At 58.9% G+C, this 57,671-nt stretch carries 49 protein-coding genes and 4 tRNA genes (1 of these 53 running past the window's edge); 14 read left to right on the top strand and 39 right to left on the bottom strand.

Translation table 11 applies throughout. The features are described 5' to 3' along the window. Positions 1-165 precede the first annotated feature (165 nt). The 4 genes from rlmC to NML54_RS05380 all read right to left on the bottom strand — a co-directional run bounded on the left by rlmC (position 166) and on the right by NML54_RS05380 (position 4,711). Positions 166-1,299: a 23S rRNA (uracil(747)-C(5))-methyltransferase RlmC gene (gene rlmC / locus NML54_RS05365; protein WP_254756580.1), complete on the bottom strand. Its 1,134-nt coding sequence runs from the start codon at positions 1,297-1,299 to the stop codon at positions 166-168. A 298-nt stretch (positions 1,300-1,597) separates the two neighbouring features. Further along, the gene (gene groL / locus NML54_RS05370; protein WP_005504512.1) at positions 1,598-3,220 is read right to left on the bottom strand and encodes a chaperonin GroEL; all 1,623 of its coding nucleotides are present in this window, start codon (positions 3,218-3,220) and stop codon (positions 1,598-1,600) included. A 369-nt stretch (positions 3,221-3,589) separates the two neighbouring features. Beyond that, on the bottom strand, positions 3,590-4,162 hold the full coding sequence (locus tag NML54_RS05375) for a LytR C-terminal domain-containing protein (RefSeq protein ID WP_254756414.1): 573 nt from the start codon (positions 4,160-4,162) through the stop codon (positions 3,590-3,592). A gap of 261 nt (positions 4,163-4,423) precedes the next feature. Beyond that, positions 4,424-4,711, bottom strand: a complete 288-nt coding sequence (locus tag NML54_RS05380) for a DUF3263 domain-containing protein (protein ID WP_254756416.1) — start codon at positions 4,709-4,711, stop codon at positions 4,424-4,426. A gap of 186 nt (positions 4,712-4,897) precedes the next feature. On the opposite strand from NML54_RS05380, the gene NML54_RS05385 reads away from it, so the two are divergent. Further along, the gene (locus NML54_RS05385; protein ID WP_254756418.1) at positions 4,898-5,569 is read left to right on the top strand and encodes a uracil-DNA glycosylase; all 672 of its coding nucleotides are present in this window, start codon (positions 4,898-4,900) and stop codon (positions 5,567-5,569) included. A 165-nt stretch (positions 5,570-5,734) separates the two neighbouring features. Here NML54_RS05385 and NML54_RS05390 read toward each other — a convergent pair whose 3' ends face one another. The 8 genes from NML54_RS05390 to NML54_RS05425 all read right to left on the bottom strand — a co-directional run bounded on the left by NML54_RS05390 (position 5,735) and on the right by NML54_RS05425 (position 16,701). Further along, positions 5,735-7,873 carry a threonine/serine exporter family protein gene (locus tag NML54_RS05390; RefSeq protein ID WP_254756420.1) on the bottom strand — a complete coding sequence of 713 codons (2,139 nt, stop codon included), beginning with the start codon at positions 7,871-7,873 and terminating at the stop codon, positions 5,735-5,737. A gap of 423 nt (positions 7,874-8,296) precedes the next feature. Beyond that, positions 8,297-8,575, bottom strand: a complete 279-nt coding sequence (locus NML54_RS05395) for an HPr family phosphocarrier protein (RefSeq protein ID WP_005504506.1) — start codon at positions 8,573-8,575, stop codon at positions 8,297-8,299. Between the two features lie 234 nt (positions 8,576-8,809). Next, entirely contained in the window at positions 8,810-10,504 is a 1,695-nt protein-coding gene (ptsP, locus tag NML54_RS05400; RefSeq protein ID WP_254756422.1) for a phosphoenolpyruvate--protein phosphotransferase, read from the bottom strand. Between the two features lie 100 nt (positions 10,505-10,604). Next, complete coding sequence (locus tag NML54_RS05405; RefSeq protein WP_254756424.1) at positions 10,605-12,611, bottom strand: PTS fructose transporter subunit IIABC; 2,007 nt, start codon at positions 12,609-12,611, stop codon at positions 10,605-10,607. Positions 12,612-12,800: 189 nt separating this feature from the next. Beyond that, positions 12,801-13,751 carry a 1-phosphofructokinase family hexose kinase gene (locus NML54_RS05410; RefSeq protein WP_254756426.1) on the bottom strand — a complete coding sequence of 317 codons (951 nt, stop codon included), beginning with the start codon at positions 13,749-13,751 and terminating at the stop codon, positions 12,801-12,803. Beyond that, positions 13,751-14,542 (bottom strand): DeoR/GlpR family DNA-binding transcription regulator, encoded by a 792-nt coding sequence (locus NML54_RS05415; RefSeq protein WP_254756428.1) that lies wholly within the window; start codon positions 14,540-14,542, stop codon positions 13,751-13,753. Before NML54_RS05415 ends, NML54_RS05410 begins: the two co-directional genes overlap by 1 nt. A gap of 400 nt (positions 14,543-14,942) precedes the next feature. Beyond that, positions 14,943-15,422 carry a VanZ family protein gene (locus tag NML54_RS05420; protein WP_254756430.1) on the bottom strand — a complete coding sequence of 160 codons (480 nt, stop codon included), beginning with the start codon at positions 15,420-15,422 and terminating at the stop codon, positions 14,943-14,945. After that, positions 15,412-16,701, bottom strand: coding sequence for a histidine phosphatase family protein (locus NML54_RS05425; protein WP_254756432.1), 1,290 nt, complete (start codon positions 16,699-16,701; stop codon positions 15,412-15,414). Before NML54_RS05425 ends, NML54_RS05420 begins: the two co-directional genes overlap by 11 nt. 265 nt (positions 16,702-16,966) lie before the next feature. Here NML54_RS05425 and NML54_RS05430 point away from each other — a divergent pair, with 265 nt between their 5' ends. The 3 genes from NML54_RS05430 to NML54_RS05440 all read left to right on the top strand — a co-directional run bounded on the left by NML54_RS05430 (position 16,967) and on the right by NML54_RS05440 (position 20,302). Then, positions 16,967-17,938, top strand: a complete 972-nt coding sequence (locus tag NML54_RS05430; protein ID WP_254756434.1) for an ABC transporter ATP-binding protein — start codon at positions 16,967-16,969, stop codon at positions 17,936-17,938. Then, the gene (locus NML54_RS05435) at positions 17,938-19,356 is read left to right on the top strand and encodes an ABC transporter permease family protein (protein ID WP_254756436.1); all 1,419 of its coding nucleotides are present in this window, start codon (positions 17,938-17,940) and stop codon (positions 19,354-19,356) included. Before NML54_RS05430 ends, NML54_RS05435 begins: the two co-directional genes overlap by 1 nt. 190 nt (positions 19,357-19,546) lie before the next feature. Beyond that, positions 19,547-20,302, top strand: coding sequence for an HAD family hydrolase (locus tag NML54_RS05440; RefSeq protein WP_254756438.1), 756 nt, complete (start codon positions 19,547-19,549; stop codon positions 20,300-20,302). A gap of 159 nt (positions 20,303-20,461) precedes the next feature. Here the strand turns inward: NML54_RS05440 and NML54_RS05445 are convergent, their stop codons facing one another. The 4 genes from NML54_RS05445 to NML54_RS05460 all read right to left on the bottom strand — a co-directional run bounded on the left by NML54_RS05445 (position 20,462) and on the right by NML54_RS05460 (position 25,304). Then, positions 20,462-21,157, bottom strand: coding sequence for a methionine ABC transporter permease (locus NML54_RS05445; RefSeq protein WP_254756440.1), 696 nt, complete (start codon positions 21,155-21,157; stop codon positions 20,462-20,464). Continuing rightward, positions 21,158-22,213 (bottom strand): methionine ABC transporter ATP-binding protein, encoded by a 1,056-nt coding sequence (locus tag NML54_RS05450; protein ID WP_305882353.1) that lies wholly within the window; start codon positions 22,211-22,213, stop codon positions 21,158-21,160. A gap of 145 nt (positions 22,214-22,358) precedes the next feature. Next, entirely contained in the window at positions 22,359-23,228 is an 870-nt protein-coding gene (locus NML54_RS05455) for a MetQ/NlpA family ABC transporter substrate-binding protein (protein ID WP_254756442.1), read from the bottom strand. 309 nt (positions 23,229-23,537) lie between these two features. Then, positions 23,538-25,304 (bottom strand): long-chain-fatty-acid--CoA ligase, encoded by a 1,767-nt coding sequence (locus NML54_RS05460; RefSeq protein ID WP_254756444.1) that lies wholly within the window; start codon positions 25,302-25,304, stop codon positions 23,538-23,540. Positions 25,305-25,451: 147 nt separating this feature from the next. Between NML54_RS05460 and NML54_RS05465 the strand changes: the two genes are divergently transcribed. Genes NML54_RS05465 through NML54_RS05475 form a run of 3 tightly spaced genes read left to right on the top strand, consistent with a single transcriptional unit; the run spans position 25,452 to position 27,409 of the window. After that, positions 25,452-25,601: a hypothetical protein gene (locus tag NML54_RS05465; protein ID WP_254756446.1), complete on the top strand. Its 150-nt coding sequence runs from the start codon at positions 25,452-25,454 to the stop codon at positions 25,599-25,601. After that, positions 25,601-26,263, top strand: coding sequence for a sugar O-acetyltransferase (locus NML54_RS05470; protein WP_254756448.1), 663 nt, complete (start codon positions 25,601-25,603; stop codon positions 26,261-26,263). The genes NML54_RS05465 and NML54_RS05470 overlap by 1 nt, the downstream gene beginning before the upstream one ends. A gap of 33 nt (positions 26,264-26,296) precedes the next feature. Beyond that, a complete protein-coding gene (locus tag NML54_RS05475) occupies positions 26,297-27,409 on the top strand; it encodes a hypothetical protein (protein ID WP_254756450.1) in 1,113 nt (370 codons plus the stop codon). A gap of 158 nt (positions 27,410-27,567) precedes the next feature. On the opposite strand, the gene NML54_RS05480 is transcribed toward NML54_RS05475, so the two are convergent. The 6 genes from NML54_RS05480 to NML54_RS05505 all read right to left on the bottom strand — a co-directional run bounded on the left by NML54_RS05480 (position 27,568) and on the right by NML54_RS05505 (position 36,073). After that, positions 27,568-29,043: a dihydrolipoamide acetyltransferase family protein gene (locus tag NML54_RS05480; RefSeq protein ID WP_254756452.1), complete on the bottom strand. Its 1,476-nt coding sequence runs from the start codon at positions 29,041-29,043 to the stop codon at positions 27,568-27,570. A 99-nt stretch (positions 29,044-29,142) separates the two neighbouring features. Continuing rightward, positions 29,143-30,129, bottom strand: a complete 987-nt coding sequence (locus tag NML54_RS05485; RefSeq protein WP_254756454.1) for an alpha-ketoacid dehydrogenase subunit beta — start codon at positions 30,127-30,129, stop codon at positions 29,143-29,145. A 2-nt stretch (positions 30,130-30,131) separates the two neighbouring features. Next, complete coding sequence (locus tag NML54_RS05490; protein ID WP_254756456.1) at positions 30,132-31,298, bottom strand: thiamine pyrophosphate-dependent enzyme; 1,167 nt, start codon at positions 31,296-31,298, stop codon at positions 30,132-30,134. A gap of 402 nt (positions 31,299-31,700) precedes the next feature. Continuing rightward, positions 31,701-32,828, bottom strand: a complete 1,128-nt coding sequence (locus tag NML54_RS05495) for a histidinol-phosphate transaminase (RefSeq protein ID WP_254756458.1) — start codon at positions 32,826-32,828, stop codon at positions 31,701-31,703. A 262-nt stretch (positions 32,829-33,090) separates the two neighbouring features. Next, positions 33,091-35,460 carry an extensin gene (locus NML54_RS05500; protein WP_254756460.1) on the bottom strand — a complete coding sequence of 790 codons (2,370 nt, stop codon included), beginning with the start codon at positions 35,458-35,460 and terminating at the stop codon, positions 33,091-33,093. A gap of 19 nt (positions 35,461-35,479) precedes the next feature. Beyond that, entirely contained in the window at positions 35,480-36,073 is a 594-nt protein-coding gene (locus NML54_RS05505; protein WP_254756462.1) for an ABC transporter substrate-binding protein, read from the bottom strand. Positions 36,074-36,364: 291 nt separating this feature from the next. On the opposite strand from NML54_RS05505, the gene purB reads away from it, so the two are divergent. Beyond that, positions 36,365-37,798, top strand: coding sequence for an adenylosuccinate lyase (gene purB, locus NML54_RS05510; protein WP_254756464.1), 1,434 nt, complete (start codon positions 36,365-36,367; stop codon positions 37,796-37,798). Positions 37,799-37,899: 101 nt separating this feature from the next. On the opposite strand, the gene NML54_RS05515 is transcribed toward purB, so the two are convergent. Next, positions 37,900-38,781, bottom strand: a complete 882-nt coding sequence (locus NML54_RS05515) for a di- and tripeptidase (RefSeq protein WP_254756466.1) — start codon at positions 38,779-38,781, stop codon at positions 37,900-37,902. A 271-nt stretch (positions 38,782-39,052) separates the two neighbouring features. On the opposite strand from NML54_RS05515, the gene NML54_RS05520 reads away from it, so the two are divergent. After that, positions 39,053-40,114 carry an EamA family transporter gene (locus NML54_RS05520; RefSeq protein ID WP_254756468.1) on the top strand — a complete coding sequence of 354 codons (1,062 nt, stop codon included), beginning with the start codon at positions 39,053-39,055 and terminating at the stop codon, positions 40,112-40,114. Positions 40,115-40,315: 201 nt separating this feature from the next. Continuing rightward, complete coding sequence (locus NML54_RS05525; RefSeq protein ID WP_254756470.1) at positions 40,316-41,290, top strand: EamA family transporter; 975 nt, start codon at positions 40,316-40,318, stop codon at positions 41,288-41,290. Between the two features lie 159 nt (positions 41,291-41,449). On the opposite strand, the gene NML54_RS05530 is transcribed toward NML54_RS05525, so the two are convergent. Both NML54_RS05530 and NML54_RS05535 read right to left on the bottom strand, forming a co-directional pair. Next, entirely contained in the window at positions 41,450-42,238 is a 789-nt protein-coding gene (locus tag NML54_RS05530) for a spermidine synthase (protein ID WP_254756472.1), read from the bottom strand. After that, positions 42,238-42,984 carry a DsbA family protein gene (locus tag NML54_RS05535; RefSeq protein WP_254756474.1) on the bottom strand — a complete coding sequence of 249 codons (747 nt, stop codon included), beginning with the start codon at positions 42,982-42,984 and terminating at the stop codon, positions 42,238-42,240. Before NML54_RS05535 ends, NML54_RS05530 begins: the two co-directional genes overlap by 1 nt. Positions 42,985-43,291: 307 nt before the next feature. On the opposite strand from NML54_RS05535, the gene NML54_RS05540 reads away from it, so the two are divergent. Together NML54_RS05540 and NML54_RS05545 are read left to right on the top strand one after the other, a co-directional pair. Next, positions 43,292-43,366: transfer RNA gene (locus tag NML54_RS05540), tRNA-Thr, on the top strand. A gap of 105 nt (positions 43,367-43,471) precedes the next feature. After that, positions 43,472-43,738, top strand: a complete 267-nt coding sequence (locus NML54_RS05545) for a hypothetical protein (protein WP_254756476.1) — start codon at positions 43,472-43,474, stop codon at positions 43,736-43,738. A 126-nt stretch (positions 43,739-43,864) separates the two neighbouring features. Here NML54_RS05545 and NML54_RS05550 read toward each other — a convergent pair whose 3' ends face one another. From NML54_RS05550 to NML54_RS05560, 3 genes are all read right to left on the bottom strand, one after another. Beyond that, the gene (locus NML54_RS05550; RefSeq protein ID WP_254756478.1) at positions 43,865-44,740 is read right to left on the bottom strand and encodes an HpcH/HpaI aldolase/citrate lyase family protein; all 876 of its coding nucleotides are present in this window, start codon (positions 44,738-44,740) and stop codon (positions 43,865-43,867) included. A gap of 219 nt (positions 44,741-44,959) precedes the next feature. Further along, a complete protein-coding gene (locus tag NML54_RS05555) occupies positions 44,960-45,499 on the bottom strand; it encodes a dehydrogenase (protein WP_254756480.1) in 540 nt (179 codons plus the stop codon). 248 nt (positions 45,500-45,747) lie between these two features. Next, the gene (locus NML54_RS05560) at positions 45,748-46,758 is read right to left on the bottom strand and encodes an NAD(P)H-quinone oxidoreductase (protein WP_254756482.1); all 1,011 of its coding nucleotides are present in this window, start codon (positions 46,756-46,758) and stop codon (positions 45,748-45,750) included. A gap of 125 nt (positions 46,759-46,883) precedes the next feature. On the opposite strand from NML54_RS05560, the gene NML54_RS05565 reads away from it, so the two are divergent. Then, a tRNA-Ser gene (locus NML54_RS05565) sits at positions 46,884-46,971 on the top strand. Positions 46,972-47,068: 97 nt separating this feature from the next. Here NML54_RS05565 and NML54_RS05570 read toward each other — a convergent pair. Both NML54_RS05570 and NML54_RS05575 read right to left on the bottom strand, forming a co-directional pair. Then, positions 47,069-47,650, bottom strand: a complete 582-nt coding sequence (locus NML54_RS05570) for a DUF4190 domain-containing protein (RefSeq protein WP_254756484.1) — start codon at positions 47,648-47,650, stop codon at positions 47,069-47,071. A gap of 201 nt (positions 47,651-47,851) precedes the next feature. After that, complete coding sequence (locus NML54_RS05575; protein ID WP_254756486.1) at positions 47,852-48,340, bottom strand: DUF4190 domain-containing protein; 489 nt, start codon at positions 48,338-48,340, stop codon at positions 47,852-47,854. A 390-nt stretch (positions 48,341-48,730) separates the two neighbouring features. Here NML54_RS05575 and NML54_RS05580 point away from each other — a divergent pair. Then, a tRNA-Ser gene (locus tag NML54_RS05580) sits at positions 48,731-48,822 on the top strand. A 63-nt stretch (positions 48,823-48,885) separates the two neighbouring features. Here NML54_RS05580 and NML54_RS05585 read toward each other — a convergent pair. From NML54_RS05585 to NML54_RS05625, 9 genes are all read right to left on the bottom strand, one after another. Further along, a complete protein-coding gene (locus NML54_RS05585) occupies positions 48,886-49,431 on the bottom strand; it encodes a SixA phosphatase family protein (RefSeq protein WP_254756488.1) in 546 nt (181 codons plus the stop codon). Positions 49,432-49,563: 132 nt separating this feature from the next. Further along, positions 49,564-50,316: a winged helix-turn-helix domain-containing protein gene (locus NML54_RS05590; RefSeq protein ID WP_254756490.1), complete on the bottom strand. Its 753-nt coding sequence runs from the start codon at positions 50,314-50,316 to the stop codon at positions 49,564-49,566. Between the two features lie 559 nt (positions 50,317-50,875). Further along, positions 50,876-51,514, bottom strand: coding sequence for a uracil phosphoribosyltransferase (upp, locus tag NML54_RS05595; RefSeq protein WP_254756492.1), 639 nt, complete (start codon positions 51,512-51,514; stop codon positions 50,876-50,878). A 192-nt stretch (positions 51,515-51,706) separates the two neighbouring features. Then, positions 51,707-51,793, bottom strand: a tRNA-Ser gene (locus tag NML54_RS05600). Between the two features lie 155 nt (positions 51,794-51,948). Then, positions 51,949-52,569: a TetR/AcrR family transcriptional regulator gene (locus tag NML54_RS05605; protein WP_005504416.1), complete on the bottom strand. Its 621-nt coding sequence runs from the start codon at positions 52,567-52,569 to the stop codon at positions 51,949-51,951. Positions 52,570-52,648: 79 nt separating this feature from the next. Continuing rightward, positions 52,649-55,255: a YhgE/Pip domain-containing protein gene (locus tag NML54_RS05610; protein ID WP_254756494.1), complete on the bottom strand. Its 2,607-nt coding sequence runs from the start codon at positions 55,253-55,255 to the stop codon at positions 52,649-52,651. 2 nt (positions 55,256-55,257) lie between these two features. Continuing rightward, a complete protein-coding gene (locus tag NML54_RS05615; protein WP_254756496.1) occupies positions 55,258-55,977 on the bottom strand; it encodes an ABC transporter ATP-binding protein in 720 nt (239 codons plus the stop codon). A gap of 299 nt (positions 55,978-56,276) precedes the next feature. Then, positions 56,277-56,804 carry a nucleoside deaminase gene (locus NML54_RS05620; RefSeq protein ID WP_254756498.1) on the bottom strand — a complete coding sequence of 176 codons (528 nt, stop codon included), beginning with the start codon at positions 56,802-56,804 and terminating at the stop codon, positions 56,277-56,279. A 41-nt stretch (positions 56,805-56,845) separates the two neighbouring features. Then, positions 56,846-57,671: the 3' end of a RecQ family ATP-dependent DNA helicase gene (locus NML54_RS05625; protein ID WP_254756499.1), read on the bottom strand. The gene runs 1,349 nt beyond the window's last position; only the last 826 of its 2,175 coding nucleotides appear in the window; the start codon falls outside the window, past its right edge — the gene reads right to left on this strand; its stop codon occupies positions 56,846-56,848.

Consider the following 57,671-nt stretch of genomic DNA (forward strand, 5'->3'; position numbering starts at 1 on the left):
CCCCCCGCCCCCCGGGGGGCCGGGGGGGGACGGGGCGGGGAATCCCGCCCCCAAGGCCAAACGCCCCCACACAACCCCCCCCCCCCCCGACAATAGGCGTGAAAAAGGCGGTGACGCATCGGAGGGTTATCTCCGAGGCGCCACCGCCTACACGTATAAAGGCTGCTACTGCCGCTGCAGCAGCACCATGACCTCGTAATGGTCCGTATGCGGGAACATATCCAGCATGCGGCCCTGCACCGGCGCATACGAAGGCATGCGATCCAGGTCCTTCGCCAAAGTCACCGCATTACAGCTCGAATACACCACACGGTCAATACCCGAACCCTCAATCCACGCGCACAAGCTCTCACCAATACCGCGGCGCGGCGGGTTCACCACCAGCATCTGCGGCACCGTCCCCGAAGACACCGCGAACTCCGGCGCGTCCTGCGCCGAAAAGTTCACGCCCTCCAAGCCGTACTCAGCCACCGTGCGCTGCGCCGAAGCGACCGCCTCCGCACTAATCTCAATGCCGGTCACCGAGCCGCCGTCCATCACCGAGGCGGCATGCAGGGCAAAACCGCCCACGCCGCAGTACAGGTCCCACAGCGAGCGCGGAGCCACCTCACGCACCCACTCGCGGCCCTGCGCGTACATCACCTCAGCAACCTTCGTGTTCGTCTGAAAGAAGCTCTGCGGGCGCAAATGCAGGGTCAGGTCGTTCACCTGCATCGGCAGGGTCTGACGCTCCGAAAGGATAATCTCCTCATCGCCCTCAACGCGCGCCACCGGTTCACGCAGCAGGTTCACCGACAGCACCGCCAGGTTCGGTAGTTGCTCCTGCAGCCAGTCCATCTGGCGGCGAATCGGCACCAGAAGCTTCTTCGAGCGCAGCACGAAACGCACCATCAGCTCACCCGCCGCCGAAGCCGTCACCAGAATATTCTTCAGCTCACCGCGACGATTCGGAATATCATAAGGGGCCAGATCTGCGCGCTGAATCAGCTCACGCAGCACCGGAATAGCCGCCTGAATCGACTCCATATAGAGCGGGCATTCTCCAAGATCCGTGGAGGCACCCGTACGGTAATCCACAATGCCGAGGGTCGGGTTCTTCGCCGAACCGCCCACCATGAGCTTCGCCTTGTTACGGAAGCCCGCCTCCGCGCTGGTCACCGGTTCCAGCCACTGCAGCTGCGGGTAGGCGGCAAGCAGGGCGCGGGCATGCTCCTGCTTCGCCTGCACCTGCGCGGTGCAGACGGTCTCAATACTGGGGCAGGAGGAGCAGAGGTCATCACGAAAATAGGCGCATTCCATAAGGAGCCATTCTACCGCCTCCGCCGGCGGGACAGGACGCATGGGCACACAAAAGCGGAGGCGGCCACCCTTCATGGGTAGTCGCCCCCGCCTCATACGGATACGGTGGGATTATGCCGGGTTAGCTTCCAGCGGCATCTCACCACCGAAGGCCACTTCGTGCCCTTCGGATTCCATAACTTTTTGCCCCATCAGGGACAAAAGTTATGGTTTGAGTACCAGCGCCGGGTCACCACCGTGTCACGCTTCGCGTGCCACGGATTCCGTAGAAATTTACCCCATCAGGGATAAATTTCTACTACATCATGCCTGCCATGCCGTCCGCACCGGGAGCAGCCGCACCAGCGGGCTCCGGCTTGTTGGCAACAACAGCCTCAGTGGTCAGGAACAGACCAGCAATCGACGCAGCGTTCTGCAGAGCCGAACGGGTCACCTTCACCGGGTCAGCAATACCAGCAGCCATCAGGTCCTCGTACTCGCCGGTTGCAGCGTTCAGGCCGGTACCAGCAGGCAGGGAACGAACGCGGTCAACCACAACGCCCGGCTCCAGGCCAGCGTTAGCAGCAATCTGCTTCAGCGGTGCGTCAATAGCCACGCGCACAATGTTCGCGCCGGTCGCCTCGTCACCGGTCAGCTCCAGCTTGTCGAAGACCTTCACGCCAGCCTGAATCAGAGCAACGCCACCACCGGGGACAATACCCTCCTCAACAGCAGCCTTAGCGTTACGCACAGCATCCTCGATGCGGTGCTTGCGTTCCTTCAGCTCAACCTCAGTTGCGGCACCAGCCTTCAGCACAGCAACGCCACCGGCGAGCTTAGCCAGGCGCTCCTGCAGCTTCTCACGGTCGTAGTCGGAGTCAGAGTTAGCGATCTCTGCGCGGATCTGAGCCACGCGACCCTCAATAGCTGCTGCGTCGCCTGCACCCTCGATGATGGTGGTCTCGTCCTTGGTCACAACGACCTTGCGGGCGGAACCGAGCATGTCCAGGGTTGCTGCATCCAGGGACAGGCCGACCTCTTCGGTAATGACCTGGCCACCGGTCAGGATAGCAATATCAGCCATCTGAGCCTTACGGCGGTCACCGAAGCCCGGAGCCTTCACAGCAACAGACTTGATGGAGCCGCGCATCTTGTTCAGCACCAGCAGAGCCAGAGCCTCACCCTCAACGTCCTCAGCAACAATCAGCAGCGGCTTGCCGGACTGCATGACCTTCTCCAGGACGGGGACGAGGTCCTTAACGTTCGAAATCTTCTGGTTCACAACCAGGATGTAGGGGTCCTCCAGGACTGCTTCCTGACGCTCCGGGTCGGTCACAAAGTAACCGGACAGGAAGCCCTTGTCGAAGCGCATACCCTCAGTCAGTTCGAGGTGCAGACCGAAAGTGTTGGAGTCCTCAACGGTGATGACGCCTTCCTTGCCAACCTTCTCCATTGCCTCAGCAATGAGCTTGCCGATCTCAGCGTCGCCAGCGGAAATAGATGCGGTTGCAGCAATCTCTTCCTCGGTCTCAACTTCCTTCGCGGAGGAGAGCAGAGCCTCGGTCACAGCCTCAACAGCCTTCTCAATACCGCGCTTGAGGCTCAGCGGGTCAGCGCCAGCAGCCACGTTGCGCAGGCCCTCGCGGACCAGTGCCTGAGCCAGAACGGTAGCGGTGGTGGTACCGTCACCTGCGATGTCGTCAGTCTTCTTAGCAACTTCCTTGACGAGCTCCGCACCAATCTTCTCGTACGGATCCTCCAGCTCGATTTCCTTAGCGATCGAGACACCGTCGTTGGTGATGGTGGGGGCGCCCCACGCCTTCTCCAGCACAACGTTGCGGCCGCGGGGGCCAAGGGTCACCTTCACTGCATCGGCGAGGGTGTTCAAACCGCGCTCAAGGCCGCGGCGTGCCTCTTCGTCAAAAGCAATGAGCTTTGCCATAAGTGTCCTCCTGGACGATCGGATTTTTCCTTCACCCCTGCGGGTGCGGTACATCTAAAATCGGGGCTTCCCCTCCACAGCGCCCCCGTTACGTAAGGCACGGGCAGAGCAGGTCATACAGCACCCGAATGCTACATCAATTGTGGCACCCGCACCGGCATGGAGCAAACGTTTAAGCCCAAGGTTGAAGGGTTAATCGCCCAGTGCTTAATCTGCGCTCATCAACCCCGCTAAAAGGGGCGTTACAGGTGTACCCGCCGGGAGTGCGGGAGGGGTATTAAAAGCATCAACCCCGCCCTGTGCATCGGTGGGATAGCACGGGTGGGGTTAATGAAAACTTGTAATTACAGAAGCAATGCGCGCTAGACCTTAGCCGGTGTAATCCGACGACAGAATCACAATGACATCGTGGTTGCCCATCTGCACATCGGAAGTTGCCTGGCGCACCTGCGAAATATCCAGCTTGGAGGCGATGCTCTGCGCCTGCGACTGGTAGTCCTCAGCGTAGTAGACCACACTGGTTGCCGGTGCCACACCCGTGTAGTTTGCCGTCTCGTTGATGGTGTAACCGGTCAGCAGAGCCGCCGCCCTGGAGGCGCTACCCGCCGGAGCCGCCGCATTGTAGACCGCCACAGAAATGGACTCAGCCAGACCGGTCTTCGTGGGGCTTGCCGAAGCGGAAGCCTTAGCCGGGGCAGAGGACGCCGAGGCGCTTGCGGGGGCGGAGCTACTCGTAGCGGTGGACGCCGAATACTGCGGGGAGGCGGTGCGCGGCGCGTACACGTACATTGCGCCGCCGATGAGCAGACCCACTACGCCTGCAGCTACCAGGGGAATGGCGCCCTTGGGGCTCTTTGCCGGGTCAGCATTGACCGCGCGGTAGGTTCCGCGGCGGGCGGTGGTTTCGTCTACCTCGTCAAATTCGTCGCGGGGGTAGCTCATTTATCCTCATTTCACGGGTCTCTGTTTACCGGCTGGTACCGTACCGTCCTGCATGGCGCGCGGGCGTGGCTGCGGAAGGTGCGGTCTTGGTGTTCTAGTACCTAGAGTACCGTCTCAACTAGCGAGAACCAACGTGAACGCCCCGCAACCGGCTGGGAAAGAGATGGACACCGCACAGTGTTCAACCTCTGGTTAAACTTGAGGTGTGCGGGGTTGAAAGCAGGAGTTGGAAAGCTCGCACGACTCCCCCAGTTTGAGCCCCTAGTCAGCATCTCGGCGGGCGCGCAGAATGTCGATAATCTGCGGCGCTGCGGCGCGTACCCGCTCATCGTCCAGCATCACGTTCAGGCGCTGGTAGTAGGCAATCGGGCTGAATCCGGCGGCGATAATCGCCTTCTCTTTGGAGCCCTGGTGCTTGAAGCGACGGCGCTCCACCTCAAGGATGCGGCGCTCCACCGGAGTCAGGCCACCGGGTTGGCTCTGTGCTTCCGGCTGGTTTTCTACTTCCGGTTGGGTTTGCGCGGTTTCAGCTCGTTCCTGTTCTGACACGTTCCCTCCTGTCTGTAGCTCGCCTGCCGCGGCTGGCGTCTCCTAGCGCGTGTATCCGTCATCCCCTAGTCTAGAAGAAAACCTAGCCTAGAAGAGAAACTCAGTCTAGAAGAGAAACGTTCATCCCGCGCCCGGCACCGTCACCGTCCGGGTCGCATCAGTACCAGGAGATTCCCGAGGAGATTCATGAACCAGCCCCTCAGCAGCATTATGAGCGAGGATTGGGCGGCAGCACTCGCCCCCGTCGAAGAGCAGATTCACGCCATGGGTGCTTTCCTGCGTGAGGAGCACGCGGCGGGGTACCGTACTTTCCCGCCTGCGGCCGATATTTTCAATGCGTTCCGCCGCCCGATGAGCGGGGTGAAGGTCCTCATTATTGGTCAGGACCCCTACCCTACTCCGGGCAATGCGATGGGTCTGTCATTCTCGGTACACCGCGGTATGCCGTTGCCTCGTTCGCTGAGCAATATTTACAAGGAACTTGAAGACGATCTGGGTATCGCCCCGGCTGATTACGGCGATCTGTCCTGTTGGGCTGATGAGGGTGTCATGCTGCTCAACAGGGTTTTGACGGTGCGCGAGTCTGATGCGGGTTCACACCGCGGCAAGGGTTGGGAGGAGATTACCGAGTGCGCTATCCGTGCCCTGGTGGCGCGCAACCAGCCTCTGGTGGGTCTGCTGTGGGGTGCGGATGCGCGCAAGTGCGCACCTATGTTGCAGCCGTACCCGAGCGTGGAGTCGGCGCATCCTTCGCCGCTATCTGCTCGTCGTGGTTTCTTTGGGTCGCGCCCGTTTTCGACGGTGAATTCTTTGCTGGTACAGCAGGGTGCTGAGCCGGTGGATTGGACGGTCCGATAGGACGGTCTGCTAGGACGGTCCGCTAGGCGCAGCACAAGAGCCGGTGTAGGAGCTGGCGCAATAGGCCTAGTGAAGGGGCGGTAGCCTGTGAGTTGAACTCGCAAGCTACCGCCCCTTCCCTGCATCCAATATATGCAATATTGGCTATATACACTTGAAAAAGAGCTAAGAATCCGCCGGTTCCACGTTTCGCGGAGTCGTAAAATGCTGCAGCGCATACTGCATCGTGTAATTACCTAACGCAACACCCGAAGCCATCGCCACCACAATCGAAACCGCCGTAATCATATTCTGCATACCCAGAATCACGTCCGTCTCAACCGTCAACAAATACATGCCGCGGAAGAACGACAGACCAGGCAGCAAGAACGTAATCGCAGGAATCGAGAAGATTGCCTGAGGCACATGCAAACGGTACGCAAAATACGTGCTCAACGCACCAATCACAACCGCCGCACACGCCGTCGGACCGCGACCAGTACTCGGACCAGCCAGCAGCTCATAACCGTAATACGCCGCCAGACCGCAGCCCGTAATGACCATCAGCCACCCGACCTTCACCAGCTTCGTCTGCAAGGTAATCGCAAAGGTCGCAATCGCCACCAGGAAGAAGAACGACGCCACCAGCGGGGTCGTCGGCTCAAAACGCAGCTGCTCAATATCCAGGGTCGGGCCGTTGAAAATATTGATTGCACTCACCGCGGTTGCAATGCCAACCACCAGGCCCAAGAAGCTCATGCCCGTAGACACGAAACGACCCGCAGCCGTCACCGGGAAGCCATTAATCGCATCCTGCACGGCACCCACCAGACGCGGAGTCGGCAAGAACATAATCATGCCCGCAGCCACCACCAGAGGCGCCGAAATCGCCTCCCCCTGACGCTGCAACACCGAAAGAATGGATCCCTCACCGCCTAGCCAAATCGCTAAGAAGGTCATCAGACCCGCACTAGCAGCCATACGGAAGAACGCCGGAATACCAATCGAACTCAACCACTGAATCAGCAGGTACACCGGAATAAAAATAATCGCCGCACTCAACGCCGTCGCAAAGCTCGCACCCAGCGCCGCCGTCAGGGTTCCGGCACACGCCAGGTTCGCCAGCCACACCACCAGAGGCGGAAACGGCTTGGGGCGGTGCGTAATCTGGTTCAACTTCAAATCAGCCATTTCCAGGGTCATACCGCCGCGAGTGATCTTGTAGATCAGGCCGTACACCTCAGAAAGCGCCTCATAGTTCTCCGTGGAGGAACGCACCACACGCACCAGGGTGTGGGTAAAGCGCTCGTCAGCATTCACATTGCGCTTGGCAATGCGGGACTCCATGTAAATATCGGGGTCCGACGTGTAGTTGATGGTCACCGACTGGTTCGTAATGTCGACTTCCACCGAGTCCAGCCCGTACGCCGAAGACACCGCAATAATCGCCGAGTCCACGTCCATTGCGTCCGCGCCGTAGTGGAACATCGCCTCCGCCAGGCGCAGGGTGAAGTTCAGGGTATCGCGTGCGTACTCCTTCTCACGGCGGAACGCCTCACGGCGCTCATGCTCGCCAGACCGGATAGTCGGCACGAACTGGCGCTGGGCAATGCGCTGGGCACCGCGCGGGGCGGCGGGTGCCGCCTCCTCAGTGCGCACGAAGGAGCGGAAGCGACGCGAACCCCAGCGACCACCGCTACCGCGCCCAAACAGGCCCCGAGAGCCGGCCTCAACCAGCGGTACGGAGGTGGTGGGCATCGAGACAGGCCCGGTCTTCGGCACGGCGGTAGGCTCCGCACCGTAGCGTCGGGCTGCGTGAGAGTTGGGCACCTGCGGGATCATGCCAGTCATGGGCACAGGCTGGGAGGGGCGAATCAGCGCCGCCTCGGTTACCAAGTTGCTGGAGGTGACGGGGTTCGGGTCCTCACGGTACGCATCCAGCTCATCATCAGGCACAAGGGAGGGGTCGATGACGGTACGCGCGCCGTGGCCGTTAGGGGTCAGTTCGGGGTCGCTGGCGGGTTCAACCGGCTCCTGCGCGGTAATGCCCATATTCGCTGCGGCCTCCTGCAGTACCTCGCTGACAGCTTCTGCAGCGACGGTGCCCTCCTGGTTCTTCGCGGAGGCGGCCTGCTGAGCCAGCACGCGGCGCAATTTCTCGTCGGTGACCTGATCTAGTGAAACCAGGGGAAAACCGCGTTTACCGGTGATATAGCCCGCGGTGGTATTCTGCTCGCTTCCTTCCGTTGCGGCAGTGTTTGCTTCGCCTGCATGCGAAGCTTCCCGCGATGTGGAGGTCGCGGGGGTGTTCCTCGATTCTGCCAATGTCCCTCCCAGATAGACAGTGCCTTTTTAGTCTAACAAGGGCACGATTCTGCGGTAGCACTGAAGAGCAGAAATATCACTTTTCTGCCCGGTGATTTTGTGAGCAAAAAGCGCTCTGCGGCACTTACGGCAGAAAGCTTCATTGATATGAAGAGAAATCCAGCTTACTACTGCACAGAAGATATTTTGAGAGATATTTCTAGAGCTATTTTCGAGGAAAAATAAAGGTTATATATACATTAAGATTTGCAGAGAAATATCCTCCACCTACCCCCTCCCCCACTCGCACCTCAATAAGAAATGAATTATTCATAACAAAAAAATATCCCGCCACCGAAGTGACGGGATATTCACACCTTAAGGCTGTAGCCTTCACAGCATCTGAAGCGTACTGCTCGGGGTTACCTCAAAGGCGAAAGTCAATTACTCAGCGTCGTGGTCGGTCTCGAGGATCTTAACCAGCGAGTCCAGAGCCTCTTCAGCACCTTCACCCTCAGCGCGCAGGACAACAACGTCGCCGTGCTTTGCACCCAGGGACATCAGGGACAGAATCGATGCAGCGTCCATAGCCTCATCTGCGGGCTCACCCTTAGCAGCGATGGTCACCTCAACGGGGAGGTCGCCAGCTGCCTCAGCAAAGATAGCTGCCGGACGTGCGTGCAGGCCAACACGGCTTGCAATAGTGGCTTCGCGCTCTGCCATTATGTTTCTCCTTTGATTAAGGAACCGAAAATATATCAGTACCTATTCTAAATGAACGGGGCGCTTTAGGACCCGCCCTTACCCTATAAATTGTACCGTTCAGCCATACGCTAACAAGTACCAAAAATGCCGGATGCAGAAATAAAACTCTACACCCGGCATTTTTATGGACTTAGGCACCGCCCAGCACACCCCATCAAGGGGCGGCAGGCTGCCCCTGAATCGTTTTAAGGCTTAGAGGCCCAGCTCTTCCAGAATCGGCAGAGCCTGGCGTGCGCTCTCCTTCGCCTCAGCAGAAGAAATCTGCTGCAGAGCGATAGCCGCAATCTGCTGTGCCTTCTCCTTGGTCACAGACTTCAGAACCGCAGCCACAGCGGGGATAGCGCCAGCATTCATGGATAGGGTGTCAACACCCAGACCAATCAGAACAACAGCCAGAGCCGGGTCAGCCGCAGCCTCACCACAGACGCTCACGTACTTCTTCTTACCCGCGGTGACCGATGCACGCTGAGCACCCTCAACGGTCATCTTAATCATCTTCAGCACTGCAGGCTGCCAGGGGTTGTTCAGGTGTGCCAGGTCGCCGAGCAGACGGTCAGCTGCCATGGTGTACTGGGTCAGGTCGTTGGTGCCGATGGACACGAAGTCGACCTCGCCCAGGATAGCCTCAGCGTTCATCACAGCTGCGGGGGTCTCAACCATCACACCGTGAACGGGCAGGCCAATCTCCTTGAGCATGTTCGCGAAGTTGCGTGCCTCAGAGGTGGTCGAAATCATCGGAGCCATAACCCAGATGTCAGCGTCGGAGTTCTCCGAAGCAACCTTAATAGCCTCCAGCTGACGGGTCAGAACGCCAGGAACGGTCCAGTCGGTACGGAAACCGCGAACACCCAGTGCGGGGTTCTCCTCGGGGTTCACGTTCAGGAACGGCAGGGGCTTGTCAGCGCCAGCGTCCAGGGTACGAACCACGATGTGCTTGCCGGGGAATGCGTCAAACACGGACTTGTAGGTCTTAGCCTGAGTCTCGATGGAAGGCTCAGCGTCGTGGCCCAGGAAGCCGAACTCAGTGCGGAGCAGGCCAACACCCTCAGCCTTCAGGCTTGCCGCCTTCTCAGCTGACTTGCCGTCACCAACGTTTGCGTACAGCTCAACGCGGGTGCCGTCAGCCAGCACACCCTGACCATCGAAGTCAGCAACGGGCTTACGGTTTGCGTACTTGATTGCTGCTTCGCGGTCAGCGTCGGTGGGCTCGGTGTCAACGATACCTTCATTGGAGTCCACATAGACGATGGTGCCGTCAGCAATATCGGTCACGCCCTTAGCAGCCACAATAGCGGGCAGGCCCAGGCCGCGAGCCAGAATAGCGGTGTGTGCCTGGGGGCCACCGTCAGAGGTGATCAGTGCGATAACCTTCTCGGGGTCCAGAGTCGCGGTATCAGCCGGTGCCAGGTCAATAGCAGCCAGGATGAACGGCTCATCAGAAACGGGGATGCCGGGAGCCTGCTGGCCGGTCAGCTCAGCAACGATGCGGGCACGCACGTCGTGGATGTCGGTAACGCGCTCAGCCATGTAGCCACCCAGGGCAGCCATCTGGTCTGCGAAGGAGGTTGCAGCCTCCCAGATTGCGCGCTCGGGAGCCATCTCCTGAGTCTCAACCAGCTTGATAGCGCTCTTGATGAGTGCACGGTCGGTAGCCATCTGAGAGGTGGACTTCAGAACAGCCTTACCGTCACGGCCTGCGTTCTCTGCGCGAGCCAGCAGGTCTTCCTTAACGCGGACCGATGCGTCCTTGATACGCTGCGCTGCAGCCTCAGCGGTTTCGCCGTTCAGACGCAGACCGTCCTTGGGTTCCTCGATGGGCTTAGGCATCTGAAGAACGGGGCCAATAACGCGGCCGGCATATACGCCGACGCCCTTGTAGGTAGTCATAGAGTTCATGTCCTATCTGTGGTTTGTCTACAGTGTAACGTGTTTTTTCACGCTCACACCTGCAAACAGACAATCAAATGAAGGTGAGGTTATACGGCCTTTACGCGGATGCCTTAGAGCGGACACCCAGGGACTTCAGCACCACGTACAGCATCGCCGAAACGACGGTACCGGCAACAACAGCCACCAGGAACATCAGCGGGTTCTGCGCCAGACCAATAATCCAAATACCACCGTGCGGAGCCGGGGAAGCCACGTGCGCACCCATGGAGATTGCACCGGCAATAGCGCCACCAACAATGGTCGAAGGAATCACGCGAGCCGGGTCAGCCGAAGCGAAGGGAATAGCACCCTCAGAGATGAAGGATGCACCCAGCAGCCACGCAGCCTTACCGTTCTCACGCTCGTTCTCGTTGAACAGCTTGGGACGCAGGGTGGTTGCCAGAGCCATAGCCAGCGGCGGAACCATACCGGAAATAATGACGGCAGCCATAATTTCCTGGTTCACAGTCGCACCCGAGGACAAACCAGCGGTTGCGAAGAGGTAAGCAGCCTTGTTGATGGGGCCACCCAGGTCAGAAGCCATCATGGCACCCATGATCAGACCCAGCAGCAGAGCGGAACCGCCAGACAGGGAGGTCAGCCAATCCTGCAGGGTGGTCATAACCCAAGCCAGGGGCGCACCGAGCAGCAGGTACATTGCCAGGCCGGCAACCAGAGAAGTCACCAGCGGGGTGATGACCACGGGCATCATCGAGCCAAGCCAGCGGGGCAACTTCAGGGTGCCCAGAGCGTACGCAATCAGACCGGCGAGAATACCGCCAACAATACCGCCAAGGAAGCCCGCGTTCACAGCAAGAGCCACTGACCCGGCGATGAAGCCCGGAGCAATACCGGGACGCTGAGCCAAACCATACGCAATGTACGCGGCAAGAGCCGGAACCATCAAGCTCAGGCCGAAACCACCGATGGTCTGTAGAACAGCACCCAGGTACAGGGTCCAGTGCACGTCACCGAGGTTGAACAGGGTTGCCGATTCGAGAATCGCCTTGGTGTTCACATCGCCAAGGTTCGGCACCGTAATTGCCTCGAAAACGAAGCCCAGGGCGACCAGAATACCTCCGGCAGCAACGAACGGAATCATGTAGGAGATACCGGTCATCACAGCCTTGTAGATGCGCGAGCCCCAAGCGCCTTCGGTAGCGCCTGCGCTGCCCTCACCGCTGGATGCGGCAGCGGCAACGCGGGCACCATTGGGGTTCTCAGCCTCAGCCAGAGCCTCCGCAATCATTTCCTTAGGCTCGTCAATACCGCGCTTGACGGGAGACTCAACAAAGGGCTTACCTGCGAAGCGGTTACGCTCACGCACGTTCACGGACACCGCAAAAATCACGGCGTCTGCGGCGTCAATATCAGCCTGAGTCAGCTCCTCATTACCCGAGGAGCCCTGAGTCTCAACTTTCAGGTCGTAGCCGAGCTCTTCAGCAGCATACTTGAGGGCGTCGGCAGCCATGTAGGTGTGAGCGATACCAGTGGGGCATGCGGTCACAGCAACAATCTTCTTCACCGGAGCCGAAGCAACGGGGGTTTCCTGAGCGGAGGCGGCAACTGCGGCGGGTGCAGCCTCGGCGGGCTTGGCCTCGGCCTTCTTCTCACCCACGCCGAGCGCACCGTTGACCAGCTCAACGATCTCTTCAGCCGAGGAGGCTTCGCGCAGAGACGCGGTGAAGCTCTTCTTCATCAGGGAGCGTGCCAGGGTGGAGAGTAGCTTCAGGTGCGCCTGGTCAGCGCCATCGGGTGCAACGATGAAGAAAATCAGGTCGGCGGGGCCGTCCTTTGCGCCGAAGGAAACTGCCGGGTTGGGGCGCGCCATTGCCAGGGTCGGCTCGGTGACGGCGGCACTACGGCAGTGCGGAATCGCAATACCGCCGGGGATACCGGTGTCGGTCTTGGATTCGCGTGCCTCGGTAGCCGCGTAGAGCTGCTCGAAGTCGGTAGCGCGTCCAGCATTTACGACTGCCTGGGCGAGCTTGGCAATTACGTCGAATCGGGTCTCGCCGAGGTTCTCGTCCAGCAGGACGAGATCTGCGGTGATTAGATCAGACATATTCCCTCCTCGGGTATGTGTTGGGGCGGGGATTCGTTCAGCGGTGCCAGGCTTCTCCCCTATATGAGTTCAAAGTGTGCGCAGTGTGTTGTGTGTGTAGCGTACGGATACGTGTGTATATATGTGCACAGCATCCCAGCTTATATTCACTTCTGAGAATAAAAGCTGGAGGTGCGAAAACAGCCAGAATTAGAGCTGTAGCTGACGAACAGTGACCTTCTCAGGAGTGGTCTGCTCCAGCGAAGGCATACAGGTACCAGGCAAAGCAGCAGCAGCCGAACCGTGAGCTACCGCCCGAACCAGACAACCGGGGGCATCCTCACCACGAGTCTGAGCAATCAAGAAACCTGACAGCGACGAGTCACCGGCACCCACAGTGCTACGAACCTGAATCGGCTCGTGCACAGCATGCCAGATACCCTGCTCGGTCACCAGCACTGCACCACCGCCACCGAGGGTAGCAAGCACGTACTCAATGCCGTCGCCGAGTAGCTTCTGGGCAGTGCGGGCGGTCAGCTCGGGGCTAGCCTCCAGCTCCTCCCAGTTATCGCTACCGGTCAGCTGAGCCAGCTCCTCCGAGTTGGGCTTAATCAGGGTGGGCTTGTGTTCACCGGTGACGGTCGCAATCAGCGGCGCCTCAGAGGTATCAACAGCAATCTTGCCCTCGTAGCCAGAGGCGCGCAGTGCCGCAACCAGCTTGGAATAGTAGGTCGGTTCCAGACCCGGAGGCAGCGAACCAGCCAAAACCACCCAGTCGGCACCTTTGGAATGCTCAACCACCAGCTCGTCCAGCTTCTGCCGCAGTTCAGCATCAAAAACAGTGCCGGGGGCGTTCAGCTTGGTGGTGGTGCCATCCGGGTCAACCACGGTGATGTTCGAGCGAATCGGCTCACCGGTGGGCAGGTTAGCAAACTCAACGTCCACAGCCTGCAGTGCGGTCAGCACCGGGTCGGTGGCTTCACCGGGCACAATGGCGAGGGTCGGCACGCTGGAAACCTGCAGGGCGCGGGAAATATTCACGCCTTTGCCACCGGGATCCTGCACGGCACCGACAGCACGCTGCACGGCACCGTGAGCCAGGGGCGCACCGAGTTCAATGGTGCGGTCCAGGCTGGGGTTGGCGGTCAAAGTAATAATCATTAGGCAATCACAATCTCAACGTTTGCGGCCTCGAGTGCCTGACGGAGGACACCTTCGGGCTCGCGATCAGTAATGAGAGTGTCAATATCCTCAAATCCAGCGAAGCGGACCAGGGATTCCTGACCGAACTTCGCGGAGTCACAGAGCAAGACCACGCGGCGGGCTGCCTTGCAAATTGCGGTCTTGACGATGGCTTCGTTCATGCCGGGGGTGGAGATGCCGAAGTGGGCTTCAATACCGTTGGCACCAATGAAAGCAATATCGGGGCGCATTGTGCCGAAGTGCTCTGCGGCGCGTGCACCAACAGCAGCCCAAGTCATCTTGCGCAGCTGACCGCCAACTAGTTCAAGGGTCACGCCTTCGGCTTCGGCGAGCTTGACTGCAATGTGCAGTGCGTGGGTGATAAGGATGCGGTCATTGCCGGTCTTGAGGCTGAAGTTCTCGGCGCCGATGTAGTCGGCGAGAACTTCAATGGTGGAGCCGGCGTCCAGGACGATGGAGCCCGCCTCGGAGTCACGCAGCATCTGATATGCCTTGGTGGCGATGCGGCGCTTTTCGGGAGTGTTCATACCCTGTCGGGAGGAGATGGAGGACTCCAGGGAGGTGGACTGCTCAATGGTGACAGCACCACCGTGGACACGGCGGAGCTTACCTGCTTCTTCCAGCGCGGCGAGGTCACGACGCACGGTCTCCATGGTCACATCATAACGGCGCGCAAGGTCAGCGCCGTTGACACGACGTGCGGAGGCAACAAGCTTTGCAATTTCGGCACGGCGTTCTTCTGCGAACATAAATCTGGTGTTCCTTTGGGCTAGTGGGAGGAAATTTGTGCGTTCTTTTCTGTGTTCTGCTCGGCTTTTATGACCGTGAGAGACATGGTTTCAGTGAGCCATCAGAACGCTTGAGGGCAATACTTGATTTTATGTGGGTTTTTGTGGGTGAGTCAATATAAAACACTGTATTTGCTGGAATATTACCCGAATGTTCCCTACAGAAACCACACCATATCGGAAGTTACTGCCTTTTTATGTCTGTTTGATCTAATGAACTGTTGGGTTTTCCTACTCCCTCACCATCCCCGCAGTGTCCAATACTTACACGGCGCCCTCACAGGGCAAAAAGTGGAGGCGCCAGCTCCGAAAACCCTCAGCGAGACTCCTCGAAACCAGCGCCTCCACCGGGCACAGAACCTTATTTACCTTGACGTTCGCGACGCACGCAGCGCCAACGATGCACGCCCAAAGCACCCGCCGCACCCAGCAGGGCACCCGAACCGTTCATCAGCACATCCACCGGGTCGCCGGTACGATCAGGCATGAAACTCTGAATCGTCTCAATGCAGGCGCTGACCAAAAATCCCGAGTACAGCACGTACGGGCGAGCCTTCGGTTTGAGCAGCAGGGCAAAAAGAAAACCGCCCGGAATAAACATGATGACATTCGAGAGCTGCTCGATGCTCGAATAGGTGATAAACGCAGGCAGCCAGCCCTCGGCGTGACCGGTATCCAGCAGCTGCGCCAGGCGGCCGCCCGTCTCGTTATCGTCCACATGCACGGGGGCGAACACGATACTCGCCACCACCGCGCAGTAGAGCGCCGTGACCGGCCAGAGAATCAGCCGCCACACGCGAGCGCTAGAGCGACCGCTACCGGGTTGTCCATTACCAAACAAGGCGACCCGCCTCGTCGAACTGCTTGGTCGAGTCCCACGCGAACAGGCCCGGCACGTCAATCGTGAGCGGTTCGGCGTTCGGCACAGTCACGGTCCATTCTTCACCGGCTGCTGCGGAGAGGGCGCGGCGGATAAAGCTGCCGTGGCTGACGGCAATAATCTTCCGGTCGCCCGAGCCTTCAGAGAGTTCACGCACGATATTGCGCAGGGTACGCACCGCACGAATGTACACGTCACGTTCGGACTCCACGTTCGGGTAGTAGCGTTCCGGGGCGCGGCGTTCGGGGGCGGGAATGTCCAGGCCTTCGCCAGCACCGTAGGCGCGTTCCACCAGTTCGGGGTAGGTCTTGTACACCTGCAGGTCGAAGTGCTCACCGACCAGCTGCGCGGTCTCGTGGGCGCGGGACAGCGGCGAGGACACCAGCACGGTGAATTCCAGACCCATGTCGGCGAGCTTCTTGCCGGTGGCGCGTGCCTGCTCGCGACCGGTGTCATTGAGCGGAATGTCGGTGATGCCCTGCATCAGGTTCGCCTTGTTCCAGTCGGTCTGGCCGTGACGGATCAGGGTGAGGGTCGTGTTCTTGGCACCCGCCGGGACCTCTTCGGGGCTCAGCTCGGGCTCCAGGTGCTGCACAACCAGGCGGTCGATTGCCTCGTCCAGGTACTGCAGGGGCACCTCGGTCAGAGAGGCGTTCACCGGGATCGGGTAGATGCCGTCATCGTTGAGTAGTTCGGGGTGGCGCTCAGCGACCAAGGCGGTCATGGTCAGGGCAATCAGCATGCCGTGCGCGGCGACCACAACGGTCTGACCCTCGTATTCGCGACGGACTCGGTTCAGCGCCGCGAGGGAGCGGGCGAGGAAGTCCTTCTTCGATTCCACATTGAAAGCATTGTTGGACTGGCGGGAGGCGAGAATCAGCTCGCGGGTAGCGATCTGGCCTTCCAGGTCACCAAAGGAACGTTCCTGGAAGCCGTCAACGGCACCGCGGTAGGGTACGCCCAGGCCTTCGGCTACGATTTCGGCGCTTTCTACGGCGCGGGAAAGGGGTGAGGAGACGATAGTGTCCACGGTGGTGCCCTCAGCTACTGCCTGCTGCAGGGCACCGATAGCAGTGCGGACCTGCTCTCTGCCGGTGTCGTTGAGGGGGATGTCGGTGCCGCCCTGGAAGCGGTGGTCAATGTTCCAGTCGGTCTGGCCATGGCGCAGGAAGATAATGCGGGTTCCTGCCTCGGGATTGGCTACAGGAGTGATGATGGGGGTGTTCTGTGCGTCGGTCATCCTTCTAGTATGGCACTGCCTCCATGCAGTTCAAGGCCGCCGCCCAGTTCAAAGCCTCGGCGCAGTTCAAGGGGTACGCGACTTATCCCTTCTGCTGAGGCGCACTCATACCGCGGTATGAGCTGCGGGGTGGTTGAACGCCCCGTCGGGCGAATTTTTTCAGGGTTTTCCCATATTTTTCAGCCCTCAGACGGAGGGGTCAGCCGCCAAGAAGCTGAGATTATAGAAGAGTACTTCCGTTAGTTCATACCCAATGAAGGTTGTCATGACGCAGAATCCTCAATCTCAGAACCCGCAGTTCCAGGCTCAGAACCCGTACTCAATGACCCCTCCGCAGGCGGCGCAGCCTGCCGGTCAGTATTCCGCTCAGCAGGGTCAGCCCGGCCAACCTAACCAGCCGAGTCAGGCGGGCTACTATCAGGGTCAGCCGCAGGGCTACCCGGCTCAGGCACCTCAGCAGATGCAGCAGGCGTCCTTCGCGCGCGGTGCGATTATTTCTGCCCGTAACCTGCACAAGTCTTACGGCAACAACCCGGTGCTGCGTAACGTGAGCCTCGATATTTTCCCCGGTGAGTCCGTGGCGATTATGGGTCCTTCCGGTTCCGGTAAGACCACCCTGTTGCATGCACTCTCGGGTATTATCAAGCTCGATGCCGGTTCTGTGCTGTTCAATGGCCCGGCCGGTCAGGTGGCGGTGGAGTCCCTTAGCGAGCGTGAGCGCACCTCCCTGCGCGCTAACTCGTTTGGTTTCGTGTTCCAGCAAGGTCTGCTGGTTCCCGAGCTGACCGCGGAAGAGAATGTCTCCCTCGCCGCGATGATTGCCGGTGTTCCCCGCCAGCAGGCGCGTTCTATTTCGGCTGATTTGCTGAACCGTCTGGGTTTGGGGCAGATGCTGGACCGCCGTATGGGTGAGATGTCCGGTGGTCAGGCTCAGCGTGTGGCGATTGCTCGCTCCCAGGTGAACGGTGCCCCCGTGACTTTCGCGGATGAGCCGACCGGCGCGCTGGATTCGAAGACCGCGCGTGAGGTGATGGCGCTGCTGCTGACCATGATTCCGCAGCAGGGTAAGACTCTGCTGGTGGTTACTCACGACCCGAACGTGGCGGCGGCGTGCTCCCGCGTGGTGTATCTGCAGGATGGTCAGATCGTGAGCGATCAGCGCAATAACCAGGGCGGTGTTCCCGCGCAGAACCCCAGTGCTCAGAACCTTGGCGCGCAGTCTCAGGCAGGTGCATAATGCAAATCTATGCTCTACTCGCCAAGCGAACCCTATGGAGTTCGCAGGCGATTCTTCCCGTGCTGGCTTTTGCCGCCTCCTCGGCGCTGTTTTTGACGGTTGCCGGTGGTGTTCAGGCGCTGAGTACGTGGCTTGACCACGCCAACGTTGACCACGAAATGATCAACCTAATGGGCATTCAGAAGCTCTACATGGGTTTGGCGTGGGTTGCCGTTCTGGTGCTGGTTGTTCCGCTCTTTACCCTGGGTGCTTCGGCTACTCGTTTGAGTGCCCGCCGCCGTGATGAGCGTCTGGCATCCCTGCGTCTGATTGGTGCCTCCACGACCCTGATTGTGGGTCTGTCGGTTGCGGACGCGCTGGTGTACTCTTTCGTGGGTTTCATCATCGGTCTGTTGCTCTATCTGGTGCTAATTTTCCCGTTCGGTGCCATGCACTTTATGAACGTGCCGCTGGGTGCTGAGAATCTGCTCCTGCCGGTGAGCATGATTTTCTACTGCTTCCTGGGCTGTATGGTCCTGGCGGCTCTGAGCTCCCTGTTCGGCCTGGCGAAGGTCAGCATCAGCCCGCTGGGTGTGCGCACCCGCGCGAAGGCTGGATCCGCCGGCTACATTGCCCTGGGTATCGGTGTTGTTCTGGTCATTGCCGTGATGATTCTGGCATCGACCTCCAGGGGCTTCAGCATGTTCTCGCCCTTCCAGAACGGCGGGGCCGATAGCGCAATGAAGAACCTGGCGATTTTCATTGCGTTGCCGGGTGTGCTGATGATGATTGCTATCGACCTGATTGGTACTTTCCTGGTGTGGGCGTACGCAAAGATTCGTGTGCGCATGACCCAGAAGGCGTCGGTTCTGCTGGGTTACCGTGCGGTGCTGGAATCCCCGCGCGGGGCGTGGCGTCAGGTTTCGGGTGTGGCGCTGTCGACCTTCTTGGTGACCTTCTTCGGACCCATCCTGATTCTGGCGGGTGAGATGAGCAAAGACGCAAAGGAAGCCGGTCCTGCTGTCAGCCCCTTCATGACCATCATGCATGACATCTTCCAGGGCATGCTGCTGATGCTGTTCTTCTCGTATTTGCTGGTCACTCTCTCCGCAGTGCTGAACCAGAGCGCCGCCATTTACGAGCGTGGTTCGCTGTATTCTTCGCTGAATATGATGGGTACCCCCACAAGGCTGCTGCAGGCTTCGCGCCTGACTGTGGTCTTCGGTCCGCTGGTGCTCATCAGCGTGATTTCTGCGCTACTGGGTCTGCCGCTGACGGCTTTGATTGCGGCTCAGGGTCTTCCCAGTGAGGTTCTGGCGAAGATGTTCGGTCTGACCTGCGGCGCTATTGCGCTGGGTCTGGTGCTGGTCTATGCGGGCCTGCTGGCAACCATTCCGTTTATGCGTCAGGTGACTCATAAGCCGGTGTCCGCTCTCTAAGCTGTTTTAGCTGCTACCCTCCCGTTGCATCCGTTCTGGATGCGGCGGGAGGGTTTCTTTATGCCTACGTTTGTGCTGCATACTTTTGTGCTGCGTGCTTTTGTACCCTTATCCGGTTCGCGCCCTGCATGTTTTCTCACGCACCGAGCCACCGCTTCCGTAGCCTAAAACCCTGTGAGAGACTGACATTATGTTTGAACACACAGTACCCTCCGATTGGTTCCCCCGCTGCGCAATCTTCGACTGCGACGGCATCCTCCTCGACTCCGAGACCGTCTGGAACGATGTGCAGCGTGAGCTTTTCGCCCGCTGGTCTGTTCCCTTCACCGAAGAGGTTGAGCACCGCCTCACCGGTCTGGCGGCAGCCGACGTCGCGCAGGAGCTTGCCCTGCTCTCCTACGAGGCGCAGAACGGTCAGAAGCCGGACACCGCCTCCGCAGAGTACGCCGAGCACCATGAACGCGTGATGAAGGACCTGCTCACCACCGAGCACAAGGTCATCAGCTCCGGCGTGGACCTGATTGAGGGTGCGCAACAGTTCCTGGGCTTCCTGAGCGAGCACATGCCGGTTGCGGTGGCGTCGAACTCCACCGCGAACATTCTGACCCTGAAGATGGAAAACTACGGTTACGCCCCGCTGGTGCGCACCTGGGTCAGCAGCAACGACGTTCCGACCGGTAAGCCCGCCCCGGACATGTACCTGGAGGCGGCACGCCGCCTCGGCTTTGAAGGCCACGAGGCGCTGGCGTTCGAGGACTCCCCCGCGGGCGCGCAGGCGGCACGTGACGCCGGTACGAAGGTCATGATTTACGTTCCGGAAGGCACCGACCCGGCAAAGGCACCGGCCGGTTTTGGGCGCTTCGATTCGTTCAATGACCCGCAGCTCTGGGAGGCGGCACGCACATGGATCGCCAAGCTTGAGGCGGCACAGCAGTCTGAGGCATAGCAGTCTGAGGCGGCGCAGGGCTAAGCACCTACCGCAGACGCCTAACCGCCCCACAGCCTCGCCTGATAGGTAGCATCAAGAAAGACCCCCGGCCCGCTCCTCAAGGAGCAGACCGGGGGTCTTCTATGCTTTATCAGCTGTACCTATAGGGGCACGAGCTTAGCGGCGCATAGCCTTCTTCGCCAGGAAGTTACCGAGGAACTGAACCAGCTGAACCAGGACGATAATAATCGCCACAACAGCCCATGTGATCTCATCGTTGAAGCGCTGGTAGCCATCCACAATCGCGATCTTACCCAGACCGCCAGCACCCACGTAACCGGCCATAGCGGACATATCCACCACGCCAATGACGAGGAAGGTGTAACCCAGGATTAGCGGGCCAAGCGCCTCCGGAACCATGACGGTGAACAGGATGCGCAACTTGGAAGCGCCCATCGCACGCGCCGCCTCAATCACACCCGGGTCAATGGAGACCATGTTCTGCTCCACGATACGGGCAATAGCGAAAGAAGCACCGAAGCTCATCGCGAAGATTGCCGCGTTCACACCCAGACGGTCATGAACCACGAGGGTCGTCAGCGGACCCAGAGCCGCAATCAAAATAATGAACGGGATCGGACGGATCACGTTCACCAGAACATTCAGGAAGGTGTACACAAAGCGGTTCTGGAAGATATTACCTTCACGGGTGGTGTACAGCAGCGCACCAATAATCAGGCCAATAAAGCCGGCGCAGACCATGGTCACCGACACCATGAGGAAGGTTTCACCAATAGCGGGAATCAGCTTCTCGGGCAGGAACTCAGACCAGTCCGTTTTAGAAGCTGCCAGCGGCAGAATAGAAGCAAACATTTAGCGCACCTCCTGCACGCGGGTGACGGTCTTCAGTTCGGCAACGGCGGCGTCAATGCTGGTGATTTCACCGATAAGCTCCAGGGACAGGGTGCCGTAGGACTTACCCTGCAGAGTCTCGATACCACCGCTAACAATGTTGAAGCGGACGTTACGGGCGCCCAGGTAGGACAGCACCTTACCGAGCTCCTGGTTGCCCTCCACGATTTCAACGTTGATGAGGTAACCCTTGTGGTTCGCGCGCAGCTCAGCCGCTTCCTTGCCGGTGGGGGCGAGCTTGACGGTGGTTGCCACGAACAGCTTTGCCACGTCAGTATGCGGGTTGGAGAAGACGTCGTAAACGTTGCCCTGCTCCACCACGCGGCCGGACTCCATGACAGCCACACGGTCAGCAATGCTGGAGACCACATCCATTTCGTGGGTAATCACCACGACGGTCACGCCCAGTTCACGGTTGACCTTCTTCAGCAGTGCGAGCACTTCATGAGTGGTTTCCGGGTCCAGCGCGCTGGTGGACTCATCCGCCAGCAGCAAGGCGGGGTTAGTCGCGAGCGCACGAGCAATACCCACACGCTGCTTCTGACCGCCCGAAAGCTGGTTCGGGTAGTGACCGGCACGGTCGGCAAGACCCACGAACTCCAGCATTTCCAGGGCGCGGGCGCGGCGCTCAGCTTTGGACCAGCCGGCGATCTTCAGTGGGAACTCGACGTTACCGAGCACGGTGCGGGAGTTCATCAGGTTGAACTGCTGGAAGATCATACCGATGTTGGTGCGTGCTTCACGCAGTTCAGAGTCGCGCTTACCGGAAATCTGGAAGCCACCGACAGTCAGGGTGCCGCTGGTGGTGGTTTCCAGGCCGTTGATGAGGCGGACCAGGGTGGACTTACCGGCGCCGGAGTAGCCGATGATTGCAAAGATTTCGCCGCGGTTAATGCTGAGGGAGACGTTGTCCACAGCAACTACTGCTTTGGGGCCATTGCCGAAGACTTTGGAGACTCCGTCCAGAACCACCATGGGCTCGGTGCCGTCACCGAAGCTCTGTACCAGTTCACTCATAAGTTTGTATCCGTCTATGTCGTGGTTGAGGCGCTAAAGGGTATTAACGCCGTTACGCAAAGGACGGTAAGCCTGTCGTGACCCACATCGGGTGCTTAGACTTACCGCCTTTGCGTATGCCTAGAGGAGGCGTGTATTTAGAAGATTACTTCTTGGCGCGCAACGCTGCTTCTTCCTTCGCGAGGGTTTCGCGCAGCTGCTCGACCGGGAGGTTTACCTCAACCGCGGTCTCCTTGGAGTCTTCCTTTACAGCGTTCTGAACTGCTTCGCTGTGGAAGATTTCGACGACCTTCTTGTAGGTCTCGTCGTCAGCCTTGTCCTTCTGAGCAACGAAGAGGTTCACGTACTTACGTGCGGACTCGTTCTTGGGGTCATCCTGCGCCAGTGCTTCGCTGGGCTTCAGACCTGCATCCTTGAGGAAGGTGTTGTTGACGACGGAGCCGTCCACGGATTCGAGGGAGACAACGGTCTGTGCTGCGTCAACTGCAACGACGTTGACCTTGGAGTTAGCGGTGTCCACGTCATCCACGGTGGGGGATTCAGTCTCAGACTTGAGCTTAACCAGGTTGTTAGCCTTGAGCAGGTTGATAGCGCGAGCCTCGTTCACCGGGTCGTTCGGGATAGCGATACGGCCGCCCTGAGGGATGTCAGAGAGGTTGGAGTGCTTCTTGGAGAACAGAGCCATCGGGTAGATGTTGGTGCCACCAACAATCTGCAGGTCCTTGTTGGACTCAACGTTGTAGTTCGCCAGGTATGCGATGTGCTGGAAACGGTTCATGTCCAGGCTACCGGAGTCCACGGAGGGGTTGGGCTGGGAGTAGTCGGTCAGTTCCTTGTACTCAATCTCAATGCCCTGCTTCTTAGCTTCTTCCTTCAGGACCTTGTTAGCGCTCTCGGTGCCGACCACGCCGATGGTGATCTTCTTAGCGGAGGAAGAGGAGGAGTTGGTGGAACCGCAGCCTGCCAGGCCAAAGACTAGGGGGACAACTGCGAGTGCAGCAGCAAACTTCTTCACGGCTATGAATCTTTCTGTTGAATGATGATGCGTTCCACCGGGTGCTCACGTTGGTACTAGCACATCCGATGGGAATGATGATGGGACAATTACAGCACGCACAAGGGCGGGTGTGGAAGTTAAGGGCTATTCATGAGACACAGAACGTCAAGGTCGTCATATTTTGTCATAATTCGTCACGCGGTAATTATTACCAGGTCACAAAGCGTCATTAACCATGTATTCAGGCGCACACAAAACGCCAGCCCGGGTACAAAAACCCAAGCCGGCGTGCATAGTGTCCACCCGTTACGGCGGAGGGGAATCAACCTACTGACCGAACTCGCCCGAAGCAATCAGCTGCTCACGCACCTTACGGCGCAGAACCTTACCCAGCATCGAACGGGGCAGGTCCTCCACCACCACGATGCGGCGCGGAACCTTATAACGAGTCACCTTCGAATAGCAGTGCTCACGCAGAGTATGCTCCTGAACCACTCGACCCGGAGCGGCAACCACAGCGGCAACCACCATCTCACCACCGGCGGGCAGCGGAATACCGACTACCGCCGCATCCGCGACCATGTCGTGCTGCTTGAGTGCGACCTCAACCTCCGTCGGGGAGACGTTGAAACCGCCGGTAATAATAACTTCCTTGATGCGGTCGACAATCTGAATGAAGTAATCCTCGTCCAGGCGCACAATATCACCGGTACGCAACCAACCATCGGGGGTAATGGTCTTCGCCGTCTCATCCTCACGCTTCCAGTAGCCGGCAAAACGCTGAGGGCCCTTCACCCACAGCTCGCCCTCTTCGCCATCAGGCACATCGGCACCGGTCTCCGGGTCCACCACACGAATATCGGTGGAAGGGAACGGAACACCAATAAACCCGGCACGGCGAGTATCATTAAGCGGGTTGCAGGACACCAGCGGCGCGCACTCGGTCAGGCCGTAGCCTTCCACCATGAAACCGCCGGAAGCTTCCTCCCACTCGGCAACCAGCTCAGGCGGCAGGTTCATTGCGCCAGAGACCGCGTAACGGATACCCTCCAGGGACACACCGCGCTTCTTCGCCTCATCCATCAGGCGGCGATACACCGGCGGAACCGCAGGAAGAATGGTCGGGCGGGTCTTCTTCATCGCCTTCAAAATCAGGTCCATGTCCACGGTCGGGAACAGCACCAGGCGGGCACGGCACAGCGACGCAATCGTCACGCCCAGGGTCATACCGTACGCGTGGAACAGCGGCAGAACCGAGTAAATCACCTCGTCATCGCCCGGGTTAATCCATGCCTCACCCATGCGGCCGTTAGACTCCAGATTGCGGTGCGTGAGCATCACGCCCTTTGGCAGGCCGGTCGTACCCGAGGTGTACTGCAGCAACGCAATATCGTGCGCCGTCGGGCGGCGATGCGACGGGTCAATACGCTCGCTCTTCACCAGCTGAGCCCACGACACCGTACCCGGCGCAGAACCGGTCAGCTTCTCACGCGAAGCACGCGCACTCTTCAACGGTAGCTTCAGCGCGGTACGCATCAGCGCGGGCATCGCCGAAATCATGTTCACCGAATAAATATGGTTCGGGCGGATATCCGCAGGAAGACCCGTAATATGCGAGGCAATCTTATCCCACACAATCGCGACCTTCGCGCCGTGATCCTCAAACATATGGCGCAACTCCGCGCCCGTGTACAGAGGGTTATGCTCCACCACAATCGCGCCCAGGCGCAAAATCGCGTAGAACGCCGCAATATGCTGAGGGCAGTTCGGCAAAATCAGCGCGACACGGTCACCCGCCTGCACACCAGCCACACGCAGACCCTCCGCAACACGCTCAATCTGGTCCCCCAACTCGGCGTAGGTCGTGGTTGCGCCAAAGAACTCCAGCGCCACCTTGTGGGGTACGGTGCGGACCGCCTCGTCAATGAGGTGGCTCAGCGAAGTTTCGGGCAGCTCAATATCGCGGGCAGTCCACGAAGAATAATTCTTCAACCAGGGACGATGCGTCAACGGATGCGCACCAGCCGATACGTCAGCGGGGGATGCAGGTGCCGCCGCATCCTGCAGGTTAGTGTTCTTCTGAGCCTCAGTCATGCTTTGATTGTGCCTTCCCACACCCTCACGCTTCAACTCAGCACCACTTCTTTCCACGCTGAAAATCACACGGTACACCCGCCCCAGATACCGCAATAAACTCCGAAACACTAAGGCAGAACCCAGCAACTCTGGGATACTTAAAGTATGAGTAAACGACAGCAAGACATCGCTGATGAGCAGTTCAAGAAGCTCCTCCGCGAAATTTCCAAACGATTCACTATCGCCGGAGGAGTCGTCATCCTGTTTGGAATGGCCATCATCGCGCTTGCTTACCTTCTGAGAGGAGCCCACTAATGCACACATCACAGCGCCCCAACGGCGACATCTTCAACCGCATGGTCTCCGGCTCCGCCTACATGCCCGACACCGAATGCACCGCGCAGACTAAGCGCATCCACGCTGCAACCGTCCTCGCCGAAGAACACTACGCACGCGGCGAGCAAGCGCAGGCAATGCACGTCTACCGTGAACACCTCGGCCACCTGGGCGAGCACTCGCACATCCGCCCCGGCGCACGCTTCGATTACGGCGTGAACACCTATATTGGTGACGGCTCCTTCTTCAACTTTGGTTGCGTCTTCCTGGACGTATGCCCGATCCGCATCGGCTCCACCGTGCTCGTCGGCAACAACGTGCAGTTCCTCACCCCCACCCACCCGCTCAACCCAGTCGACCGCGCCGCATACTGGGAAGGTGGCGAGCCCATCACCGTTGAAGACAACGTCTGGATCGGTGGTGGTGCTATCATCCTGGGCGGTGTGACCATCGGCAAGAACTCCGTGATTGGCGCGGGTACCGTCGTCACCAAGAACGTCCCAGCTAACTCCCTCGTGATCGGCAACCCCGGCCGCGTCATCCGCACCCTGGACGAGAACGAACGCCCGGCATACCCGCACACCTACTCCGCAGAAGCCCTGGAAGAAGCACGAGCCTTCTACGCTGACCGCAACCGCTAAATCGGCACCCAGGACTAGAATCCAAAGGATTTAATGAACGCACAGAACAATACCCCGCAGCAGCGCCCGGCCGCCGCGGCGTCCTCCCCCACCGAAAGTGACCTGTGGGAGGCGGCATTCTCCTCCGACGACCCCACCGTGGTTCTGACCGATGAGGACCTGAACGCCGCACGCCGCGCCCACGAAAAGGCGCACGAGGCGGCCTCTTCGGCTCAGTCCTCCGCACAGTCCTCGCAGGATGCGACCCGCCCCCTCACCGAGGCGGCTACCGCAACCCAGCCGCTCCCCTCCGCAAACAGCGCCGCTCAAAGTGCAGATTCCGGCGCTGACTTGGGCAAACCCGCTACCGATAACCTCAGCTGGCTCGACAAGCCTGCAGCTCCCAGCGCGGACAACGTACGCGGTAATGCTTCTACCGCACCCGCTACTGCGCTGACTGCGGCGGCAAGCTACGAGGTGCCCGCACCCGGCAACGCCCATGCGGCTTCGAACGCCCCGCAGGCTGCCCCCGCGGCTGATGACTACTTCGTTATCCACACCCCCGCAGGTGATGCCGCCGGCTCGGAACCCATCCTCACCGCCGCAACAGCACTGTCCATGCAGAAGAGCCGCTACTCCCGTATGCACCTGCTGCCCGGCCTGCTCGGCTGGCTAATCACCATCTCCCTCATGGACGGTGGCCTGTGGGCTATCCAGTCGTGGCTGACCCTGACCGGTCAGAGCGAGTCCATCGACTACGCCACGGTGGTCTCCCGACTCTTCAGCGGCGCATCGAACGCCGTGCCGGTCGCGGTAGCATTGAGTGTGCTCATTTTCTTCGCCTACCTGGTGGGCGGTTACGCTGCGGGACGCATGGCACGATTCGCCGGCACGAAGCAGGGCATTGCCGTGTGGCTCTGGCAGATTATGTCGCTCATCCTAGGGTCCCTGGCAACCTTCCTCGCGCCTCAGCTGTTCCAGAACGGTGTCGCGTCCCTGTCCCTGCAGAAGCTGATTGCGGGCGATTTCGCGAACGGTCTGCTCGCGGTTCTACTGGTTCTGGCGTTGAGCTTCCTCGGCGCTATCCTCGGCGGCCTATTGGGACGCCTGTACCACCGCCGCGTGGACAAGTACCCGAGCGAGCAGGTGGCACGCGAAGACGCCTAAGCTTCTAAGCATCTGCGCCTCGTTGCGATAGGGATAAAACGTGCAGAAAACCTCCGGTACCTTACGTAGGTACCGGAGGTTTTCTGTGTCTAAATATCTGTATCCTAAACGGCCTCAGCTACCCAACAATACGGCACTGACCAGCTAAAATGTTCCGCCTAGTGGTCCAGCAACAGTGCAGGCTCCTCAAGAATCGCAGCCACATCAGCCATGAAACGAGCCGACAGGTCGCCATCCACCACACGGTGATCGAAGGAGCCACCCAGGGTCGTCACCCAGCGAGGAATGACCTCACCATCAACCACCCACGGCTTCTGCTTGATCGTACCGAAGGCAACAATCGCCACCTCACCGGGGTTAATAATCGGGGTACCCGTATCAATACCCAGCGAACCGATGTTCGTAATGGTCAAGGTGCCGTTCGCCATCTCAGCGGGCTGAGTCTTACCCTCACGGGCGCGAGTGGTCAGGTTGTTCAGCGCAATAGCCAGCTCACGCAGGGACAGCTCCTGCGCGTCCTTAATGTTCGGAACCATCAGGCCGCGCGGCGTCGCCGCAGCAATACCCAGGTTCATGAAGTGCTTAATCTGAATTTCGCTATCGGTCCAGGTCGCGTTGACCTGCGGGTTACGCTCAGCAGCCCAAATGACCGCGGCGGCAAGCACCAGCAACGGAGTGACCTTCACGCCCTCAAAGTGGCGGGACTTCTTCAAGCGCTTCACGAACTCCATGGTGCGGGAGGCATCAACATCCACGAAAATCGACACGTGCGGGGCACTAAACGCCGAAGAAACCATCGCCTTCGCGGTAGCCTTACGCACGCCACGCACCGGGATGCGCTCAATGCGGTCACCGGGGGTGGCTGCAGGCTGCCAGAACGGCTGGCGGGCGCCGCTATGCTGCACATCGCTCAGGTGCGCCACATAGTTCATGAGGTCCTGCTTGGTCACCTGACCGCGCGCACCGGTAGCGGTCACGTTCGCCAGGTCAACACCCAGCTCCTTTGCGGCGAGGCGCACCGGAGGCGGCGCGAGGGTCGGACGGTGCGGAACCTGATCGGGAGCCAAAGTCGGTGTGGGAGCCGCTGCGGGCTCGGGCACCAGACGTTGCACCACCGAGTTCAGCGGGGTGTTCTCCACAAAGCGGGAGGCACGCTCAGCCAGCTCGCCCAGCAGTCCCTGGTTGCGGTTCCCCGAGTCGGCGGGGGTGTGCGCCACGGGTGCCTGAACAGCCGGTGCGACCGGTGCCGCAGGAGCCTGTGCGGGCTGGGCTACGGAGGCGGGGCGTTTGCGGGCGCGACGCTTCACAGCGTCCGCCTTGGGGCCGGAGCCGACCAGTGCGGTGCCGGACTCAGCCTCTGCCGCGGCGGGTGCCGCCGGGGTAGAGGGCGCGTTGTCGCCACCGGAGATGCTGATAATCGGGGTGCCCACCTCAACGGTTTCGCCTTCGGCAACAAGTAGCGCCTCGACGGTTCCGGCGAAGGGCGAGGGAAGTTCCACGACGCTCTTCGCGGTTTCAATTTCGACGAGGACGTCGTTGATGGCGACCTCGGTGCCGACTGCCACCTTCCAGCTGAGGATTTCTGCTTCGGTCAGGCCTTCACCCACGTCAGGGAGCGGGAAAATCTGGGACATTTTTACCTCTCACTAGGGCATATACCCTATACGGAATATTCTGTGCGGGCTCGCAACCCGCCATAGCGCAACACGCTGATACGTCAGATCAGGGAATGCCTAGTAGTCAAAAACACGGTCAACTGCCTCAAGAATACGGTCAATATCGGGCACGTACTCTTCCTCAACGCGGGACACCGGGTACGGCATGTAGTAGCCGCCCACGCGAATCACCGGCGCCTGCAGGCTATAGAAGCAACGCTCCGTAATCGCCGCAGCCAACTCACCGCCCATACCACCGAAGGTCGGCGCCTCGTGCGCGACAATCAGGCGGCCAGTCTTCGCCACCGAAGCGGCAACGGTCGACACGTCCAGCGGCGAAATCGAGCGCAGGTCAATGACCTCAATCGAACGGCCATCCTCCACGGCAGCCTCTGCCGCAGCCAGAGCAACCGGCACCAGCGGACCGTACGCAACAATGGTCGCATCCATACCCTCACGCACCACCTGGGCGCTAAACGGGTCAAAGGAAGTGTCGCTAAAGTCTACTTCACCCTTGAGCCAGTAGCGGCGCTTCGGCTCAAAAATAATGACCGGGTCGGGGCACTCAATCGCCTTGCGGGTCATCCAGTACGCCTCGTGCGGGGTCGAGGGGGTCACAATACGCAGACCCGCAGTGTGGGCGAACAGCGCCTCCGGGGACTCGGAGTGGTGCTCCACCGAACCAATCACGCCACCGTACGGAATGCGGATAGTCACCGGCACCGTGTACTGCTTGTCGGTGCGGTTGTGAATCTTCGCCAGCTGGCTCGTGATCTGGTTGTAGGCGGGGAACACGAAGCCGTCGAACTGAATCTCCGGCACGGGGCGGTATCCACGCAGCGCCATACCGATGGAGGTGCCGATAATGCCGGACTCACCCAGGGGTGCATCCATGACGCGACGGTTGCCGAAGCGCGCCTGCAGGCCCTCGGTCACACGGTACACGCCGCCGAGCTTGCCGATATCCTCACCGAGCATGACGACGGTGCGGTCGGCTTCCATGGCGTCTTCCAGGCCGCGGGTAATCGCCTTGGCGAGGGTCAAACGTTCAATTTTCTCGCTCATGCTTACTCCTCTTCAAAGCCTGCAACGTAGTTACGGTAGAACTCGCGCTCGTCTTCCACCTGCTGGTGTTCCTGCACGTAGACGCGGTCGAAGAAACGCTCAAAGTCGGCAACCTCGGAGTTCAGCACTGCCTCACGCACGCCGTTCGCGACCTGCTGCGCGGATTCTGCAACCTCTTCAAAGAAGGCATCGTCGGCGTAGCCCTGCTCGCGCAGGTGCTTCTCCAGGCGCAACATGGGGTCGCGGCGCAGGGGACCTTCCAGGTCGGCATCGGTGCGGTACTTGGTGGGGTCGTCCGCGGTGGTGTGCGGGCCGAGGCGGTAGGTCTCAGCTTCAATCAGCACGGGGCCTTCACCGGCGCGGATCTTCTCCATGGCGTAGCGGGTTGCGGCGAGCACGGCGAGAACATCGTTGCCATCCACGCGAATACCCTCGAAGCCGTAGCCTGCGGCGCGGGTGGACACCGGCACGCGGGACTGCACCTCGAAAGGCACCGAGATAGCCCAGCGGTTATTCTGCACAAAGAAGAGCACCGGCGCATTATAGGAGGCGGCGAAAACCATGGACTCGTGTGCGTCACCCTCGGTGGAGGAGCCATCACCGAAGTAGACCGCCACGGCGGGCTTCTGGGTGTCCTCGGCGGGGTCGGTCGCCTGGCCCTGACCGGTGCGGCGGGTGCCGGTTTCAGCCTCGATGTCGGCGTCGAAGTTCAGACCCATGGCGTAGCCGACTGCGTGCAGGGTCTGGGCGGCAAGCACCTTGGTGTAGGTGTGGAAGTTGTGTGCCTTCATGTCCCAGCCGTGGGTGGTGGAGCCGCGGAAGATGGTGATCAGGTCGCGGAAGTCCACGCCACGCGTCAGGGCGACGGCGTGCTCACGGTAGGAGGGGAAGATGTAGTCGTTGGGTGCGTAGGCGAGTGCGGAGCCGACCTGTGCGGCTTCCTGGCCTCGGCTGGGTACCCAGAGGGCGAGCTGACCCTGGCGCTGCAGGGCGGTTGCCTCGTCGTCGAATCGGCGGGTGGTGTACATGAGGCGGTATGCCTCGCGCAGGGTGTCTGCATTGACGTCTTCGATGTACCGGCTGTAGGTGGGGTGTTCATGTACGGCGCCGTTTTCATCCATGAGCTGGATGAGTTCGGGCACTCCGGGGTACTTGTCGTTCTCGTGCATCTAACCTCCACACGTGACGAGGGCTTGGCCCTCAGCGACTTGGGTTTTAGTCTCAACTTTCACCTGATGGTGCAGGGTTTGAGGTGTTCCGGCAAGCCTGTGAGGGTCTGGGCATATATAGTTACCAGTCTACTCTTTTCGGCTTTATCTCGCGGCAGTTACGCTGATAACGCAGTGCATTATGCCCTGTCATTCACTATTTGAACATCATTAAATTAAACCTCCTATATATTCTTTTTCGAGAATATATAGGAGGTTTAATTTAACTATTGAGAGCTTTTTCGGGCCATCATTTTTCCCACTCGAGAACCATTTGAAAAGCTCAAACAAACCTCGACAAGGGAAAATAGTACATTGTTCAATTAGGGTCGAATGGGTACCCCCGCCCCTTCACAATACGCTCTAGAGCCCCTTCGCGAAGACCTCACAGAGCGAGAGGAAACGGTCATTCGCCTCCACCTCACCAATGCTCACGCGAACACCCTCGGTACCAAACACACGCACCGACAGCGCATGCTCATACATCAGCTGCACAAACTCACCCGTGCGCTCCCCCAGGGGCAGCCACACAAAGTTCGCGTAAGTGCTCGGGAAATCGTAGCCCAGCTCCCGCAGTCGAGCGGTCACGCGCTCACGCTCAGCAACCAGGTGGCTCACACGCTCCATGACCGCATCCTCATGCTCAATGGAGGCGATAGCCGCCGCCTCAGCCAGCGCCGTCACGGCGAACGGGGTTGCCGCCACGCGCAGGTGCTGCGTAATCTGCGGGTGCGAAATCGAGTAGCCCACGCGCAGACCCGCCAGGCCCTGCGCCTTGGAGAAGGTGCGCAGAATAATGACGTTCTCGTAGTCGCGGTAGATGTCCATGCCGTTCAGCGGGGCTTCTTCACTGTCCGGCACGGTGGAGGCGGCGCAGAACTCGAAGTACGCCTCATCAATGACCACGGGGATGTCGGCGGGCACCTTCTCCAGGAACGCACGGATCTGGCGTTCGGTGACGGCGGGGCCGGTCGGGTTGTTGGGGGTGCAGACCAGGATCAGGCGGGTGCGGTCGGTGATGGCTGCCGCCATAGCGTCCAGGTCGTGTGAGCCGTCGGGCAGGTTCGGCACCTGCACGCTGCGAGCGCCCATAATACCGACGAGGATCGGGTATGCCTCGAAGGAGCGCCAGGCGTAAATGACTTCGTCCTGCACGCCATCGGTGTTTACACCGGCGAAGGTTTTGAGGATTTGGTTGAGCGCGCCGAGGCTTCCGGCACCGGTGACGATGTCGTCAGCCTCCACGCCGAGCCGTGCGGAGAGCTTGTGGCGCAGGGCGGTGGAGAGGGGATCGGGGTAGCGGTGCGCGGTCGCAAATTCTGCGAGGACGCGCGCCACCTCGGGTACGGGGCCCAGCGGGTTCTCATTCGAGGAGAGCTTGTACTGGGTGAGGCCTTCGACGGGTGCGGGCGGCTTGCCTGCCGCGTAGCTGGGCAGGGTGTTGAAGACGGGGCGGACCGGGATGTTGGTGTGTTCAGCTGACTGGCTCATGGTTCCAGTATGTGCCTGCGGGCGGCTCGGAGGCTAATGCTTCTCACCTGGAGAGCAGGTCGCGAGCAAGCTGTAGCTGTGCAGGCAACAGATACTGGCCGCGAGCGCTGTACGCAAAGGCTGTATATAAAAGCTGTACGCAAAGATGGAGGGGCGCCGCCGGGGTTGGTTCCGGTGGTGCCCCTCCTTTTCTCTTCTCTACTCTACTCGTCCCCTCCACCCTCCACCGAGTCCTTAAGATTGGTGCTTTTAGACTCGGTGTTTAGACCATTAGGGGTTCCCGCTCCTCGATGGGAGTCAGGTCCTCGGGAGGGCCTGGGGCGCGGAACCCGGGATCGATGTTCTCGGGTGGAGTTGGTGCGAGGAACCCGGGGTCAATGCTCTTAGGTGGGAGCATGGGTGCAGGCTTCAGATTCGGCAGGGTAGGAATGAGCGACTCACTGCCGTCGTAGTCTCCGCCTTGCCCGGGTCCGAAGGTTGGAGGATTCTTGAGCGCGGAACCAGCTGTAGGAAGCTGCAGCTGATCGATGATTGGCTGAGTAACAGCCTTTTCGATGTGCGTATGTAGATCTGCCGGTTTGGGCAGAATGTCCGGCGGGATCAGACTTGCAGGGGGTAGCTGCCCCTCTGCCTCGATTCGAGCGGGCATCTTGATGGGGGCAGGCTCGGGGCGGCTCAGGTCGCCCGGCATATTGATGGCGGGCGGCAGATACTGCGGGTTGTATCCCTGCAGGAGGGGCACCTTGGGCATCTGCGGCACAGGGGTTTCGGGCCAAGCAGGCTTCGGGTTCTGAGGCTTTTCCTGCGGAGTCGGCTCGGGGTGAGGGAGGGTCTTTTGGACGCCCTCGATGACGGCGGGGATTTGCTTAGCATCCGCCCAGGCGGATTCTCCAGCTTCTCGCTGAAGACCCTCGGCCTTCTGCTTGGCAATCTCCATGCCCTGCTGGATGTCTGAGACGGTGTCTTCGATGCCACGCTTTGCTTGCCCCAGACGCCCGCCTGTCTTCTCATCAGCGAACTCAGCTATACCCAAGGCACCAGGCACCGTTCCTGATACAAGGGCTGCCGCGCCGTAGCCCTCGGCACGTCTGATAGTTATGTCCACTCGTACAGCGGGAGGCAGACCATCCGGCAGGCTTGAGGCTGAGGTTACCTTCTGTTCCCCCAGCGCGTACTCTTTACCGTCCATTGCGGCACGCATACCGCCAAATACCGCTCCACTATATCCTTCGCGTTCTAGGGTTTCTCGATATTTTCCTCCATCATGTTCAGGATTCTGGACGGTAATTGCTGTATCACGGTCGTCAGGATGCCATCCATCTTCTCGCCATGCAGAGTCAGGAACCCAGTCTCCTTCTCCTTCCACGTAGTCCACAGCAAAATCACGGCGTTTGGCGGGCAAGCCTCGTAGCGGAGCCCCTTGGGCGTAGATACCCACAATGTTGATTTCTCTGGCGACTTCAGTACTATTCGCCATGTTGTAGGCAATCATGCCTCCCTGGCTAAAGCCTTCCAAGTACACTCGGGCGCCCTGAGGCGCGCCGGCATCGCGGAGGGCTTGCAAAACCATCTGATAGGCGGGGTTTTCCAGGGTATCTTTGCCCAATGCTTCGCGTTCGGCACCAGGGACATCTATGATGGATCCGCCCCAGGAGTTAAAGTTGGTACCCGGAACGCTCACCACATACAGGGCATGGGCGGGGTCGCCTTCGTGCCCTGCTTCGTACATGACGGTGACGAGCACGGCACTACGTTCAGCGGTCGAGGGGTTTTGCCGGGAACGCTCAAATTCCTGATCCTGTGCCTTAGCAGCCGCAAGAAGACGATCTGAGCTGGCACCTGCTGAAAGCTGGCTTTTCTCACCACGATGCGTAGCAATACCGTATGCATCGGCGGAAGCGGTCCGAATATTATGAGCCTTAGTGCCAAGATAGGTATCGATTCCAGATTTGACGATACTGAAGATACTAAATAAGCCACCTCCCAGTGCCTTTCGAGCAAGTCCTCGCGGAATGCCAAACATGTCTGCAACGCGGTCAATTGTTCGCTGGCGCGCAATTTCGGGATTCCACTTGGCATCCATGTAGGCGGTGAAGCCGAAAAGAATACCCGCCACGAGAGGCGAATACGGCAGCGTCCGAGAGGCCGAGAAGTACCCAAACTCGGGAATGGTGAGCTTGATGAGGTATTCAGCTTCGCCGGGTTCTCCAGCGATGAGGCCGCGGAAGTGATCTCGGGTGCTGCGTCCGTCGGGTAGCTTGCCGTCCTTTGCCATGCCCATGGAGTCGAACCAGCCTGCGACGGTGCTTTCAACCTGCAGGTAGGAGCTGTGGGCTGCACGGACGGCGACTGCGGTGGCGCCAAACTTTAGTGCGCTTCCGCCGAGGTCTGCGGCAAGGACGGCGCAAATAGCGGCAGCCTGCTGGGCGCGTCCGTTGATGCCGAGGAAGAGACGAGTTTCAGCGGCGATACCGAGAATGGGCATGGTACGGTCGGCGCAGGTGCGGCTGACGGTGTCGAGCCCGTCGGCGATGGCGGGCATTTCTTCAAGCTCAACGCTGATGGTGCCTGCGGTGGGCCCCGCGGAGTTGCTGAGGTCGCCGCTGGGCGCAACGGTGGGTCCGGTAATCATGGTGTCTCCTGGGGTGAGGTTAGTGGGTTCGGATGAGCGAGCTCAACCCGTCGGGCAGGTTCACGTGCATGAGTGAATCGAGCGTTGACTGGGCTTTTTGCACGCCTGAGCGGGCGATGATTTCGCCGGGGTTGAGTTTTTCGAGGGCGTCGGCGGCACCGTCGGCGAGTTTGCCGAGTAGGTTATCTACGGCGGAGGCGGAGGCTTTGATTGCCTGCGCTTTGGCGGTGAGGTCGTTAGCGAGTTCTTCACCGGCGGCGGCGATCATGGCGGCGGTGCCTTCGGCTTGTTCGGCTTGGTTGCGGACTTTTTCGCGGTGTTCTTCGAGCTGTCGCCGGTAGGCGCGTCCGGCTTCGGATGCCCAGCGGTCGCCGTTGAGCTCGTTGGCGCGTTGGTGTGCGGTGTGGATTTCTTGGGCTTCGGTGCGCATCCTGTGGGCGAGTTCTGCGCCTTTGGCGCGGGCGAGGGCGGCGGCGGCCATGAGCTGCTTGGCGAGGGCGTAGCCGGCGGCGGTGCCGATGCCCATGTGTCCTGCTGCGCGGAGGATATCGGTTGGTTCGATGCGGGGCAGCTGGGGTGCGGGAGATGGTGCGGTATCGACGATCGTGTTCACGGGGCGTCCTTTCGGTGGTTGGACTGGTTGTTTGTGCGCCTGTTTCTGTCCTGTGTTTGGGTTTGTTTTAGGCTAAATCTGCCGCGGTAACCGTGCAGGCTGAGTACGCCAACCTGTGGATAACTCAGGCTTGTTTCGAAAAATTCGCACGTTTTGACCTCCCAAGATTTGAAAAACACCCCTTCCGCAGCACCTCGTTTTGTCATATTTCTGTAACTAACCGAACCACCCGTCACGTCCATATACTCTTCCCGCCTCTTTTTTTCGGCGAATTCATGCAAAAATAGAGTTATGTCTCACACCAATAACACCTTCTTGCCTTCTGGCCGTATTGACCTGGGCACCGGCGAACTTGCGCTGGGCCCCCTGGACGGACGCTACGCATCCGCCACCGCACCCCTGACCAACTACCTTTCTGAGGCGGCGCTGAACCGCGACCGCATTCACGTTGAGGTTGAGTGGTTCATATACCTGTGCGAGCATTCGATTCTTCCGGGCCTGTCCCCGCTCACCGGTGAGCAGAAGAACGGTCTGCGCGCGATTGTCACCGATTTTGATGCTGATTCTGTGGCGGAGCTGGCTGAGATTGAGGCTGTCACCGTTCACGATGTGAAGGCGGTCGAGTACTACATTGGTCGCCGCCTGGAGGACCTGGGCCTGGGTCACCTGGTGCCGCTGGTTCACTTCGGTTGCACTTCTGAGGACATTAACAACCTCTCCTACGCGCTGGGTATCAAGGACGCCGTTGAGAACGTGTGGATCCCTGCCGCGGAGGAGCTGATTGAGGTTCTGCTGAAGCTGGCTGAGGAAGGCCGCGACGTGCCGATGCTGTGCCGCACTCACGGTCAGCCTGCAACTCCCTCTACCCTGGGTAAGGAGTTGGGTGTTCTCGCCTACCGCCTGAAGCGTCAGGTGAAGCACGCTGCTGCTACCGAGTTCCTGGGCAAGATTAATGGTGCAACCGGCACTTACGCCGCGCACTATGCGTCGGTGCCGAGCGCTGATTGGCAGGCTGTTTCTCGTGGTTTTGTGGAGCACCTGGGCCTGACTTGGAACCCGCTGACCACTCAGATTGAGTCGCACGACTGGCAGGCTGAGCTGTACTCGGATATCGCTCATTTCAACCGCGTGCTGCACAACCTCTGCACCGATGTATGGAGCTATATTTCGATTGGTTTCTTCCGTCAGATTCCGGTGGCTGGTGCGACCGGTTCATCGACTATGCCGCACAAGGTGAACCCGATTCGCTTTGAGAATGCGGAAGCAAACCTGGAGCTGTCCAACGCTCTGCTAGATTCGCTGGGTTCGACCCTGGTGACTTCTCGTTGGCAGCGTGACCTGACTGACTCGTCGGCGCAGCGCAATATTGGTGTGGCGTTTGGTCACTCGGTGCTGGCTATCTCCAATGTGGTGAAGGGTCTTGAGCGTCTAGATATTGCGACCGAGGTTATTTCCGCTGATCTGGATGCAAACTGGGAGGTTCTGGCTGAGGCAATCCAGATGGTGATGCGCGCTGAGGCTATCGCGGGTGTTCCCGGTATGGAGAACCCGTATGAGCGTTTGAAGGATTTGACTCGCGGTCACCGCGTGGATGCTGCTCGTCTGAAGGAGTTTGTGGCTACTCTGGGCCTTTCCCCCGAGGCTGAGGCGCGTCTGTCGGCTCTGACTCCGCACACCTACAACGGTATTGCAGCTCAGCTGTTGGATCACGCGAAGAACGCTTAGTTCGTAGCAAAGGATTAAAACCAGAAGACCCCGGTTCCCTTAGGGAGCTGGGGTCTTTAGTATGTTGGGTCTTTGCTATGTTCTGTTAGCTGGCGAGGATTTTAGCGGCCGATCATGCGGTGGTGACCGGTTTCGGTGTCGTTGCCCTTGCCGCGGGTGAAGACCTTGCCTGCCGCCTTACCTGCGTCCTTGACGCCCTTAAGCAGGGAACCAGCCAAGCCGAAAGGGCCTTCCGAACCTTCGCCGCCCTGTACGCGCGGTGCACGCGGGGTAATCATGAGCTCTGCGGGGAAGTAGGCGGGTGCGTCCCCGAAGGCTCGGCGGGTGTTGCGCACAACGTCCTTTCCGAGGGTCAGGTTTACGCCGCCGCCAACGACTGCGCCTACGCCGAAGGGTAGGGCACGGCCGAGCAGTGCGCCGGTCTGGCGGGTGAGGAATCGGCGGATGAACAGGTTGCGGATGGTGCGTTCAACGCTGAACATCTTGCCGCTGGAGGAGTTGCCGAGCAGCATGCCCCACTTGTTGGAGACGCCGCCTGCCTTGCCGGTCTGCAGTAGCACGGTGTTCATGAGCTGGGAGCCTTCTTCGCCGAGCATGATTGCCATGACCATGGAGCGGGCGGTTTCGGCGGTGTGTACGTGCACGCCGTGCAGTTCTGCGACTGCCTGGGCGTAGAGTGCGGTGCGTTCGAGGTAGCCGCCGACTGCGAGGGCGGACAGGCTCATGGAGGTGACGGTGCCGACGCCGGGCACGAATGCGGATGCGCCGGTGACACCGCCGATGGCGGTGATGTCGCGCAGGTAGGTGCGGTCAAGGCGCTTGTGGATTTGTTCGGGGGTTTCGTCGGGGTGCGCTTCACGGAGTTTTTTGACGATGGACAGAGCGAGCGGTCGTTGCATGCGCAGTACATTGTCGAGGGTGGTGGTTAGCGCGGGACGGGGGTTGCCGTCTTCATCGAATAGAGACTTCTTCGGGTCAAGCATGCTCTCAGTAAATCATGGCTTGGTGAATATTTCCTGAATATGGGGGTTTCGTCGGGGTGTGGAGGTGAAATTTCACCGAGGGCGTGTGGTTTTTTGACCGCCTGTTAAGGTGTTTTAGTCTTTATTTGCGCCGGATTTTAAAGCGCGTAAAATTGTCGTAGATTACACACTATTCATTGTTTGCATAGTGCGTGACCTGTTTCACGATGATTCGGGTTGCGTCTGATAACAGATAGCGGCTGACACCTCTTCTGGACTAATAAGGATTGCTATGACTTCTTCCACCCATACGCCCAATGCTGCGCGTTCCCCCGTCATGACTCAGGGGTTGGGTGTTGCGTACGCGACCGGCGCGATTATTTCGGCGCAGTTCGGTGCGGCTCTTGCTAAGCAGCTGATGGGCGATTTGGGCCCCTGGGGCGTGGTGACTCTGCGCCTGCTGACCTCCACCATTTTGATGTGGGTGTTTTTCCGCCCGCAGATTCGTTCGTGGACTCGTGCGCAGTGGCTGACTGTTGTTGTCATGGGTATTGCGCTGACCGGCGCGAATGCGTTCTTCTATGTGGCGATTGAGCAGGTTCCGCTGGCGATTGCGGTGGCTATTGAGTTCATGGGTCCGCTGGTGCTGGCGACGGTTATGTCGCGCCGCAAACTGGATCTGGTGTGGATTGCGCTGTCCTTTACGGGTATGGCGATTTTGACCGCTGAGTCGCAGGCGAAGCCGGAGGATTTCGCCCTGGTGGGTGTGTTCTTTGCGGTGCTGACCGCTATTTCTCGTGCCGCCTATATTCTGGCGACTGAGAAGGTGGGCGCACTCATCCCGGGTATGGGTGGCATGGTCATGGGTAACGCTGTTTCGACCCTGTTGGTTCTGCCGTTCCCGTTTATTCTGAGTGGCAATAACCTGTTGAAGGTCACCCAGGATGTGAACCTGCTGGCTATTGGTTGCCTGATGGGTCTGCTGGCTTCTGCTCTGCCGGCTCTGGGTGAGGTTTCTTCGCTGCGTCTGCTGCCCGCGCATATTTATAGCGTGGTGCTGTCCTTGGAACCTGCGATTGCGGCGGCTGTGGGTATTGTGATGCTTGGTGAAGCTACCGGCCTGGTTCGTTGGGCTGCTATTGCTCTGCTGGTGGCTGCGAGTATCGGCATTTCGATTTCTCACGCTCGTGCGCAGAAGCGAGCGCAGGAGGAGGGCACTATGGAGGATCCCGATCGCTACCTGCCCGGCGCGGTGGATGCCCACGCAGTTGATATTGCGCATATGGCGACTAGCTCCATTACGATTCCTTCTGCCGCTCAGATTAAGGCTGACCGTGAGGCGAAGGGCCTCTAACCTGCTGTGATTTTGAGCGTGTCGACGGCTTCTAGCACCCCCGGGTAACGAGTAGGATAGTTTCTCGTGTTGCCCGGGGGCGCACTCTTTAACTGCCCTTAACTGCACTGGTCAGGTTCTTGCCCCCCCGCCCGAGTCGATTCGTCACCTGTACACCTTGAGAGATGCACCGCCTCCTTGTGAGGAGCAGAAAGGAGAATCATGCCGCATACTTCATCTCAACGTCCCGCACTGGGCATTATGTTTGTGCTGATATCCTGCTCATCGCTGCAGTTCGGTGCTGCGTTTGCGGTGACGCTCTTCCCGCTGTTTGGTACTCTAGCTATTAGTGTCAGCCGTCTGGCGATTGCTTCCATTGTGGTGGGTAGTGCCGTGTGGTTGGCGGCGCGTTGGCGTACCCGCCGCGGCGGCGAAATGCCGCCTGGTGCGTTGTCGTGGTCGAAGGAGCAGTGGCGTGCCGTCATCATTTTCGGTATGACTTTCGGTCTGATGAACGGCTTCTTCTATTGCGCGATTGACCGCATCCCGATTGGTTTGGCGGTTGCGGTGGAGTTCTTGGGCCCACTGGCGTTGGCGTCCATGCTCACTCGCAGGCTCCGCGACGCGGTGTGGGTGCTCTGCGCCCTGGCGGGCATGCTGGTGCTCGGCTATGAGGCGGCGGTTGGTAAGGATACCGATTACCTGGGTCTGACGTTCGCGTTGATTGCTGGCGTGTTCTGGGCGTTGTATATTCGCTCTAGCGCGAAGGTGGGTGCCCTGGTTCCGGGTGCGAGCGGCCTGGCGGTGGCGATGCTTGTTGGTGCTGCGTTTATTGCCCCGGTGGCGGCGGTTGTTCCGGCGCCTCAGCCGATTTGGAATGCGGCGCAGGATCCGATACTGCTCCTCATGATTTTTGGTACCGCCATATTCGCTTCGGTGATTCCCTATAGCGCGGAGCTGATGGCTCTGCGTAACCTGCCGGAGCGTGTATTTAGTGTGCTGATGAGCTTGGAGCCCGCTATTGCGGCGATTGCCGGTTGGGCGCTGCTCAATCAGGAGACCGGTCCGATTCGTTGGGTGGCGATTTTCCTGCTGATGACCGCGAGTGTGGGTATTACGCTGACCACCACGAAAGGTGGTTCTCCCCAGCCGAAGGATGCTGGCAAAGACCCCGTCCCCATGCCGCTACCCGAGTAAAGCCAAAGTCCCGAGTAAAGCCAAAGTCCCGAGTAAAAATCCAAATTCTGCCGGCGTACGGCGCGCGACATATAGAAAACCCTTATAGAAAACCCATAGAGAAAACCGTTGAGGCGGGTACCGGCTAGGTACCCGCCTCAACGGTTTTGTACGTCAGGTTTAGCTCTCAGTCAGCTCTTCTAGCAGATTGAGCAGCTCATCGGTGGTGAGCACCTCCGCCGGATGCGGGCCCAGGGCGTACAGCCAGTCCTGGGTGTCCTCATCCAGCTCACGGGCGGTACCAACCAGCACGAGGTTGCCTTCATTCTGCCCGCTAATCATGGAACTTTCGCACAGGCACCACACGTGGTCGAAGACTTCCAGCATGGCGGCTGCCTGCAACTGGAAGAAGGGCAGACCCGCGTCGTCACCCACGTTGATGGCGACCATGCCGCGATCGTTCAGGGCGTCCTTGAGTTCGCGGTAGAAGTCTCGGTTCGCCAGGTGGGCGGGTGCATCCATGCCGGTGAAGATGTCGAGAATGATCGCGTCGAAGCCGGGCACGCCTAGCAGTTCAGGCAGGTTCGCCAGCTGTTCGCGGGCGTCACCGACCACCAACTGGCAGTTGGTTCCGGCAGGTAGCGGCAGGCGGTCTGTTACAAAGCCTATGAGCTCAGGCTCAATATCTACGGCAACCTGGCGGGAGCCGGGGCGGGTCGCCTGAATGTAGCGCACGAGGGTGAGTGCACCGGCGCCCAGGTGTGCGGCGGTGATGGGTTCGCCGGCGGGCGCGAGCGCATCCACCGTGTTTGCGATGCGGCGCAGGTACTCGTAGAACACGTAGTCGGGGTTCTGCACATCCACATGGGACTGCTCGGCGCCACCAATTTCGAGGACGTGGCCGTGGTCGCTGAACCCATCGGGATGAATTTCGGCGCGCTGACCGCTGGAAAGCTGAATGGGCGCCACTACTTCACGCCAGCTTCACGCTTGAAGGTGCTGACCAGGTCGTCCACCGAGGAGGACGAATCCAGGCCGTCAATGACCTTGTTGTTCACGACGAAGGTGGGGGTGCCCTTCACACCGATCTTCACGGCGTGCTCGTAGTCGCGCTGAACGGGCTTGACGGTGTTGGAGTCGAGTAGAGCCTTGTCGAATTCTTCGACGTTCAGGCCCAGTTCCTTGGCATAGTCGTTGAAGATGGTGCGTAGCTTAGAGCGCTCTTGGATGTTCTTCCAGTCGTTCTGGGCGGCGAAGAGCTTGTTCGCCATTTCAACGTGCTTACCCTGAGCTGCTGCAGCTTCTACAGCGAGGGCGGCGGGTACGGCGTTGGCGTGCATGTTCAGCGGCATGTGGCGCACGGTCACGTTCATGATGCCGTCAAGCTTCTTGGCGGCTTCTTCGAACTTGGGTTCTGCCTTGGCGCAGTAGGGGCACTGGTAGTCGGTGTACAGGGTTGCGGTACCTGCGCCGGGTACTTCGCGGTTGAGGCGGTAGCCGACGTAGCCGTCATCGGCGGTTGCCGAAGCCGAAGGGTCCGCGGATGCCGAAGCGCTCGCGGTAGCACTTGCGGATGCGCTTGCCGAGGTAGCGACGGTGCTTGCAGATGCCGATGCGGAGGGCTGGGAGGAGCTGGAACCGCACGCGCTCAGTCCCAGGGCGGCGGCGGGCACTACGCCCAGCAGCAGGGTGCGGCGGTTGAGGGGTGAAGTCATGGTGGTTCCTCTCTCTACGGGTGGTGGGCTGATCTGTGGTTGATACGTCTGTGGTTGATGTGCGCTGTGAGGTGCTGCCAGCCACCGTGGGTACAGGGTTTATTGTATGCCTCTGCCCTGAACTTTCCCTATCTTCGGGCGGGTGTGCGGGGTGAATGCAGCGCACCCCATAGGCGCTCTGTCGCCTACTCCCAGTTGCGGGGCCGGTATTGAAAGTAATTAGCCTCTCCCCCGCCTTTTTGGTACTATTGCGGGGTATGCACTGTTCGTTGGTTGCTCTAGGGTAGCTGCGAATGATTGCGTATATGCCTCTATAGCTCAGGGGTAGAGCATTTCCCTCGTAAAGAAAAGGTCGTGGGTTCGAATCCCACTGGGGGCTCCACATCCGCCGTAACGCGTGCCGGTTTCCGGTGTGTTGCGGCGGTTTTTAGCATCTGAGAGTTGTCGTTTTCTCGAAGATGTCACCGTCGAACTTTAGGAGATTCTCATGTCTTCTCGATCCGCATCCGCTAAGCGCCAGAGGGGCCGTGCGCAGGCAGGCCGCGCCTCCGCGGGTTCTTCACGCCCGATGAGCCCCACGATGCGTTTTGCGCTGGTATACGTGCTGGCGCTGGTTGTTTCTTTGGTGGTGTGGTTCTTCTACCGTTCCGTGTATGAGGATGACACCTCGTTCCTGGTGCCGATTGTGATTTCTTTAGCGACTTCGTACGTGTGCGCTCATGCGCTGACGGGCGGAAAGTCGCCCCGCAACTAGGCCGCCGACCGTCAGCCTGCCAGGCTATAGCATCATGAGGTTTCAGGCAGACAAAAGCCGCGCATCCGATTCCCTGTTCAGAGGTTGGATGCGCTGCTTTTTGCGCGTGTACTTTACGTCAGCACCTTACTTGGAGGCACGCTGGAAGTCGCTATCGGTCTTGCCCCACAGGCCATAAACCTTGGCGAGTTCCTTAACCTTCTTTGCACGCAGGTAACGCGGCAGATAGGAGCCGTCGCGGGGGCCGTCGAGGGGCACGTCGAGCATCTGGTGTGCTTCTTCGATTTCCATCTCGCTCGGGGAGAATGCTGCGTTAATGGTCTCGGCCTGGCGGATGTCGAGGGTGATCTTACCGGTCATGCCGTGATCGTTCGCGTAGCCGCATGCCTTGGAGAGGTCGGCACCGTATGCGCCGAGGGTCGGGCCGTCGATGGGGCCGGGCAGACCACCCAGGGTGGAGGCGATGACCAGCTGTGAACGCACGTAGGCGAGCGCCATGGGGGTTGCGGAGGAGCCGGTGTCGCGGCGGTAGTCGCCTGCGCCGAATGCGAGGCGGAAAGTGCCCATGGCGCGCGCAATTTCGACGGAGTGGTGCACGCCGAGTGCGGACTCGATTAGCGCGATGATGGGGGTTCCGGGGGGCAGCTCGGCTGCGGTGCGGTCAATGTCGGTGGCGTGCTCTGCGGTGGCGAGCATGACGCCTCGCAGGCCCTTCACGTTCCTGAGGGCCTTGACGTCCTTCCACCAGTGTTCGGTGGTGATGGCGTTGATTCGCACCCATGCGACGACGCCGGAGTTGAGCATACGGACGACCTGTTCGCGGGCTGCGTCCTTCTCTTCAGCGGGGCAGCCGTCTTCGAGGTCGATGATGATGGAGTCAGCCTCGGATTCGAAGGCCTCTTCAAACACTTCTTCGGAGGAATTGGCGCGCACGAGGAGCCAGGAGCGTGAGAGGCTGGGGCGTAGCTGACGCGCACGCTCATTGCGGTGGAATTCAAACATGGTGTGTGACTTCTTCCGTGAATTGTATATGCATTGGGTTGTGCCGTAGAGGGGCAGGAAAAAGCCTGCGGTTATTCCGCGCGTACCATCGCATTATGTCGCCACCTCCATTGTGACGTAACCGCATAATAAGTGTCCTACACCTCTTCTTTAAGCGTATCGCCTGTTGAGGTGCACATCAAACTAACTCGCCTATTGACCGCGATTTATGCCCCTGTGTTATGCCTCAACCAGTTGGGTGCGGCCCACGGGAATTCCATTGTCAAAGGTCAGCTCGCCGGCGGCTTCCTTCTGGGCGCGCTGAATCAGACGTTCGGCATCCTCAATATGCTGGATGACGGTTTCTACGCGACGGTGTACGCTTACCTGGCGGTCGCATCCAGTGGCGCAGTCGCCGAAGCAGCGTGCCATGGCGAGCGCTTCGGCGCAGAGTGCCACGGCGTTACCCGCTTTGGAGAGGGCGCGGTTCAGGTCGGAGTAGGTGCCGAACGGGGAGGCGGGAATATCGCCGTCGCTGGGGGCGAGGCGGTGCGCTTCCATAGCGACCGCACGCACGCGCGGGATGAGGTCGGCAAGCGCGTTTGCGTCCGGCACGATGAGCTCAATCATGGAGGTGGACGAATCGGTTGCCGCTAGGCGTTCGAGGACCTGGTGGAAGCGGTCAATGCCGCGAATGAACCGGTCGTGGGATCGGCGCCAGATGCCTTTGCCGAGTTCGGCGTCGTCGCGGCGGGATTGCAGGTAGCTTTTAAGTCCCATATGTCCTCCTCTGCGTGGTGTGTGTGCCGTGTTTATTGGTCGGTGGAGGCTGCCGGTGATGGGCTCTGGGGCGACCCGCAAACCTCCCTATACTTAGGTTACCCTAAATTTCTTTTAGTGACGAGATGTCAGCAGTCAGCTATTTATTTCAACCCCAGCTTTTCTTCACACCCCTCACGCAACAGTCCCCGCGATGCCAGCCTAAAATGGCACCGGCATAAAATGGCACCGCGGGGGCGCAGCGATTTCTAGACCATACGCAGCACAATCTTGCCGCGATGCTGACCGGAGTCGAAGTACTCGTGGGCAGCAGCAGCCTCCTCCATGTCGAAGATATGGTCCAAACCCACGCCAATCCTGCCGGATTCAATCAACGGCAGCACGCGTTCGCGTACACCGCGCAGAATCTCAGCCTTCTGCTGATCCGAACGGGTGCGCAGATTTGTAGCGTGCACAGACAAACGGCGGGAGAGCATATACCCCAGGTTCACTTCTGCTTTGGCACCGCCCATCAGACCGATAATGCACAGATGCCCACCGTCGGCGAGAGTGTGCAGGTTGTCGTCCAGGTACTTTCCGCCCACGACGTCGAGGATATAGTCAGCGCCGCGTCCGCCAGTTTCAGCCAGCAGAACTTCACGGAACGAATGTTCGGTATAAATAATGGGTTCCGCGCCTAGTGAGCGCACATATTCTGCTTTTTCCTCGGTTCCCACGGTTGCAAACACGCGGGTACCTACGGCGAGTGCCAGCTGGATGGCGTGTACACCGATACCACCGGTACCACCGTGAATGAGCACCACCACGGGTTCGCCGTCTTCCTTGAGGTTTTCGGCGGGGTTCATGCTCATACCGCAGGTGAGCACCAGGTTCGAGTAGACGGTTGCCGCGACTTCGGGAATACCGGCGGCTTCGGCGAAGCTCAGCTGTTCGGGTACGGGTAGCACATGGTCGACCGGTACGGTCACGTAGTCTGCGTAGCCGCCTCCAGCGAGGAGCGCCATGACGGGGGTGCCGCGGTTCTCCACGGAGGCGCCTTCACCGACCGCTTCGACAACGCCGGCTACTTCGAGGCCGTAGATTGCGCTCGCGCCGGCGGGCGGCGGGTAGAATCCGCGGCGCTGCAGGGCGTCGGCGCGGTTGATTCCGGCGGCGTGAACGCGGATGAGAACTTCGTTGGAGCGGGGTACGGGGGCGGGGACTTCGCTGATTGTCAGAGCCTCAGGCCCACCGTGACTGTTCTCAATAATTGCTCTCATAAGTCCTCCTCATTGCCGGAAGCGCCATCGTTGGCGCGCGATTTACAGAAAGCTTATCGCATGAGATAATTTCGTAGTGCCCTGCGGCACGGTATTGCCATAAAATGCCGGTCTCTGGTGCGTATGGATGGTTGTCCGAGCGGCCGAAGGAGCTGGTCTTGAAAACCAGTAGGCGGTGACCCCGTCTCAAGGGTTCAAATCCCTTACCATCCGCGTTATAGCTTCTGCTCCACGTGTGGAGCGCAAAGAGCCCCGTTCCTCCTATTGAGGAACGGGGCTTATGCATACCCTCCAGTGAGGGTGACAGCGTTTAGAAAAGTGCCAGTATCTGCGCAGTCTCCACGAGCCTAGAATTTGCGGCAGAATCAGAAAGAGCCAGCATAATCGCCAGCAGAAGACCTCCGCCGAAAAGCACCAGGAACATACCACCAATGGCTACGCTAATCCAGTTCAAGATACGACCAGCTGAAGCAGCCGCACCATAACGCTCTGCCTCGTTCGCCTTGAAAATACCGATAACACCCAGAATCAGGGAAGGCAGACCAAACAGCCACCAGCTGAGAGTTACGATACACGCCAAGCTGATAATACCCAGCACCATGGAAGTCTGAGCAGCCTTCTCGCCAGCAAGCTGCTCGGGGGTCTTCTGAACAATACCAATAGGAACCATCATGGGCTGACCGTACTGACCAGGATGCTGGTACTGCTGACCGTACGGGCCGTACTGATTCTGACCATACGAGTCTTGAACGTACGAATTCTGACCGTACTGGCCATACTGACCGTACTGAGTGTTCTGCCCGTACTGGCCGTTCTGGTTGTACTGCTCGTTCAGACGGTTGTAGTCCGGGTTGTAATCGTAGGGGTCTGAGCCCCGAGGATTCTGAGACATGGCATCTCACTTTCGTACGGCTGGTGTGTGGTAAACAGTATTCACCCTAACCTATCACCGAAACGGGTACAACTACATCTGTCGCACAAACCCGCACAATACATTTCAAGAGGGCAGTATAGTGCCAGCCGTTACGCGAAAGCCCCGCTCCTCACACTGAGGAACGGGGCTTTTATGTACCCTCTAGGAGGGCAGGAGCTTTTAGAAGAGTGCCAGGGTGCTGACCAGCTCAGCGAAGCGGTTGGAAGAGGAAGAAGCAGCACCTGCCACGCCGATAAGACCCAGCAGCAGGAAACCACCGACTACAACCAAGAACAGGCCACCAAAAGCTGCGTTAATCCAGCCCATGATGCGACCGCCCGAAGCTGCAGTGCCAAAACGCTCAGCCTCATTAGCCTTCATAATGCCGATAACACCCATGATCAGCGAGGGCAGGCCGAACAGCCACCAGCTAACAAAGAAGTTGCAGATCAGGCCAATAATGCCGAGCACCATGGAAGTCTGACCAGCCTTCTCGCCCGCAAGCTGCTCGGGGGTCTTCTGAACAATGCCGACAGGCACCATCATGGGCTGACCGTACTGACCAGGCTGCTGGTACTGCGGCTGACCGTTCTGAGAGTTCTGCTGGTTCAGGTTGCCGTATTCCGGGTTGTAGTCGTAGGAGTTAGAGTCCTGCGGGTTCTGAGACATGTGATCCCTCTTTCGTGTGAATGGTGTGTATTGAACCTTGTTCACCCTAACCTATCGCTGAGGTGGGCACAAACGGATTCGTCATTCTGGAGCTATCGGCACCATATATGCACTGACCAGAAAACTGATGAGGCACACAAAAGCCCGCGGGCGCACGGGGCGCTCGCGGGCTTTCTCTGACCAATAGCTATAAAAGATATTGCCTAAACATTCATCAGGAACAGAAACAACAGCACCATCTCAAAAGGCTGAGCCAGAATACCGAGCAACATATTCATAACTCCCAACACCACCATCTCACCCACATATATCTCTCGCGCCTCACAGGTCGAATTGACCAAGCGCAAAACAGCCTATATTCTTATAGGGATGCGCTCACGAGCGCACCGTGGAGACGTGCCAGAGCGGCCGAATGGACTTCACTGCTAATGAAGGGTCGGGGTTAAACTCGACCGGGGGTTCAAATCCCCCCGTCTCCGCCATAAAAAGCCCCGTACCGGCTGGTACGGGGCTTTTGCTTTACCCATTTCATTCAGGCACGAAGCCTAGAAGCTCTTGAAGTCCACGAGGCGCGCATCCGCACCATCAAGCAGAGCCCACTCCCCCGGCACCTCAAACACCGCAATAGAAGAGGGTGGGAAACCGTAATACACATCCATGGACGCGTTCGGGTCAGAATCAGGGCTCATCAGGCGCTGCGAGGCATCCTGCACACCGGGCAGATGCGACACCACCATTAGAGAATGAACATTCTCCGAAACGCTATTAATGCGCGCAATAATGCGGGACGCAGACACCTCATACAGTCCCTCGTCCAGATGAGCGGTAGGCGCCTTCGCCCCCAAACCATCCGAAACCCAAGTCGTTGTCTGACGAGTACGCAAAGCCGACGACGACATAATCTGCTCCGGAATATAACCGCGAGCCGCCATCCAGGCGCCAGCAGCGGCAGCCTGCTCATGGCCGCGCTTCGTCAGCGGACGATCAAAATCATTCAGACCCCAATCAGCCTCCGCATGGCGCATAATAATCAGACGCTTATTCCCGCGGCGGTGCGAGCCAGATGCAGTGTTGGAAGAATTTTCAGCCATACACCCATTCTATCTAGAGGGTGCCGGAACGTGCCGCACGCAGCCCACAGCACGCATACTAACACCCCTAGGGGCACAAGTAAACCCCGGCGCACCGGCATGACACCAGCACACCGGGGTGTACTCTAAAAACTAGATTGAGTATTCCGGAGCAGCCCAGACAACAACCTCGGGGTGCTCAAAGAAGCGGTAACCCTGACCGCGCACCGTACGCACAGTACCCGACAGACGACCCAGCTTCGAACGCAGACGACGAATATGCACGTCAATCGTACGCTCATGCGGATGCTCGTCACCGGAGCTCCACAGCGCCTTCAGCAGCTCCTCACGACCCACGGTGCGAGATACGTTCTCCACCAGGTGTGCCAGCAGCTCGAACTCCTTGAAAGTCAGCATGAGCGGCTCACCGTCCAGGAATACCTCGCGGCGCGCCAAATCAATCAGCACACCCGAAGAGTGGCTATTCATGGTCTCTGCTTCGCGGGCGACATTCGCCTCCGGGTGCATATACATTGCGGTCGGATCACCGAGCGCATTACGCACCACCTCAAGGTCGCTACCCTCAGCATTCACCGGAGCCAACGCCACAGCGGCGTACGACTCCGACTCGGGAGCCAGGTGGTGTGCGTAAGTGCGCAGATCCTGAACGATACGCACCAGGGAGGTGCCGTTCGCTGCAGCAAGTTCCTCATTCAAACCCACATAGAGCACAAAGCCGCGTGCCTCATTTTCCTGAGCCTGCTTATGGGCAGGGTCACCGGCTGAGAAAGTCATCGGACGCAACGTTGCGGCCTGTGCAACGAGACGCTGAGACTGCACGACCTGGCGCTTAGCGGCGCGGCCACGCTGGGAGATGTGCACATATCCAGGTACAGCGCCTGACATGATTCAACCTTCTCTCAAAGTCTGTGTACGGGATCCCTGTCGTACGTAGTGTGGGGTGCGCCGGAAGTGACGCGGAGCTAAAACAGTCCCCAATACCTGTTCGAGCTTCAATCCTCTTACTTAATATTTCTCCTATTTGACGGATAAATCAAGCGGATTCAGCATAGTGGATTCATCTTTATGGGTGAGAGGAGTACAATGCCCCCTCTAATGTTTTAGGGTTTCAGGGACTATCTGAAGCTTTCAGTATTTTTTCCCCTATAAATATTCATAGCTTCTTTTATTTACTGGTTTCACGCTGTATTTTCATGTGAAGCTGTGAATATGCTCAATATATTTTGAGCCCCCTCAAAGCACTATAGTGTTGCTCATCACACACTGTCAAGGGTGTTTCATAAACCCACACCGACACCCAACAGCACCATCGCGGCCCAAGCCTCAAACACATTAGACACCCTGCGGCACACAACCGGCAAACACCCGCAAGACATAGCTGAGCGCCCCCACACATACATATGCAGAGGCGCCCCATTCACATCACGTGAATAACGCTGAAAAACTACTCAGCCAGACCGTACAGACGGTCACCAGCATCGCCCAGACCCGGAATAATGTACGCCTTCTCGTTCAGACGCTCATCACGAGCAGCCAGGAACAGGTCAACATTCTCCATACCCTCAATGCCCTTCTCCAGAGCAGCAATGCCCTCAGGAGCAGCAATCAGGCACACGCAAGTCACAGACTCAGCGCCACGCTCACGCAGGAACTTAATGGACTCAATCAGAGTGCCACCGGTAGCCAGCATCGGATCCAGCAGGTACACCTGACGACCAGTCAGATCCTCCGGCAGACGCTCAGCATAAGTCACAATATCCAGGGTCTCCTCATTACGAGCCATACCCAGGAAGCCCACCTCAGCGGTCGGAACCAGACGAGTCATACCCTCCAGCATGCCCAGACCAGCACGCAAAATCGGAACAACCAGCGGCTTAGGATCAGCAATACGAACACCGGTAGTAGTCGCCACCGGAGTCACAACCTCAACCTCTTCCACACGAATCTCGCGAGTCGCCTCATAGGCAAGAAGGGTCACCAGCTCATCAACCAGCTGACGGAAAATCGGGGACGGGGTGTTCTTATCACGCAGAACACTAATCTTGTGGGAGACCAGCGGGTGGTCAAGAATCTTAATACGCATAATACGATTTTACCCACCCCCGAATCAGCAAGCACCGGTAAAGCCCCGGAAGTGGCACACAACCTATAAAACGAAGCGAAGCACCCCCCCCTCCCGCACAAACACCCACCAACGCACCCGACAGCGCCGCCCCAGAACAATCCGGGCATACAAAAACCCGCCGAGACGAATCTCGACGGGTTTTCGTTGGTGCGGTGGTGGAGGGATTTGAACCCCCGTTGGCTTTTACACCAAACATCATTTCGAGTGATGCACCTTCGGCCGCTCGGACACACCACCAACAGTGGAAAACTATAGCACACCCCCAACAGGAGAGCAAGAAAAACCACACGCGGCAGCCGGGTGTCGCCCTCTTCACGGCCCCTTTTCGCCGTGCCCTTTTCGACACCCGACACCGAAGTCCCGGCTACGTCTACAGACCCCAATAGGTCCGCCTAATGACGGATATACCCATCTACAACCAGCATGACAGCACGCGTTGCGTCCTCAGCATTGCGCTCCGCCTGATGCACTTCACGATCCATAGCAAACATGTAAATCGCGCCGAACATAGAGATCGCAATCGCACGAGGATTCTGAGCGGTATCAACCGTATAGCGGCGAGCCACAGCCTCCGTCATCTCCTCCAAAAAATCCAGAAGATTCAGACGGTTATCGCTCATCGCCTCAGTCCAACCATCCGCACCCTTCCACGCCTCCGAAAGCCACATCCGAGTAAAACCCGGACGGTCCTCAAGATACTGGAACGCGGCGCGAACAGCACTCCGCAACGCCTCACGCGGATCAGAATGAACCGACGCCGCGCGACGCGCATCGCTCAGCAGCAACTGCGTGCCGTACTGAACCAGCTGATCCACCATGGTCTTCTTAGAACCGAAGTTGTAATACACGGTTCCCTTAGAAACACCCGCCCGGGCAGCCACCTCTTCAACAGTGGCGTACTCAAGCCCCTTTTCGGTCATGATTTCCATAGCAGCGTTGAACAACTTCAACTGAGTTCTACCTGTACGGCCGGGACGACGACTTGAAGCTTCAGCGACTGGGCGTTGCAACATCAGCAGTCCTCCCTCCCTTTTTGCAGATATATCTCTATTTTATTAGACAGTTTCCCCCGGTGCGACTAAACAGGGTTTGTTACACCGTAATCTCCGGAGCCAGCTTCTTCAGCGACCACGTACGATCACGACGCGTGCCAATGTAACCCAACATCAGACCAGCCAGACCCCACAGAGTCAAAACCAGCATGATGCCCCACAGGCTCGACTCATTAATGCCATACGCCAAACGACGCGTACCCGCCACCGCATAACCCATCGGGAAGAAATCATGCATCCAACGAATCGACTCAGGCAAAGTCTCATACGGCATCGTGCCGCCCGCAGTAATCAGCTGCAGAATCAAAATGACCAAAGCAACAAGCTTGCCCGGCGCACCTAAAATCACCGTCAAACCATGAATGAAACCGGTAAAGACCAAAGCCACATAGCAGAGGAACAGCCACACCAGCCACGGATGAGCCATCTCAAAGCCCAAACCAAACTTAATCGCGGCAAACATCAGAGTCGCCTGAGCAATACCCACCAGGCCGAACGGCATCCAGCTACCGAGCATCACACGAATCGACGGAGCATGCGAAGCCAACGCACGGTTATTCATCACACGCAACGTCTGAACCAGCATCAAGCCGCCAATCCACAACGCCAAGCACATGAAGAACGGGCCCATGCCCTCACCATAGTTACGAGCCGACGCCAGCGACTCCTGCGACAAAGTCACAGGGTTCGACATCGTATCCGCAACCTTCGCCTGATCAGTTGGTGCAAGACTCGGAACCTGCTTAGCACCAGAAACCAGGCCGCTCTCCAGCGACGAAGTACCATCCTTCAACTCGGAAGCACCATCATTCAGCTGAGTAGAACCATCAGACAGCTTCGCCGTACCGTCAGAAAGCTGCGACGCACCATCCTTCAGCTCATTCGCACCATCAGCCAACTTCTGCTGACCCTCAACCGCAGATTGCTCCTTCTCCGCCAAAGTACCGCTACCATCCTTCAGCTCGGCAGTACCGCTCTTCAAAGAATCAGTACCCTCCTTCAGCTCAGAAGCACCACCAGACAAAGTCGCAGAACCACTCGCAAGGCTCGAAGCACCCGAAGCAATCTTGGAATTACCATCAGCCAGGCTCGCCGAACCCGACGCCAACGAGGACGCGCCAGCATCCACACGAGCAGCACCCTCAGCCAGCGACGAAGCACCCTTCGCCAACGACGAAGCACCAGAATCCAACGAATCCACGCCAGAAACCAAAGTCTGAACCTTCACCGCAGTCGACGACGACCCATCAGAAATACAATGGCTCGACTTCAACGCGCCCAACTTCGACAGAACATCAGTAGCGACACCATCACGAGCCACCAAATGAGACTGCAGAGCCTTCTGATTCAGCTCAGCAACCTCGTTCTTCGTCTCCTCAGAATCAACAGCAGCCACCAGCTGATCAGCCTGCTCCTGAGTCAACGTACCCGCCTCAACCAGCGGAGTCACCTGAGCACGCACCTTCTGCGCACTCGCAGACACCACAGTATTCGACAGATCACGACCAAAATCGCCGCTACCGGCAGAAGTATCCGTCTCATGCAGGTGCATGCACATCGTGTTCAACTCGGCCGGCAACTCACGAATACCCGCCTGATCCATACCTTCACGCAAGTGATGGATGCCAGACGCCAAATCATTAGCACCCTTCGCCACCGACGCAGAGCCATCCTTCAAGCTCGCAGTACCCTCAGCCAGAGTCGCCGAACCATCCTTCAGCTTCGCCGCACCATCAGAAGCAGACGCCGCAGCCGAAGCCAAAGTCGACGAACCATCCTTCAAACTCGAAGCACCATCGGCAAGCTTCGCAGCACCAGAATCCAGCTTCTCGGCACCCGAATCCAAAGTCGAAACACCATCAGCAAGCTTCGCAGCACCCTCCGCCAACTGCTTCTGACCATCCAACAACTGGGACTGACCATCAGCCAGAGAAGAAGTACCATCATTCAGCTTCACGGCCCCATCATTCACCGTGGCAGTGCCATCCTTCAGCTGAACAATCGCATCCGCCAGCTTCACCGTGCCGTTATTCACCTTCGAGGCACCATCAGCAGCCTCACCCATCTTCGAGTGAATAGTCGTGAAGCTAGCCAACAGCGAATTCGCCGTAGAATTACCGACCTTCTCCGCCACCGAATCACGCACCGAAGTGCCCGCCTTCGTGACGATATTCGTCAGTACATAGTTATTTGCATCATTCGTAATGACCTCAATACCCGCCGAACGCGCATCAATAGTGCCCGTCTTGCCGTCAGCATCAGGCTTGAACGAACCGGCACTCTGTAAATTACGGGAGAAGTCCTTCGGAATCACCATCGCAAAGTCATAGGTGCCGTTCTCCACGCCTTCAACAGCCTCAGTGCGAGTCTGCACCTGACGCCAATCAAACGTGCCAGCATCCAGCAGGGACCGGCGCACATCAGCACCGGTGTTCACCTGCTTACCTTCAGAATCCTCAGCTCCCTCATCCTCAACCACCAGGGCACCCACAATGCCATTCACATGGCCGTAAGCATCCCAGTTACCGTACAGATACAGGGCGCCGTACAGCAGCGGAATGCAGGACATCGCAAGCAGCACCAGAACCGGCAGAACACCGCTGGTCAGGCGCTTCAGCTCAACGAGTGCAACACGCAGAACAGTCATTCTTACTCCTTCTCAGCGTTTTCGCCATGTTCGAGGGAATCATTGGAGGGCTCAATCTCACCCTCAACAAGATCCGGCACGTTTTCCTCAGGGGCACGACCGACCACAGCACGCGCACCATGCCAGGATTCAGAAATATGCGGAACAACAGCCACCACCATGCGCGGGTGGTCTTCGTCAGCGGCAAGCTCCTCCAGGTACGGAAGCCACATGTACGTGTGGTTCAGGTGCCGGGAAGGAGTATCAAAAACCAGCAAATCAGAGGGGCTATGCTGCGCCAAAGCAGCCATCAGCTCAATATTCATCTCGCCGCTAATCTCATCCATCCACAAGCCGTCCAGCTCCTCAAGACCGCGCTCAGCCAACCAGCGGCTCGCGCGGGAACGACCAAAAATCGGCAGGTTATAGGAGAGCATCTCCGACACATAATCGTGTACGCGCATATGCTGCTCAGGAGCGGTCACATCAGGAGAGTCCACCACGCTGCTGAGATCACGCAGACGCTTCATCGAAATACGGCGAGGCTCATCATCGCCTTCGCTCCAGCTAATCGTTCCGCCGGACAGGGGAAGACGACCAGTCAGCGCCAACGCGAGAGAGGTACGCTCCAACTGGCTATCCGCCTGAACAATAATGACTTCACCCTCGCCCACTGAGAAGGTGGTGCGGTCAAAAAGCGGAGTGTGGCGCCCTTTTGCCCAAATATTGTCAACGCTTAACACGGTTAGATCCCCTCAGAGAATGGATGGTTCGGGTGAGTTTCTGGGAGTCATCCGCGGGCACCGCGCGGGGTGTTGGACGTTAGGCGCGGGCAGGCGGAGGCTCCAATGCCTATATATGGTAGACCCGGTTATGTGTGATGTGGTGGGCTTTTCTTGAAAAAACATGGGCCATTTTTGAAATTTTTGAAGTATTTTTCAAATAAATGGGGTTTTTCGTACAAATAACGCGAAAAGCCACGCAGTCTCTACGCGGCTTTTCGTGTAATACACACCATTTTAAGGGTGAAGCTTAGGGAAGGTCAGGGGCGGCGTTCCCTAAAGAAATCCACCATCAGCTGCGCGCACTCATCAGCACGCACCCCCGCATACACCTCGGGAGCCGGAGCAACCCTGCCGTCACGCAGTACATCGTAACGACTGCCAGCAGCCCCCGTCTTCTCCTCCCAGGCGCCAAAAACCACCGTCGAAACACGCGACGCCAAAATCGTGCCAGCACACATCAGACACGGTTCAACCGTCACCACGAGTGTACACCCGTCCAGGCGCCACCGGCCACGATGTGCCGCTGCCTGACGAATCGCGTTCACTTCCGCATGGGCGCTGGGGTCATGCTCCCACTCGCGGGTATTGCCCGCCGAACCAATAATGACACCCTGCTCATCTACCACAACAGCACCGATAGGGATCTCACCACGCTCACCTGCGGCGACACCCTCGGCGAGGGCGCGGAGCATCCACTCACTATGTTCGGGGCGAGCGGGAATATCACTGAGCACAGCGGAAGAACCGTCTGTGACCGTCAATTTTGAATATTCCGAATATGACATACAACCTCGTCAGGGGAATAAATAAACGATAATAGGTGCAACTAATGGGTAGCAGCCAAAGAAAAAGGATACACAGCAGAAGCACCCGCCAGCCGCAGCTCACGCGCTACAACCGTAAACGCCCACCGCGAATCCACCACATCAGAAACCAGCAAAACAGGGCACCGATGCTCACGCACATAGTCCAGAACCTCTGCAGGCACCCGGTACGAGCGCAGCACATCCGCACAACGGAACGCGCTATTACCGCCAAAGAAACGCGGCTCACTCGCCAAAGATACCTGGCCCAAATCCACCAGGCGACCCATCGACGCAAGCCCCCTACCCAGGGACTGAGCCAAACGAGGACGCACCGGCGAAGGCAGAGTCAACACCGCCACCGGACGACCCGCCTCAGACCACTCCCAAGCGGCAAGCACCTTCACGCAGGCGCGCCCCAGCTCGGCAGGAACCTCAGAATCAACCGGCTCACCCAGTTCATTCATCGCCAGAAGCTCACGCAGACGAGTACCGTACCCCATGTCGCTCAGACGCGCCAAAGCGTAACCGGATTCAGCATGCTCGTCCTTAGACAAACGACCGTGCGGTGCATCCGCACCTATCAGCTGATCCAGCCCGCTCGGCCACATGCAGCGCGATTGCAGGGGAACGCCCACCGTATTGAAGCTGCGCTGCGCCGCCTGCTGCGCCTCAGCGGGAACTTCAACCGGGTACCAGGGGCCCGCGCACACATCACAACGGCCACAAGCAGTCGCGGAAGCATCATCAAGCTGCTGAGCCAAGAAAAGCATACGGCACTGACTAGTGCGTTCATACTCGAGCATGGCGTTCTGCTCCACCACACGCGCCTGCGCCACCGCCGCGTAA

Source organism: Rothia gullae (assembly GCF_024294905.1).
In the GTDB taxonomy this organism is placed as follows: domain Bacteria; phylum Actinomycetota; class Actinomycetes; order Actinomycetales; family Micrococcaceae; genus Rothia.

Coding starts and splice junctions, on each gene's coding strand:
- rlmC (WP_254756580.1), bottom strand. CDS start 1,299: ATGGAATGCGCCTATTTTCGTGATGACCTCTGCTCCTCCTGCCCCAGT.
- groL (WP_005504512.1), bottom strand. CDS start 3,220: ATGGCAAAGCTCATTGCTTTTGACGAAGAGGCACGCCGCGGCCTTGAG.
- NML54_RS05375 (WP_254756414.1), bottom strand. CDS start 4,162: ATGAGCTACCCCCGCGACGAATTTGACGAGGTAGACGAAACCACCGCC.
- NML54_RS05385 (WP_254756418.1), top strand. CDS start 4,898: ATGAACCAGCCCCTCAGCAGCATTATGAGCGAGGATTGGGCGGCAGCA.
- NML54_RS05395 (WP_005504506.1), bottom strand. CDS start 8,575: ATGGCAGAGCGCGAAGCCACTATTGCAAGCCGTGTTGGCCTGCACGCA.
- ptsP (WP_254756422.1), bottom strand. CDS start 10,504: ATGACTACCTACAAGGGCGTCGGCGTATATGCCGGCCGCGTTATTGGC.
- NML54_RS05405 (WP_254756424.1), bottom strand. CDS start 12,611: ATGTCTGATCTAATCACCGCAGATCTCGTCCTGCTGGACGAGAACCTC.
- NML54_RS05410 (WP_254756426.1), bottom strand. CDS start 13,751: ATGATTATTACTTTGACCGCCAACCCCAGCCTGGACCGCACCATTGAA.
- NML54_RS05415 (WP_254756428.1), bottom strand. CDS start 14,542: ATGTTCGCAGAAGAACGCCGTGCCGAAATTGCAAAGCTTGTTGCCTCC.
- NML54_RS05425 (WP_254756432.1), bottom strand. CDS start 16,701: ATGACCGACGCACAGAACACCCCCATCATCACTCCTGTAGCCAATCCC.
- NML54_RS05430 (WP_254756434.1), top strand. CDS start 16,967: ATGACGCAGAATCCTCAATCTCAGAACCCGCAGTTCCAGGCTCAGAAC.
- NML54_RS05435 (WP_254756436.1), top strand. CDS start 17,938: ATGCAAATCTATGCTCTACTCGCCAAGCGAACCCTATGGAGTTCGCAG.
- NML54_RS05440 (WP_254756438.1), top strand. CDS start 19,547: ATGTTTGAACACACAGTACCCTCCGATTGGTTCCCCCGCTGCGCAATC.
- NML54_RS05445 (WP_254756440.1), bottom strand. CDS start 21,157: ATGTTTGCTTCTATTCTGCCGCTGGCAGCTTCTAAAACGGACTGGTCT.
- NML54_RS05450 (WP_305882353.1), bottom strand. CDS start 22,213: ATGAGTGAACTGGTACAGAGCTTCGGTGACGGCACCGAGCCCATGGTG.
- NML54_RS05460 (WP_254756444.1), bottom strand. CDS start 25,304: ATGACTGAGGCTCAGAAGAACACTAACCTGCAGGATGCGGCGGCACCT.
- NML54_RS05465 (WP_254756446.1), top strand. CDS start 25,452: ATGAGTAAACGACAGCAAGACATCGCTGATGAGCAGTTCAAGAAGCTC.
- NML54_RS05470 (WP_254756448.1), top strand. CDS start 25,601: ATGCACACATCACAGCGCCCCAACGGCGACATCTTCAACCGCATGGTC.
- NML54_RS05475 (WP_254756450.1), top strand. CDS start 26,297: ATGAACGCACAGAACAATACCCCGCAGCAGCGCCCGGCCGCCGCGGCG.
- NML54_RS05480 (WP_254756452.1), bottom strand. CDS start 29,043: ATGTCCCAGATTTTCCCGCTCCCTGACGTGGGTGAAGGCCTGACCGAA.
- NML54_RS05485 (WP_254756454.1), bottom strand. CDS start 30,129: ATGAGCGAGAAAATTGAACGTTTGACCCTCGCCAAGGCGATTACCCGC.
- NML54_RS05490 (WP_254756456.1), bottom strand. CDS start 31,298: ATGCACGAGAACGACAAGTACCCCGGAGTGCCCGAACTCATCCAGCTC.
- NML54_RS05495 (WP_254756458.1), bottom strand. CDS start 32,828: ATGAGCCAGTCAGCTGAACACACCAACATCCCGGTCCGCCCCGTCTTC.
- NML54_RS05500 (WP_254756460.1), bottom strand. CDS start 35,460: ATGATTACCGGACCCACCGTTGCGCCCAGCGGCGACCTCAGCAACTCC.
- purB (WP_254756464.1), top strand. CDS start 36,365: ATGTCTCACACCAATAACACCTTCTTGCCTTCTGGCCGTATTGACCTG.
- NML54_RS05515 (WP_254756466.1), bottom strand. CDS start 38,781: ATGCTTGACCCGAAGAAGTCTCTATTCGATGAAGACGGCAACCCCCGT.
- NML54_RS05520 (WP_254756468.1), top strand. CDS start 39,053: ATGACTTCTTCCACCCATACGCCCAATGCTGCGCGTTCCCCCGTCATG.
- NML54_RS05525 (WP_254756470.1), top strand. CDS start 40,316: ATGCCGCATACTTCATCTCAACGTCCCGCACTGGGCATTATGTTTGTG.
- NML54_RS05535 (WP_254756474.1), bottom strand. CDS start 42,984: ATGACTTCACCCCTCAACCGCCGCACCCTGCTGCTGGGCGTAGTGCCC.
- NML54_RS05545 (WP_254756476.1), top strand. CDS start 43,472: ATGTCTTCTCGATCCGCATCCGCTAAGCGCCAGAGGGGCCGTGCGCAG.
- NML54_RS05550 (WP_254756478.1), bottom strand. CDS start 44,740: ATGTTTGAATTCCACCGCAATGAGCGTGCGCGTCAGCTACGCCCCAGC.
- NML54_RS05555 (WP_254756480.1), bottom strand. CDS start 45,499: ATGGGACTTAAAAGCTACCTGCAATCCCGCCGCGACGACGCCGAACTC.
- NML54_RS05560 (WP_254756482.1), bottom strand. CDS start 46,758: ATGAGAGCAATTATTGAGAACAGTCACGGTGGGCCTGAGGCTCTGACA.
- NML54_RS05570 (WP_254756484.1), bottom strand. CDS start 47,650: ATGTCTCAGAATCCTCGGGGCTCAGACCCCTACGATTACAACCCGGAC.
- NML54_RS05575 (WP_254756486.1), bottom strand. CDS start 48,340: ATGTCTCAGAACCCGCAGGACTCTAACTCCTACGACTACAACCCGGAA.
- NML54_RS05585 (WP_254756488.1), bottom strand. CDS start 49,431: ATGGCTGAAAATTCTTCCAACACTGCATCTGGCTCGCACCGCCGCGGG.
- NML54_RS05590 (WP_254756490.1), bottom strand. CDS start 50,316: ATGTCAGGCGCTGTACCTGGATATGTGCACATCTCCCAGCGTGGCCGC.
- upp (WP_254756492.1), bottom strand. CDS start 51,514: ATGCGTATTAAGATTCTTGACCACCCGCTGGTCTCCCACAAGATTAGT.
- NML54_RS05605 (WP_005504416.1), bottom strand. CDS start 52,569: ATGTTGCAACGCCCAGTCGCTGAAGCTTCAAGTCGTCGTCCCGGCCGT.
- NML54_RS05610 (WP_254756494.1), bottom strand. CDS start 55,255: ATGACTGTTCTGCGTGTTGCACTCGTTGAGCTGAAGCGCCTGACCAGC.
- NML54_RS05620 (WP_254756498.1), bottom strand. CDS start 56,804: ATGTCATATTCGGAATATTCAAAATTGACGGTCACAGACGGTTCTTCC.